This is a genomic window from Curvibacter sp. APW13, from assembly GCF_032337135.1.
Classification (GTDB): Bacteria; Pseudomonadota; Gammaproteobacteria; order Burkholderiales; family Burkholderiaceae_C; genus Allorhodoferax.
Map to the genome: position 1 here is coordinate 1,547,035 of NZ_JAVXZZ010000001.1, position 55,003 is coordinate 1,602,037.

Annotated in this window: 58 protein-coding genes and 1 tRNA gene (2 of these 59 running past the window's edge); 37 read left to right on the forward strand and 22 right to left on the reverse strand. The window is 62.9% G+C overall.

The window, feature by feature from the left end; genetic code table 11:
• Positions 1 to 3,681, forward strand: partial view of a hypothetical protein gene (locus RQP54_RS07190; protein WP_315677493.1) — the 3' portion only. It extends 798 nt beyond the left edge of the window; the window shows 3,681 of its 4,479 coding nt (coding positions 799-4,479); the start codon falls outside the window, past its left edge; the stop codon is at positions 3,679 to 3,681.
• 68 nt (positions 3,682 to 3,749) lie between these two features.
• Here RQP54_RS07190 and RQP54_RS07195 read toward each other — a convergent pair whose 3' ends face one another.
• Entirely contained in the window at positions 3,750 to 4,760 is a 1,011-nt protein-coding gene (locus RQP54_RS07195) for an NADP-dependent oxidoreductase (protein WP_315677494.1), read from the reverse strand.
• 141 nt (positions 4,761 to 4,901) lie between these two features.
• Between RQP54_RS07195 and RQP54_RS07200 the strand changes: the two genes are divergently transcribed.
• Positions 4,902 to 5,789 (forward strand): LysR family transcriptional regulator, encoded by an 888-nt coding sequence (locus RQP54_RS07200; RefSeq protein ID WP_315677495.1) that lies wholly within the window; start codon positions 4,902 to 4,904, stop codon positions 5,787 to 5,789.
• 93 nt (positions 5,790 to 5,882) lie between these two features.
• On the opposite strand, the gene RQP54_RS07205 is transcribed toward RQP54_RS07200, so the two are convergent.
• The 3 genes from RQP54_RS07205 to RQP54_RS07215 are packed head-to-tail and all read right to left on the reverse strand — an operon-like array spanning position 5,883 to position 7,690.
• Entirely contained in the window at positions 5,883 to 6,521 is a 639-nt protein-coding gene (locus tag RQP54_RS07205) for a DsbA family protein (protein WP_315677496.1), read from the reverse strand.
• Complete coding sequence (locus RQP54_RS07210; protein ID WP_315677497.1) at positions 6,518 to 6,805, reverse strand: hypothetical protein; 288 nt, start codon at positions 6,803 to 6,805, stop codon at positions 6,518 to 6,520. The genes RQP54_RS07205 and RQP54_RS07210 overlap by 4 nt, the downstream gene beginning before the upstream one ends.
• A gap of 21 nt (positions 6,806 to 6,826) precedes the next feature.
• Positions 6,827 to 7,690, reverse strand: a complete 864-nt coding sequence (locus tag RQP54_RS07215) for an MBL fold metallo-hydrolase (protein WP_315677498.1) — start codon at positions 7,688 to 7,690, stop codon at positions 6,827 to 6,829.
• Positions 7,691 to 7,814: 124 nt separating this feature from the next.
• Here RQP54_RS07215 and RQP54_RS07220 point away from each other — a divergent pair, with 124 nt between their 5' ends.
• A complete protein-coding gene (locus tag RQP54_RS07220; RefSeq protein WP_315677499.1) occupies positions 7,815 to 8,705 on the forward strand; it encodes a LysR family transcriptional regulator in 891 nt (296 codons plus the stop codon).
• A gap of 72 nt (positions 8,706 to 8,777) precedes the next feature.
• On the opposite strand, the gene RQP54_RS07225 is transcribed toward RQP54_RS07220, so the two are convergent.
• Positions 8,778 to 9,395: a TetR/AcrR family transcriptional regulator gene (locus tag RQP54_RS07225; protein WP_315677500.1), complete on the reverse strand. Its 618-nt coding sequence runs from the start codon at positions 9,393 to 9,395 to the stop codon at positions 8,778 to 8,780.
• Between the two features lie 131 nt (positions 9,396 to 9,526).
• Here RQP54_RS07225 and RQP54_RS07230 point away from each other — a divergent pair, with 131 nt between their 5' ends.
• The 3 genes from RQP54_RS07230 (at position 9,527) to RQP54_RS07240 (ending at position 11,979) form a co-directional block, all read left to right on the forward strand.
• Positions 9,527 to 9,886 (forward strand): DUF1304 domain-containing protein, encoded by a 360-nt coding sequence (locus RQP54_RS07230; protein WP_315677501.1) that lies wholly within the window; start codon positions 9,527 to 9,529, stop codon positions 9,884 to 9,886.
• 103 nt (positions 9,887 to 9,989) lie between these two features.
• Positions 9,990 to 11,237 carry an HD-GYP domain-containing protein gene (locus tag RQP54_RS07235; protein WP_315677502.1) on the forward strand — a complete coding sequence of 416 codons (1,248 nt, stop codon included), beginning with the start codon at positions 9,990 to 9,992 and terminating at the stop codon, positions 11,235 to 11,237.
• Positions 11,238 to 11,349: 112 nt separating this feature from the next.
• Positions 11,350 to 11,979, forward strand: a complete 630-nt coding sequence (locus tag RQP54_RS07240; protein WP_315677503.1) for a hypothetical protein — start codon at positions 11,350 to 11,352, stop codon at positions 11,977 to 11,979.
• A 52-nt stretch (positions 11,980 to 12,031) separates the two neighbouring features.
• On the opposite strand, the gene lipA is transcribed toward RQP54_RS07240, so the two are convergent.
• From lipA to RQP54_RS07275, 7 genes are all read right to left on the reverse strand, one after another.
• Positions 12,032 to 13,018, reverse strand: coding sequence for a lipoyl synthase (gene lipA, locus RQP54_RS07245; protein WP_315677504.1), 987 nt, complete (start codon positions 13,016 to 13,018; stop codon positions 12,032 to 12,034).
• Between the two features lie 7 nt (positions 13,019 to 13,025).
• Complete coding sequence (lipB, locus tag RQP54_RS07250; protein WP_315677505.1) at positions 13,026 to 13,736, reverse strand: lipoyl(octanoyl) transferase LipB; 711 nt, start codon at positions 13,734 to 13,736, stop codon at positions 13,026 to 13,028.
• Positions 13,737 to 14,546: a UPF0149 family protein gene (locus RQP54_RS07255; protein ID WP_315677507.1), complete on the reverse strand. Its 810-nt coding sequence runs from the start codon at positions 14,544 to 14,546 to the stop codon at positions 13,737 to 13,739.
• Complete coding sequence (locus RQP54_RS07260) at positions 14,543 to 14,755, reverse strand: DUF493 domain-containing protein (RefSeq protein ID WP_315677770.1); 213 nt, start codon at positions 14,753 to 14,755, stop codon at positions 14,543 to 14,545. The genes RQP54_RS07255 and RQP54_RS07260 overlap by 4 nt, the downstream gene beginning before the upstream one ends.
• Before the next feature lie 105 nt (positions 14,756 to 14,860).
• Entirely contained in the window at positions 14,861 to 15,751 is an 891-nt protein-coding gene (locus RQP54_RS07265) for an aminotransferase class IV (RefSeq protein WP_315677508.1), read from the reverse strand.
• A 57-nt stretch (positions 15,752 to 15,808) separates the two neighbouring features.
• A complete protein-coding gene (locus RQP54_RS07270) occupies positions 15,809 to 17,344 on the reverse strand; it encodes a glycoside hydrolase family 1 protein (RefSeq protein WP_315677510.1) in 1,536 nt (511 codons plus the stop codon).
• A 45-nt stretch (positions 17,345 to 17,389) separates the two neighbouring features.
• Complete coding sequence (locus RQP54_RS07275; protein WP_315677513.1) at positions 17,390 to 18,994, reverse strand: glycerol-3-phosphate dehydrogenase/oxidase; 1,605 nt, start codon at positions 18,992 to 18,994, stop codon at positions 17,390 to 17,392.
• Between the two features lie 133 nt (positions 18,995 to 19,127).
• Here RQP54_RS07275 and RQP54_RS07280 point away from each other — a divergent pair, with 133 nt between their 5' ends.
• The 13 genes from RQP54_RS07280 to RQP54_RS07340 all read left to right on the forward strand — a co-directional run bounded on the left by RQP54_RS07280 (position 19,128) and on the right by RQP54_RS07340 (position 30,423).
• Positions 19,128 to 19,895 (forward strand): DeoR/GlpR family DNA-binding transcription regulator, encoded by a 768-nt coding sequence (locus RQP54_RS07280; RefSeq protein ID WP_315677514.1) that lies wholly within the window; start codon positions 19,128 to 19,130, stop codon positions 19,893 to 19,895.
• 42 nt (positions 19,896 to 19,937) lie between these two features.
• Entirely contained in the window at positions 19,938 to 21,431 is a 1,494-nt protein-coding gene (gene glpK / locus RQP54_RS07285; protein WP_315677516.1) for a glycerol kinase GlpK, read from the forward strand.
• Positions 21,432 to 21,556: 125 nt separating this feature from the next.
• The gene (locus RQP54_RS07290; protein WP_315677517.1) at positions 21,557 to 22,024 is read left to right on the forward strand and encodes an ATP synthase subunit I; all 468 of its coding nucleotides are present in this window, start codon (positions 21,557 to 21,559) and stop codon (positions 22,022 to 22,024) included.
• A gap of 26 nt (positions 22,025 to 22,050) precedes the next feature.
• Positions 22,051 to 22,935, forward strand: a complete 885-nt coding sequence (gene atpB / locus RQP54_RS07295; RefSeq protein ID WP_315677518.1) for a F0F1 ATP synthase subunit A — start codon at positions 22,051 to 22,053, stop codon at positions 22,933 to 22,935.
• Between the two features lie 54 nt (positions 22,936 to 22,989).
• Positions 22,990 to 23,238: a F0F1 ATP synthase subunit C gene (gene atpE, locus RQP54_RS07300; RefSeq protein WP_011827793.1), complete on the forward strand. Its 249-nt coding sequence runs from the start codon at positions 22,990 to 22,992 to the stop codon at positions 23,236 to 23,238.
• A 35-nt stretch (positions 23,239 to 23,273) separates the two neighbouring features.
• Positions 23,274 to 23,744 carry a F0F1 ATP synthase subunit B gene (locus RQP54_RS07305; protein ID WP_315677520.1) on the forward strand — a complete coding sequence of 157 codons (471 nt, stop codon included), beginning with the start codon at positions 23,274 to 23,276 and terminating at the stop codon, positions 23,742 to 23,744.
• A gap of 9 nt (positions 23,745 to 23,753) precedes the next feature.
• On the forward strand, positions 23,754 to 24,284 hold the full coding sequence (locus tag RQP54_RS07310) for a F0F1 ATP synthase subunit delta (RefSeq protein ID WP_315677521.1): 531 nt from the start codon (positions 23,754 to 23,756) through the stop codon (positions 24,282 to 24,284).
• A 50-nt stretch (positions 24,285 to 24,334) separates the two neighbouring features.
• Positions 24,335 to 25,888: a F0F1 ATP synthase subunit alpha gene (atpA, locus tag RQP54_RS07315; protein ID WP_315677522.1), complete on the forward strand. Its 1,554-nt coding sequence runs from the start codon at positions 24,335 to 24,337 to the stop codon at positions 25,886 to 25,888.
• Positions 25,889 to 25,916: 28 nt separating this feature from the next.
• Positions 25,917 to 26,795, forward strand: a complete 879-nt coding sequence (atpG, locus tag RQP54_RS07320) for a F0F1 ATP synthase subunit gamma (RefSeq protein WP_315677523.1) — start codon at positions 25,917 to 25,919, stop codon at positions 26,793 to 26,795.
• A gap of 57 nt (positions 26,796 to 26,852) precedes the next feature.
• A complete protein-coding gene (gene atpD / locus RQP54_RS07325) occupies positions 26,853 to 28,268 on the forward strand; it encodes a F0F1 ATP synthase subunit beta (protein WP_409997530.1) in 1,416 nt (471 codons plus the stop codon).
• A gap of 69 nt (positions 28,269 to 28,337) precedes the next feature.
• A complete protein-coding gene (locus RQP54_RS07330; RefSeq protein ID WP_315677527.1) occupies positions 28,338 to 28,754 on the forward strand; it encodes a F0F1 ATP synthase subunit epsilon in 417 nt (138 codons plus the stop codon).
• A gap of 72 nt (positions 28,755 to 28,826) precedes the next feature.
• The gene (locus RQP54_RS07335) at positions 28,827 to 29,879 is read left to right on the forward strand and encodes a YheT family hydrolase (RefSeq protein ID WP_315677528.1); all 1,053 of its coding nucleotides are present in this window, start codon (positions 28,827 to 28,829) and stop codon (positions 29,877 to 29,879) included.
• Positions 29,872 to 30,423 (forward strand): DUF2946 family protein, encoded by a 552-nt coding sequence (locus RQP54_RS07340; RefSeq protein ID WP_315677529.1) that lies wholly within the window; start codon positions 29,872 to 29,874, stop codon positions 30,421 to 30,423. The genes RQP54_RS07335 and RQP54_RS07340 overlap by 8 nt, the downstream gene beginning before the upstream one ends.
• A 46-nt stretch (positions 30,424 to 30,469) precedes the next feature.
• Here the strand turns inward: RQP54_RS07340 and RQP54_RS07345 are convergent, their stop codons facing one another.
• Positions 30,470 to 30,970 (reverse strand): c-type cytochrome, encoded by a 501-nt coding sequence (locus tag RQP54_RS07345; protein WP_315677530.1) that lies wholly within the window; start codon positions 30,968 to 30,970, stop codon positions 30,470 to 30,472.
• A gap of 159 nt (positions 30,971 to 31,129) precedes the next feature.
• On the opposite strand from RQP54_RS07345, the gene RQP54_RS07350 reads away from it, so the two are divergent.
• Positions 31,130 to 31,205, forward strand: a tRNA-Arg gene (locus RQP54_RS07350).
• A 33-nt stretch (positions 31,206 to 31,238) separates the two neighbouring features.
• Complete coding sequence (locus tag RQP54_RS07355) at positions 31,239 to 31,634, forward strand: group II truncated hemoglobin (RefSeq protein WP_315677531.1); 396 nt, start codon at positions 31,239 to 31,241, stop codon at positions 31,632 to 31,634.
• Here the strand turns inward: RQP54_RS07355 and RQP54_RS07360 are convergent.
• Positions 31,631 to 32,488, reverse strand: coding sequence for a DMT family transporter (locus RQP54_RS07360; RefSeq protein WP_315677532.1), 858 nt, complete (start codon positions 32,486 to 32,488; stop codon positions 31,631 to 31,633). The two genes, RQP54_RS07355 and RQP54_RS07360, sit on opposite strands and share 4 nt — an antisense overlap.
• A gap of 219 nt (positions 32,489 to 32,707) precedes the next feature.
• On the opposite strand from RQP54_RS07360, the gene RQP54_RS07365 reads away from it, so the two are divergent.
• Positions 32,708 to 33,166, forward strand: a complete 459-nt coding sequence (locus RQP54_RS07365) for a RidA family protein (RefSeq protein ID WP_315677533.1) — start codon at positions 32,708 to 32,710, stop codon at positions 33,164 to 33,166.
• A 13-nt stretch (positions 33,167 to 33,179) separates the two neighbouring features.
• Here the strand turns inward: RQP54_RS07365 and RQP54_RS07370 are convergent, their stop codons facing one another.
• Positions 33,180 to 34,331 carry a sigma-54-dependent Fis family transcriptional regulator gene (locus RQP54_RS07370; protein WP_315677535.1) on the reverse strand — a complete coding sequence of 384 codons (1,152 nt, stop codon included), beginning with the start codon at positions 34,329 to 34,331 and terminating at the stop codon, positions 33,180 to 33,182.
• Positions 34,332 to 34,525: 194 nt separating this feature from the next.
• Between RQP54_RS07370 and RQP54_RS07375 the strand changes: the two genes are divergently transcribed.
• From RQP54_RS07375 to RQP54_RS07395, 5 genes are all read left to right on the forward strand, one after another.
• Positions 34,526 to 35,002: a 4Fe-4S dicluster domain-containing protein gene (locus tag RQP54_RS07375; protein WP_315677537.1), complete on the forward strand. Its 477-nt coding sequence runs from the start codon at positions 34,526 to 34,528 to the stop codon at positions 35,000 to 35,002.
• 12 nt (positions 35,003 to 35,014) lie between these two features.
• On the forward strand, positions 35,015 to 36,871 hold the full coding sequence (locus RQP54_RS07380; protein WP_315677538.1) for an aldehyde ferredoxin oxidoreductase family protein: 1,857 nt from the start codon (positions 35,015 to 35,017) through the stop codon (positions 36,869 to 36,871).
• Between the two features lie 73 nt (positions 36,872 to 36,944).
• Complete coding sequence (locus tag RQP54_RS07385; RefSeq protein WP_315677539.1) at positions 36,945 to 38,240, forward strand: NAD(P)/FAD-dependent oxidoreductase; 1,296 nt, start codon at positions 36,945 to 36,947, stop codon at positions 38,238 to 38,240.
• A gap of 170 nt (positions 38,241 to 38,410) precedes the next feature.
• The gene (locus tag RQP54_RS07390; protein ID WP_315677540.1) at positions 38,411 to 38,665 is read left to right on the forward strand and encodes a MoaD/ThiS family protein; all 255 of its coding nucleotides are present in this window, start codon (positions 38,411 to 38,413) and stop codon (positions 38,663 to 38,665) included.
• A 4-nt stretch (positions 38,666 to 38,669) separates the two neighbouring features.
• Entirely contained in the window at positions 38,670 to 38,969 is a 300-nt protein-coding gene (locus RQP54_RS07395; protein ID WP_315677541.1) for a hypothetical protein, read from the forward strand.
• Here the strand turns inward: RQP54_RS07395 and RQP54_RS07400 are convergent.
• Positions 38,947 to 39,369 (reverse strand): hypothetical protein, encoded by a 423-nt coding sequence (locus RQP54_RS07400; protein ID WP_315677542.1) that lies wholly within the window; start codon positions 39,367 to 39,369, stop codon positions 38,947 to 38,949. The genes RQP54_RS07395 and RQP54_RS07400 overlap by 23 nt on opposite strands.
• 2 nt (positions 39,370 to 39,371) lie before the next feature.
• A complete protein-coding gene (locus tag RQP54_RS07405; protein ID WP_315677543.1) occupies positions 39,372 to 39,593 on the reverse strand; it encodes a hypothetical protein in 222 nt (73 codons plus the stop codon).
• 117 nt (positions 39,594 to 39,710) lie between these two features.
• On the opposite strand from RQP54_RS07405, the gene RQP54_RS07410 reads away from it, so the two are divergent.
• On the forward strand, positions 39,711 to 40,643 hold the full coding sequence (locus RQP54_RS07410; RefSeq protein WP_315677544.1) for a LysR family transcriptional regulator: 933 nt from the start codon (positions 39,711 to 39,713) through the stop codon (positions 40,641 to 40,643).
• Here the strand turns inward: RQP54_RS07410 and fos are convergent.
• Positions 40,629 to 41,051 carry a fosfomycin resistance glutathione transferase gene (fos, locus tag RQP54_RS07415; RefSeq protein ID WP_315677545.1) on the reverse strand — a complete coding sequence of 141 codons (423 nt, stop codon included), beginning with the start codon at positions 41,049 to 41,051 and terminating at the stop codon, positions 40,629 to 40,631. The two genes, RQP54_RS07410 and fos, sit on opposite strands and share 15 nt — an antisense overlap.
• A 319-nt stretch (positions 41,052 to 41,370) precedes the next feature.
• On the opposite strand from fos, the gene RQP54_RS07420 reads away from it, so the two are divergent.
• Positions 41,371 to 41,676 carry a hypothetical protein gene (locus tag RQP54_RS07420; protein ID WP_315677546.1) on the forward strand — a complete coding sequence of 102 codons (306 nt, stop codon included), beginning with the start codon at positions 41,371 to 41,373 and terminating at the stop codon, positions 41,674 to 41,676.
• A gap of 13 nt (positions 41,677 to 41,689) precedes the next feature.
• On the opposite strand, the gene RQP54_RS07425 is transcribed toward RQP54_RS07420, so the two are convergent.
• The gene (locus RQP54_RS07425) at positions 41,690 to 42,790 is read right to left on the reverse strand and encodes a substrate-binding domain-containing protein (protein WP_315677547.1); all 1,101 of its coding nucleotides are present in this window, start codon (positions 42,788 to 42,790) and stop codon (positions 41,690 to 41,692) included.
• A gap of 90 nt (positions 42,791 to 42,880) precedes the next feature.
• Between RQP54_RS07425 and RQP54_RS07430 the strand changes: the two genes are divergently transcribed.
• The 8 genes from RQP54_RS07430 (at position 42,881) to RQP54_RS07465 (ending at position 52,964) form a co-directional block, all read left to right on the forward strand.
• Positions 42,881 to 43,591 (forward strand): ABC transporter permease, encoded by a 711-nt coding sequence (locus tag RQP54_RS07430; protein WP_315677548.1) that lies wholly within the window; start codon positions 42,881 to 42,883, stop codon positions 43,589 to 43,591.
• 127 nt (positions 43,592 to 43,718) lie between these two features.
• The gene (locus RQP54_RS07435) at positions 43,719 to 44,441 is read left to right on the forward strand and encodes an ATP-binding cassette domain-containing protein (protein ID WP_409997532.1); all 723 of its coding nucleotides are present in this window, start codon (positions 43,719 to 43,721) and stop codon (positions 44,439 to 44,441) included.
• Positions 44,442 to 44,497: 56 nt separating this feature from the next.
• Positions 44,498 to 45,286, forward strand: a complete 789-nt coding sequence (locus tag RQP54_RS07440) for a substrate-binding domain-containing protein (RefSeq protein WP_315677549.1) — start codon at positions 44,498 to 44,500, stop codon at positions 45,284 to 45,286.
• A gap of 45 nt (positions 45,287 to 45,331) precedes the next feature.
• Positions 45,332 to 46,087, forward strand: coding sequence for a molybdopterin-synthase adenylyltransferase MoeB (locus RQP54_RS07445; RefSeq protein ID WP_315677550.1), 756 nt, complete (start codon positions 45,332 to 45,334; stop codon positions 46,085 to 46,087).
• 400 nt (positions 46,088 to 46,487) lie between these two features.
• Complete coding sequence (locus RQP54_RS07450) at positions 46,488 to 47,465, forward strand: ABC transporter substrate-binding protein (protein WP_315677551.1); 978 nt, start codon at positions 46,488 to 46,490, stop codon at positions 47,463 to 47,465.
• Positions 47,462 to 51,352, forward strand: coding sequence for a response regulator (locus RQP54_RS07455; protein WP_315677552.1), 3,891 nt, complete (start codon positions 47,462 to 47,464; stop codon positions 51,350 to 51,352). Before RQP54_RS07450 ends, RQP54_RS07455 begins: the two co-directional genes overlap by 4 nt.
• A gap of 24 nt (positions 51,353 to 51,376) precedes the next feature.
• Entirely contained in the window at positions 51,377 to 51,814 is a 438-nt protein-coding gene (locus RQP54_RS07460) for a response regulator (protein ID WP_315677553.1), read from the forward strand.
• Between the two features lies 1 nt (position 51,815).
• Complete coding sequence (locus RQP54_RS07465) at positions 51,816 to 52,964, forward strand: two-component system response regulator (protein ID WP_315677554.1); 1,149 nt, start codon at positions 51,816 to 51,818, stop codon at positions 52,962 to 52,964.
• Positions 52,965 to 53,068: 104 nt separating this feature from the next.
• On the opposite strand, the gene RQP54_RS07470 is transcribed toward RQP54_RS07465, so the two are convergent.
• The 3 genes from RQP54_RS07470 to RQP54_RS07480 form a co-directional block, all read right to left on the reverse strand.
• On the reverse strand, positions 53,069 to 53,332 hold the full coding sequence (locus RQP54_RS07470; protein ID WP_315677555.1) for a helix-turn-helix transcriptional regulator: 264 nt from the start codon (positions 53,330 to 53,332) through the stop codon (positions 53,069 to 53,071).
• A 204-nt stretch (positions 53,333 to 53,536) separates the two neighbouring features.
• Positions 53,537 to 54,160 carry a tyrosine-type recombinase/integrase gene (locus RQP54_RS07475; RefSeq protein WP_315677556.1) on the reverse strand — a complete coding sequence of 208 codons (624 nt, stop codon included), beginning with the start codon at positions 54,158 to 54,160 and terminating at the stop codon, positions 53,537 to 53,539.
• A gap of 261 nt (positions 54,161 to 54,421) precedes the next feature.
• Positions 54,422 to 55,003 carry the 3' portion of a hypothetical protein gene (locus RQP54_RS07480; protein ID WP_315677557.1) on the reverse strand. 72 nt of this gene lie beyond the right edge of the window, so the window shows 582 of its 654 coding nt (coding positions 73-654); its start codon lies beyond the right edge, outside the window — the gene reads right to left on this strand; the stop codon is at positions 54,422 to 54,424.

Genomic DNA, 55,003 nt, shown 5'->3' on the forward strand with positions numbered 1-55,003 from the left:
TCGCACTCCGATTCGTCGGGCCTGTATGCCGATGAATGGGCCCGCTTCATGAAGCAGACGGACATTTATGGCGGGACTGGTGGCAACCAAGGTATTACGTCCTACACCATCGGCCTGTTGGGTAGCTCGTGCAATCCGCAATACCCGGCCTTGCTCACCAGCATGGCCAAATACGGGGGGGGCAAATACTTTGCTACCAGCAACTACGATGAACTCAAAGTTGCCATCCAGAAGATCCTGAACGAAGTCCAGGCGGTCAACAGCGTGTTCGCGTCAGCCACGCTGCCCGTGAGCGTGAATGCCCAGGGCACCTACTTGAACCAGATTTACCTGGGCATGTTCCGCCCCGACCCCTATGCGCTTCCGCGTTGGGTGGGCAACCTCAAACAGTACCAGTTTGCCTTGAGCTACCCGGACCCCACCAATCCGGATCCCAACAAGGCCTCACTCATCCTGGCGGATGCACAGGATCCGCCCCAGCCGGCAATCAGCAGCGCGGGTACCGGGTTCATTGCGCCGGATGCAGTGAGCTTCTGGACATATCTGGATGCGGCCAACGCGCCTGATGACACCACCACCGGTGGCTTCTACAAGAACGATCCGCGCGGCGCCGGTGGCGTATATGACAAGGCCGATGGCGAGCAGGTGGACAAGGGCGGCGTAGGTCAGCAGGTTCGCAAGCAGGTGCTCAAGACCAACTACACCACCACCCCGGCAGGACCGCGAAAAGTCTACACCTACTGTCCCAGCGGCGCCTCGTGCAACGGCAATCTGACCAACGTTACGGCCAACGAATTCACCACCAACAACGCAGCCATTTCCGACGCACTGCTGAACTCCCAAAGCAGCGTTGCTGTAACGAGCCTGACCCGCTCGGGTACCACCGCCACGGTGAATACCAGTGCTGCCCACGGGTTCGCCGTCGGAGACAGCATCCGCATCGCTGGGGCAGACCAAAATGAATACAACGGGACCCAGGCGGTGTTGGCCGTGGGAAGCTCCACATCTTTCACATTCACGACCGTTGAGTACCCGCCGGCAGCCGCTTCGGGCAGCTACACGGTGTCCAAGCCCACGACCCCCAAGAGCGTGACGTCGTTGACGCGCTCTGGAGGCACCGTCACGGTGACGAGTGCGGCGCATGGGTTCAGCAATGGCAATTCCATCACCATTTCGGGTGCATCGCCGGCCGAGTACAACGGAACCTTCACCATTGCCAACGTCACCGCCAATACGTTTACCTACAGCGTGACCGAAACACCGAAATCACCTGCGGGTGGCGGCACCGCCACGGTCGGTTCCACGGTACGCAACATCGAGGCCTGGAACAGCAACCCCAACCCGGGGGTGGAGCGCGTCACGGGTTCCACGACGGTTACGATCACCACGACCGCAAACCATGGATTTTCCAATACCGGGACGGTCACCCTGTCCAATATTGCCGACTCTTCAGGTACGACGATTACGACATATACCGGTAGTTTTGCCTATACCAAGACCGGCAACAAGACCTTCACCATCACGCTGCCTGCCAGTGCCCTGGGGCCCACGACGCCTGCCACCGGCACCATCACGGCGGATCTGACCACTACCCGTACCATCTCCTCGCTGTCCCGCAGTGGCAGCACTGCCACCGCCGTCACCACGGTCGCGCACGGCTTCGCGGTCAATGACCTTGTCGACGTCGGTGGCACAGTGGGTACCAACGAGTCGGCTTATGCCGGTACCAAGACGATCCTGAGTGTGCCCAGCACCACCTCGTTCACCTATGCGGTCACTGTCACGCCCGCCACGCCGGCAACAGGGACCATCACTGCTTCCAAGTTCGGAACGACCGACCGCACCAGCCTGATCAACTGGGTTCGGGGGGAGGACAACTATGGCGATGAACCGGGTCCCGGAAGCGGCGTTACCGTGCGGCCCTCTGTGCACGGCGACGTGTTGCATTCGCGCCCGGTGGTGATCAACTATGGAGATTCGACCCGAGGCACCGTGGTGTTTTACGGTTCCAACGACGGCCAATTTCGTGCAATCAATGGCAGCCAGGCCACCGCACTGACCAACTGGGATGGAACAACTGTGCCGGCAGGAGGCGAGTTGTGGTCCCTGGTGCTGGCCGAGCATTACTCCAAGCTGGCCCGCCTTCGTGTCAATACGCCCGAGCTGAAGTTCCCCACCACGCAACTGGCCACTGCCCAGCCCAAGGACTACTTCGTCGATGGGCCCACCGGGGTGTACCAGTTGCTCAATGCGGATGGCAGCATCAACAAGGCCATTCTGTACCTGACGATGCGCCGCGGCAACGCAACCGACGGCAGCCGCTTCCTCTACGCCGTTGACGTCAGCACGCCTACCCAGCCGGTGGTGTTGTGGCGCAAGGCGTCGGGCGACTCGGGCTTCTCCGGGCTTGGGCAGACCTGGTCGCGGCCCCGCGTGACCCTTCTGCAGGGCTATCGCAACACCGGTACCGATACCACCATTGCACTGGGCAATAGCGGTTCGGTCACGATACGTGCCAACGACTACATACCGGTCTTGGTGTTCGGAGGCGGCTACGACCCGAATCAGGACACCGACCCACCATCGACTGCTGACACCATGGGGCGTGCCGTGTATTTCGTGCACGCACTTACCGGCGCGTTGATCCATCGCTTTGAACCGACGTGTGCCAATCCTACGGGCACTTGCACTGCAGTGAGCGGGCTCAATTACGCCATCCCCTCGGAGTTGACCTTCGTCGACCGCGACAACAATGGCCTCACCGACAAAATGTATGTGGGTGACTTGGGAGGCAACGTGTGGCGCCTGGATGTGGCCGACGCCACACCATCGAACTGGACCATGCAGCGCTTTGCGGCCTTGGGTTGTGACACTGGGGCACCCAGTGGTTCGCCAGCAACCAAGTGCACGCAGGAAGCCAGTTTGGTGGGTGGTGTGGCAACCGTTACTGCGCTGGCTACCGCCAAGGCGCCGCGCAAGTTCTTTTTTCCACCGTCGGTGGTGATGGTCGGTGGAACTGGTGCTGCCGGTTCCTACGACGCCGTATTGCTGGGGTCGGGTGACCGTGAACATCCGTTGTATATCAGTGCGGCCAGCACCGTTCAGAACCGATTGTTCTTCCTAAAGGACGCCGGTACGGCAGTTGGGGGCGCTGGTGCGACGACGGGTGTCGCGGCATTTACTGCCGGGGCAACGCTTGCCTCAACCAACCTGGTAAATGCCAGTTCCTTCGGTACCTCCACGACCTACGATGGTTCGCTCAGTGGTTACTACATCAACCTGTCATCGGCCGAGAAGTCGGTCAATGCGCCGGTCACGGTCTACGGTGCTACCTACTTCGGTACCAATACGCCATCGACTCCCTCGTCGACACAATGCTCTGCCAATTTGGGCACGGCACGCAGTTACGCACTGAACCCCTTTACCGGGCAGTTCAATACCAACGTCTTTGACGGTGGCGGCATGCCTCCCTCGCCTGTGGCTGGTTTGGTGACACTGAAGTACCGCGACGGAAACAACGTGGAACAAAGTCTGCTGCGCAAGTTCTGCATCGGTTGTGCAGGTTCGCCACCAGTGGCAGGAGGAACGCCGCCTGCCTCCTGCAATTCCGCACTGCAGAACTGCCTGCCGGACCAGACCATTTCCGGATCGGTCAAACGCACTTACTGGTACACCAAGTAAGCACGCTCAGGCCACGGAAAAGGCCGCTACCCAGGTTTCTGAGTGGCGGCCTTTGATTTGGCGTGGGCTTATTCTGCCGCCACCTGCAGCACCAGCTTGCCCTGGTTGGCGCCGGTGAAGAGCATGTCGAAGGCCTTGGGGAAATTCTCCAGGCCCTGCACGATGTCTTCGCGGGTCTTGAGCTTGCCCGAGGCGATCCAGCCGCCCATGACCATGGCGGCTTCCATGGCGCGGTCGTAGTAGTCGGACACCACGATGCCGGTCATGGTGGCGCGGTTCACCAGCAAGGACAGGTAGTTGGCCGGGCCCTTCACGGGCGTGGTGTTGTTGTACTGGGAGATGGCGCCGCAGATGACGATGCGGGCACCACGGGCAATGCGCGTCAGCACTGCGTCCAGGATGTCGCCGCCGACGTTGTCGAAGTACACATTCACGCCGTTGGGGCAGTGGGTCTTCAGGGCTTCGGCCACGTTCTCGGTCTTGTAGTCGATGGCGGCGTCAAAGCCCAGCTCTTCGACCAGGTAGCGGCACTTGTCGGCGCCACCGGCAATGCCGACCACGCGGCAGCCCTTGATCTTGGCCACTTGGCCCACCACCGAGCCCACGGCCCCGGCGGCACCGGACACCACCACGGTGTCACCGGCCTGGGGCTTGCCGGCTTCGAGCAGGCCGAAGTAGGCGGTCATGCCGGGCATGCCCAGGGTGCCCAGGTAGGTGGGCAACGGCGCCAGCTTGGGGTCGACCTTGGTGATGCCCTTGCCGTCGGAGTAGCTGTACTCCTGCACGCCCAGGAGGCCGGTCACATGGTCGCCCACGGCGAATTTGGGGTTGTTGGAGGCGGTGACACGGCCCACGCCCAGGGCGCGCATGACTTCGCCGATGCCCACGGGCGGAATGTAGGACTTGGCGTCGTTCATCCAGCCGCGCATGGCCGGGTCCAGCGACAGGTACAGGTTTTGGATGACGATTTCGCCTTCCGCGGGGGCGCGTACGGCTTCCTCGGTGCGGTTCCAGTCGCTGTCTTTCACGGCACCCACGGGGCGGGCAGCCAGGCGGAATTGGTGGTTGATGGTGGTCATGTCGGTTTCCTTCGGTGAAGTGGAGGGCAGCGCCAGCCAGTTCCAGCGCCATGCTTCGCAGTGTAGGAAGTGGCTTATTGCTTGGGAAGACCATAGTTGGTCATAAGATAGTTGCTCTGATAGCAACAATAGGCGAATGCAATGAACCCACAGCGACTGGCACTGTTCTCTGCGATCGTGCAGGCCGGCTCCATCAGCAAGGCGGCTGCGGGGCTGGGGGCTTCCAAGTCGGTGCTGTCGCGCCAGCTGGCCAAGCTCGAAGACGAACTCGGCGCCCGCCTGATCCAGCGTTCCACCCGACGCCTCACGCTCACCGAGATCGGCGAACTGGTCTACGCCCAGGCCCAGCGCATCGACCAGGCCATGGCCAACATCGACGAGCTGACCGGCCAGTACCAGAAGGAGGTGAGTGGGCGCCTGCGTGTGACCTGCCCGCGTCCGCTGGGCCAGCGCTACCTGGTGCCCCTGCTGGTGGAGTTCGCCCAGCGTTACCCCAAGCTGGAGGTGTCGCTGCAGGTGGATGACCGCATGGTGGACCTGATTGCCGAGAACATCGACGTGGCCATCCGCGTGGCCCACCTGGAGGACTCGACCCTGGTGGCGCGGCGCCTGGGCGAGAACCCGCGCGTCATGGTGGCATCGCCCGCCTATCTGCGGCGCGCCGGAGTGCCGCAGCACCCCAATGACCTGCGCCGGCACGACTGCCTCATCTACGCCAGCGGTGCCCGCGTGTTCGACACCTGGAGCCTGGAGGGCGAAGACGGCACCACGGTGCTGCAGGTGCCGCACCGCCTGAAGATCAACGATGGCATGGCCCTGGTGGCTGCAGCCTGTGCGGGTGGCGGTGTGCTGGTCATCGACCGCCTGCTGGTGAGCGAAGAACTGGCCAGCGGCGCCCTGGTGCCGGTGCTGCCGGCGTACCGGCTGCGCTCGGGCCAACCCATCTACGCCGTCTACCCGGCGCGGCCTTGGTTGGCCTTCAAGACAGCGACCTTCATCGCCTTCCTGCAGGAGCGGCTGTTTGTATGATGGCTGAGGTTTTGCGGAGTATTGCCCTGTAGTCCTCACAAGGGTTGCTCAGGCTGCTACCAAAAACAGAGCAAATGTGCGAACGTGAACAGACTACGCAGCCGCTGCCAGGTGCTGCATCAGCTGCTCCACCGTGCCAAACAGCAGGGAGCGATGCTGCATGCGCCAGCCGGCGGCATCCCGCACGGCCAATGCCGGAACGCCATCGGTTCCAAGCACCTGCAGCAGTTGGCGCGCCTTCTGGGTGCGGTTGCGCGCCTTCAGTATCAGGGCCTCGTCGGGGTCGCGCAGCCGCTGCGCGGCGTGGCGCAGGCCCCAGCCGCTCAGCAATTCGGCCACCGCTTCGGTAGTGCACACGTCTTGGCCGTGCACGTAGCGTGCCTCTTGCAGCTGCTTGAGAGCGGGCAACTCGGCGGCCGGGTCGTCCAGCGCGATCGCGGTGAGGGCCAGGGTGGCGGCGGTGGAGTTGAACGGGCTACCAGAGCGGTTCAGCACCTGCTCCCGGTAGGCTTCCGAAAATATTTGGCCAGTGAGCTGCTGAATGCGTTGGTCGTTGGACCAGGCGTACGCGGCGAACTGGTCGTCCATGGTGCGACCGTCGCCACTGAACAGGCCGGTGGGGTGGAGGGTGACCTGCACCCCTGCCGTGCGGCCAAGTGCTTGCACGACGGGCGAAGCGCCGTAGCACCACCCGCACAAGGGGTCGAAAAGATAGGCCAATTCGATGGTCATGGGTGTCTTCCGTCCGTACCCGGTCTGTGCCGGGCGAATGTTGTTTCAAAAGCCGCGATCTCCTCGCTCAGCGTGCCGCGGCTACGGAAGTGCCGGTTGGCGCGGTTGTACCAGTGTTCGGCATCCTCCAGATCCCCTTCCTGCAGGTGCAGGATGCCATGCAACCAGGCGGCTAGCACGGAGTCATCCTTCTGAATCAGGTTGTGGGCTTGCTCCCACTGCCCGGCGTGCAGGCGCTGCAAGGCATCGGCGGGGATGGGCATCGGAGGCTCGCGCTTCGGCATGGGACGCTTGCGGTCAGCGGTCTACCACTTCATTTCGCCCGTGTTGACCTTGGCACCAATGTCCAGCGACAAGGCACCGTCGGTCAGCGCGGGGTAGGCCTGCTGCATCGCCTGGATCAGTGCGGCGCTGGTCTTGTGGACCGCGAGCTGCTTCTCAAAGGTCTGCAGGTAGCTCTTGGTGAAGGCGATGGCGCTAGCGTCGATGGCTGTGCCGGCGCGCATGTGGCTGGGTACCACGACGGCAGGCTGCAAGGCGGCCATTTCGTCGAGCTGGGCAATCCAGGCGCTACGTTCGGCGGGCGATTGGGTATCGGCGGTCCAGACGTGCATCTCGCCGAACACACCGATGTTGCCCACGATGGCCTTGATGGACGGAATCCAGGCGTAGGGGCGGTGGGCCAGCAGACCGTTGGTGCCGCGGATTTCGATGGTCTGGCCTTCCAGCGTCAGCGTGGTGCCCGCCATCGCGCGGGGCAACACCGGCTGGCGCGGCGCATTGGCGCCCATCTTGGGGCCCCAGAACGCCAGCTTGCCGGCCACCTTGGGCGCCAGCTTGGCCAGCACGGCGGGGGTTGTCACCACGTCGGCCTGGGGAAAGAATTCCTTCAGCACTTCCACGCCGAAGTAGTAGTCGGGGTCTGCTTGGCTGACATAGATGGTGGTGAGTTGCTTGCCGCTGTCGAGCACATTGGCGGCAATGCGCAGGGCGTCCGCACGGGTGAAACCGGCGTCGATCACCATGGCTTCCCTGTCGCCCGTGACCAGGGTGGAGTTGACGTGGAAGCTTCTGGCGTCGGCGTTGTAGACCTTGACGGACAGGGGGCCGGCCTGGGCAGCCGTGAAAGTGACAGCCAGTGTGGCGGCGGTGAGGGCAGTGCGGATCATGGTTGCTCCTGTGGATGGTTGAATCGAGCCCCTTGGGGGGAGGCGTGGGATGGACTGTAGTTTTAATATCCGATCCAATAAATCCCATAATCCGCCCATATATGTTGCATAAATCGAGCAAATGATGGACCGACTGACCGCAATGCAGGTGTTTGTGGAGGTGGCGCAACGTGGCAGTTTCAGTGGTGCGGCCGAGCGGTTGGACATGTCGCGAGCCATGGTCACGCGCTACATCGGCGCCCTGGAGGACTGGCTCGGTGCCAGACTGTTGCAGCGCACCACCCGCAGCGTCACCCTCACCGATGCCGGTGAAAACTGCCTGCGGCGCTGCCAGCAGATGCTGGCCTTGGCGGACGACGTGGAGGACGAGACGGCGCAGACCGGCCCCGAACTGCGGGGGCAACTGCGCCTGACCTGCAGCACCTCCTTCGCTCTCGCCCAGGTGGCGGCCGCCCTGGGCGATTTCCTGCAGCAGCATCCCAAGCTGAAGGTCGACCTGCACGCCAGTGAAAGCACGGTGAACCTGGTGGAGGCCCGCATTGACCTCGCCATCCGCATCAGCGCCGAACCGGACCCGCTGCTGGTGGCGCGCCCCCTGGCACCGTGCCGCTCGGTGCTGGTGGCGTCGCCGGCCTACCTGGCCCGCCATGGCGCCCCCGAGGTCCCGGCCCAGTTGGTCCAGCACCGCTGCCTGAGCTATGCGAATTTCGGCAGAAGCATCTGGCAACTGCGCCGTGGTGAGGACTGTGAGTCCGTGGCAGTGAGCAGTGCCTACAGTGCCAACGAAACCACAGCCCTGCTGCAGGCTGCCCTGGCGGGCGCGGGCATTGCCATGCAACCCACCTATCTGGCCAACCCACTCATCGCCACTGGCGCCTTGCGACCCGTGCTGCCCGAATGGGACCCGCCCGTGATGACCATCTATGCCCTGTACCCCTCGCGCAAGAAACTGTCACCCGCCGTGCGGGCCTTGATCGACTTTCTGGTGCAGCGATTTGCCACCGTGCCGTGGTAGGGGCAATGGGTCAACCAAGCAGCCATTCCGCCATATGTGCTGAGTAGGCTGCTCCTAAAACAGAAGCGTATTTCACGAAAAACCTGGCATTCCTGTGAGCAACCCGGCCAGCATGGCATGCAGCAAGGCGCGGGCGTCGGGCAGCGCCTGGTCCCAGGGGCGGCTGTCGTGGTCCAGTGCTTCCAATGCGCCATAGAGCAAGCCTAAGATGAGTCGGGCCCGCAGTCGGGTATCACCAACGGGCATGGCCCCTGCGGCTTGCAGGCCTTCCACCGTGCGCACCATGGCACCCAGGCCCTGGCGCTCGCGGATTTCCAGCCAACCCTGGGTGCCCAGCACGGCCGGGGCGTCGGTGAGGCCAATGCGGCGGGCCTGCGCGTCCTGGGCCGCGGCCAGGAACGCATCGATGCCTGCGAGGAACGCTTCCCACGGCGTCGCCCCCGACTGCGTGGCCTGGGCCATGGCGGCTTGCACCACCAGCACCAGCGCGGCGTCCAGTTCTTCGGCTACGGCGGCAAAGAGCCCCTTCTTGTCGCCAAAGTGGTGGTACAGCGCGCCGGTGGTCACCCCCGCCTCGGCGCACAGGGCACCGAGCGCCGTTTTCTCAAAACCCAGTTCCCCGAACAGGCGACGGCCCGCCGCGCGCAAGGCGGCCTGCGTGGTTTCGGCATTGGCCTTGCGGCCGTCCATAGTCTGTTGTGGTGAAGGGTTATTCGGCATGACGAAAAACAAACATAACGTAATTACGTATTCTACAGGCTTTCAAGCGGTTTGCTCATCAGGCGGGCTGCCTGGCACCACCCACCACCAAGGAGTTCACCATGTCCCTCGTCGCCCACCTCATCGCCGCCGCCGTCATGCTGTTGCACGTCTACATCTTCATGCTGGAAACCGTGCTGTTCCGCAGTCGTGGCTACAAGGTGTTCGGCATGACGCACGACAAGATCGATGTCATGGCCCCCGCCATGTCGAACCAGGGTTGCTACAACGCCTTCCTGGCCGCCGCCCTCGCGCTGGGCTTGGTGCTGCCCAACGCCGCCACCGCACAGGCCTTCACGGTGTTTGGCCTGACGTGCGTCGCCGTGGCCGGGGTGTGGGGCGCGGCCACGGTGAGCCGCCGCATCTTCTTCGTGCAGACCGTGCCCGCGGTGCTGGGCCTGGCAGCGCTCGCCTTGGCTTGAGGATGGCGGGAGGGCGTGCCCGCGCGCAACACCTTCCATTGCGCACCGCATGGTGCAAACTGATAATGAGGGCGTCACACACGCGGCGAGGAAAACACGTTCGATGTCCCGGTTTGCCATCAATCTGCACGAAGCGGTCTATTCGCTTTCCGACGCGCTCGATCTCGTGGGCGTCACCCACATCCACCACGGCAAGCGTGTGGCCTACATCGCGGCCGAAATCGGGCGTTGCCTCGACTGGCCGCAGGCGCGCATGGATACTCTGTTCCAGGCTGCCATCCTGCACGACAGTGGGGTCTCCAAGACGCAGGTGCACTCCCGCCTGGCGCAACTCGAGTGGGAGTACGAGGCCGAACACTGCCAGCGCGGTGCCGAACTGGTGAAGGCCAGCCCGCTACTGAGTCCGCTTTCGGATTGCATCCTCTACCACCATACCCACTGGACTGAGCTGCAGACCCTACCACTCGATGACGAAAAGAAGCTGATCGCCAACTGCATCTACCTCGCGGACCGGGTCGACGTGCAGTGTCTGACACGCCGTGGCGAAGAGCCCAACATCCTGCTGATCAAGGACCACGTGCGCGAGCAGGTGGCGCACGCGCGGGGCGACTGGTACGAGCCTGGGCTTGCGGACGCGTTCATGGCCGTGTCCTCCTCCGAGGCATTCTGGTTTGCCCTGGAAAACGAACACGTCAGCGGTTACGTCCACACCTGGATGCGATCTGCCCAGACGGTCGAAATCGAATTCGCCGAACTGCGCAGCCTAGTGCATGTGTTCTCGTGCATCGTCGATGCCAAGAGCACCTTCACGCGCGAGCACTCCGACGGGGTGGCCAACCTCGCGCGCCATATCGGCCACCTGTTTGGCCTGCCCGAACGTACCTGCGACATGCTGGAACTGGCCGGCTTGCTGCACGACCTGGGCAAGCTGCGCGTGCCGGACGAATTGCTGGACAAGCCCAGCAAGCTCGATCCGTTGGAATACGCCGCGGTGCAGCGCCACAGTTTCGACACCTACAACATCCTCAAGCACATCCACGGCTTCGAGGACATCGCCTTGTGGGCCGGGCAGCACCATGAACGGGTTAACGGCACCGGCTACCCCTACCACCTCACATCCACCCAGCTCACGCGAGAGGCGCGCATCGTTGCCGTGGCGGACGTGTTCCAGGCCCTCGCGCAGAACCGCCCCTACCGCGGCGCACTGGCCCCTGAGGAGATAGCCCGGATCCTGCAGGAAGAGGTCAAGCGCGGCAAGCTGGACGCCGAAGTCGTGCAGATGGTGCTGGACAACCTGTCGTCATGCTGGGAAGCCTCACTGGCCTACAGCAGTTTGGCCTCGCCGTTGTAGAGTGGATGTGCCGTCGCGGCGGAGCAGTACGTTGCAGCCGGTTTTTGGCGGCCACGCATAGCGTTGCTGTGCAGCAATTCGATCCAATTCGAAAAGCAGTCTCTGAAAAACAATGAAGTCGCTTCAACAAGCGCCAGCGTCGACGGTACGGTGGTGGGGCCTCAAGTCAGCTCCTGCATTTGACTTCGTCAGCGCCTTTATGAACGGGGAAGGTCTGAACGGCCCGACAACGTGGCGCGAGGGTGCCTATGTACCCTACTCAGCTACGTTGTCCAGCACCATCAAAATCATGGTCGGGCTAAGCGCGCTCAGTGCTGACAATGGCTATGCCACCTTTGCCTCTAGCATGGTGATCTACTCCAAGACTATTCACGATTTGGCCATTGCCGAAAAAGTCAGTGCCGTCGTTCCGCGGGTGCGCGGTCCCTTTTCAGGATTCGTGCCGTGTCTGACGATACAGCTTTCCCACCTCAAATGGTGTCAGCAGCCATCTGACGTCAACCCCAGTTGGGCATTGTCACTGCAGGATGACACAGTACGGCCAAATGCCCGCGTATTCACGGAAGACTTCAATGCGTTGATGTCACCACTGCTGAAAGACCTAAAGTCTGATGATGACCTTCGAACCTTGCTCAGGAACTGCTTGCCTCAAAGCAAGCCGGAATGGGTGAAATCCGATACGCCGTGGTTTGTGGACTTACCTGAAAGGCTGAGACTCTTGGAGCTCGCCGCACCAACTTAAAAGTTCAGTAGCCGCCCTGGGCACTCCCTGCGCGGCCGATGCTCCATGCATATCAGTGTCCCGCGCCCTTGGCTTGCTGGTCAGCGTGGTAACTGCTGCGGACCATGGCGCCCACGGCGGCGTGCTTGAAGCCCATCTTGTAGGCCTCTTCCTCGAACATCTTGAACACGTCGGGGTGCACGTAGCGTTTCACGGTCAGGTGGGCGGTGCTGGGGGCCAGGTACTGGCCGATGGTGAGCATCTCGATGTCGTGCTCGCGCATGTCGCGCATCACCTGCAGCACTTCCTCGTCGGTTTCGCCCAAGCCCACCATGATGCCGCTCTTGGTCGGAATGCCGGGGTGCTGGGCTTTGAACTTCTTGAGGAGACCCAAGCTGAACAGGTAGTCCGAGCCGGGGCGCGCTTCCTTGTACAGGCGCGGCGCAGTTTCCAGGTTGTGGTTCATCACGTCGGGCGGGTTGGTGGTCAAAATGGCCAGCGCCTTGTCCAGGCGGCCGCGGAAGTCGGGCACCAGCACTTCGATTTGGGTGCTGGGCGACAGCACACGGATTTCACGGATGCAATCGGCAAAGTGCTGGGCACCGCCGTCTCGCAGGTCGTCACGGTCGACGCTGGTGATGACCACGTACTTGAGTTTCAGGTCGGCCACGGTCCGGGCCAACTTCAGCGGCTCATCGGCATCCAGCGGGTCGGGGCGGCCATGGCCCACGTCGCAGAACGGGCAGCGGCGCGTGCACTTGTCGCCCATGATCATGAAGGTGGCAGTGCCACTGCCGAAACATTCGCCGATGTTGGGGCAACTCGCCTCTTCACAGACGGTGACCAGCTTGTTCTTGCGCAGCACGTCCTTGATCTCGTAGAAGCGCGTGGTGGGGCTGCCGGCCTTGACGCGGATCCAGTCCGGCTTCTTGAGCACTTCACCCTGCTGCACCTTGATCGGGATGCGCGCCAGCTTGGCACCGGCCTTTTGCTTCAGGGTGGCGTCGTACTCGGCGGCGCTCTGGGCTTCGCGGATGGTGTTCTCGGGGGCAGTGCTCATGGCGGTCTCAGGGTGCGAGGTAGGAGGCAAGCTTGTGGCTCAGGACGTCGGCAGCCTCGTTCCAGGGCACCGAAACGCCGATTGTAGAAAGATCGATGGTGCGCAGCCCGTTGTAGCCGCAGGGGTTGATACGCAAGTAGGGTTGCAGGTCCATGGCCACGTTCAGCGCCACGCCGTGGTAGGTGCAGTTGCGGCTGACCTTGATACCCAGGGCGGCGATCTTGCCCAGCCCGGTGAAGTCCGGCTCCAGCGCTTCGCTGCCGGGCACCTTCTTCTGCGGACGCTGCGGCAGGGGCGCGTGGCCGAACGGGTCATCCAGGCGCACGTAGATGCCGGGGGCACCGCCGACACGGTGGCCCGTCACGCCAAAGTGCAGCAGCGTGCGGATGACCGCTTCCTCAATGCGGTAGACGTACTCCTTGACGAAGTAGCCCGCGCGCTTGAGGTCGATCAGCGGGTAGCCCACCACCTGCCCGGGGCCGTGGTAGGTCACTTGGCCGCCGCGGTTGGTCTGCACCACGGGAATGTCGCCGGGCAGGAAGATGTGCTCGGGCTTGCCCGCCAGTCCCTGGGTGAAGACCGGTGGATGCTCACAAATCCATAGCTCGTCAGGCAGATTTTGTGCGGGCTGCTGGCATCTTTGGTCGGTAAATGCCTGCATGGCGGCGTAGGTGGGCTCGTAGTCCACCCGGCCAAGCTGCTTGATGACGATGTCCATTCAATGCGCTCCGCAGCACTTCTTGTACTTCTGGCCGCTGCCGCAGGGGCAGGGGTCGTTGCGGCCGACCTTGGGCTGGTCGCGGCGCGGCGTGGCGGGCGCCGGGTTTGCGGCGGGGCGGCTCTGGGCCAGCGCGTAGGCACGCCACCACTGGCGCATCTCGTAGATGCAGCGCACCAGCATCGAGCGCATCTCGGGGCGTTGGTCGATCTGCAGTTCGGGCTTGTCGGGGTTGTAGCCGGACTGGAACAGCACGATGGGCGAGATCAGCGGCCAGGCGTCCTGGTTGCCGAGCATGGGTTGCCAGTGGCCACCGCCGAGCATGGCGCGCCGGAACCCTTCTGCCCAGTCCTTGAGTTCCCAGTCGCCTTCTCGCACGCCCTGGGCATTGCAGCGGTAGGGGCTCACGCGCCGGGCTTCGTCGACCGTGGCCTGCAGCGGCAGGAACAGGGTGTGTGGGTCGGCGCTGGTGGGCGGGTTGGCGGTACTGGCCTGCACGTGGCGGTAGCGGCGCAGCAGCAGTTGCAGCAGGCGCTCCTGGCGCGCGGTGTCGGCACATACGGGCAGCTGGGGCTGGCCAAACACCGCAGCCATCCACGCGGGTACGGGCACGTCCACGGGGCCGACGGCGCAGGCGGTCAGGAAGCCATCCGCCATCTCGGCCGACATGGCACTGCGCACCAGGCCAGCGTCACTGAACAGTTCAAACAACTCAGCGCACTCGGCACTGCTGAGCGCACCGGGTGTGAGGGTGGACTCGTCGAATGCGTGGTACCAGTGGCTCAGGTCGGGGTGCACAGGGGGCGTCACAAGACCACCTTGACCATGGGGTGGGTCGAGAGCGTGCGGTACAGCTCGTCGAGCTGCTCGCGGCTGGTGGCAGTGATGGTGATGGTCACGCCCAGGTACTTGCCGCCGGCGCTCTCCCGCAATTCGATGGTCGAGGCGTCGAACGTGGGGTCGAATTCCTTGGCGATGACGGTGACGGCATGGACGAAGCCATCCACCCGTTCCCCCATGACCTTGATGGGAAAGCGCGAGGGGTACTCGATGAGCGATTCCTGGCGCGATTGGCCGGGATTGGTGGGAGTGTTCACGGTGAATCCTTGTGGGTAGCGCGGCGCTCAGTCCTGGCCGCTGGCCGCACGGTAGGCGGCATAGAGGGTGTCGTAGATTGGGCCGGGGCGGCCGTTTCCAACCGGTTGGCCGTCCAGGGTGGTCACGGCCAGCACTTCCTTGCCTGCGGACGACAGCAGCAACTCGTCGGCTGCCAGCACGTCGGCACGGGGAATAGGGCGCAGCGTGAAGGGTATGCCGGCTTGCGCGCAGGCCTCTTCGATGAAACCGTAGCGTACGCCTTCGAGCACCAAATGATTCTTCGGCGGGCCGAAGACGTGGCCGTCCTTCACCACCCAGAGGTTGCTGCTGGCGCCCTCGCTCAGATACCCGTCACGGAACATCGCGGTTTCCACCGCATCGGCATCCACGCCGATCTGGCGCGTGAGCACGGCACCGAGCAGGCTGGTGCTCTTGATGTGCGCCATCTCCCAGCGGAAGTCGTCGGCCGTCACACAGGCCACACCCTGGGCCCGCTGCGAGGCACTGGGCAAGGCCAGGGTGTTGACCATCGCAAACACGGTGGGGGTGAGGCCCGGCAGCATGGTATGGTCGCGCAGGGCCACGCCGCGCGTCACCTGGAAATACACCATCTGCGCATTTTTTGGATCGAATTGGCCACTTGCCCGCATGGAATCAGCGTGAGTAGCTACCAAATGCATAGCGACAGCGAGCAGTTCGTCATCGCTCAGCGGCAGCGCAATGCGCACCAGTTCGAGACTGCGGCGCAGCCGGGCCAGGTGCTGGGGCCAGCGAAAGGGCCGCCCGGCATAGAACGGCACCACTTCGTAGATGCCGTCACCGAGCAGGAAGCCCCGGTCCATCACGCTCACCTGGGCGCGGTCGATGGTGGTGTATTCACCGTTCAGGTAGCAGGGCAGGGAGGGGAGCGAAGCCATGCCCCGATTATCGCCGCGCCCCCCGGGCGACGGTGGGGCGTGGCGGTGGCAGGCGCCTCAGGGCGCGCCGAGTCTGGCTGCCAGCTCCGGTGATAGCGCGTTGGCCTTGGCAATCTCGCGGTACACGGCTGCCGAAGGGCGCTCGGTGCGCTTGAACCCGTTCTCGTAGTCCACCTTGGCCAGGCCAAAGCGGGCGGTAAAGCCCTCGGCCCACTCGAAGTTGTCGAACAGCGACCAGTGGATATAGCCGCGCAGGTCGACCTTCTCCTGCTGCATGGCCAGCCACATCTCGCGCACATGCGACACCAGCAGTTTCTGCCGCCCGACGTCGTTGTCGGCCTTGTCGGCGGTACCGTTTTCGAGCACGAAGATCGGTTTGCCGTAGCGCTTGTGGGCCTGGCTCAGGATCTGGTAGAAGCCATGTGGGTACATGGCCCAGCCGAGGTCGTTCACCGGCTCGGCAGGGGCATCGGGGTCATGCTGCAGTACCTGGGGCTTGGTCGGGTTCAGGATGTCCGACTTGATGTAGAAGCGCCCGTAGTAGTTGATGCCCACGTAGTCCTGACTGCCCTTGAGGCCTTCGATCTCCTTGTCGATGGACGTGTTGGTGAGCTTGAGGCGGCCGCTGGCCACGGCGTCATTGAAATCCCAATTGAAGGCCTGGTCCACGGCCTGCGCAGTCAGGCGGTCCAGCGGCGCCCAGTTGCGCAGTGGCTCGAAGGCGCGGGTGTGCTTGGTGAAGCCCACGTTCACGCTGGCTTTCTTGGCATCGGCCACCCGGTGCAGGGTCTGGTATCCGATCACGTGGGCGCGCAGCAAAGCCTCGATGACGGGGGCTGCCAGCACCACGTCACCCCGGCGCTCCAGCGGCGGGAATACGCCTTCCATGTAGCCGTTGTAGACGTACACCATGGGTTCGTTCAGGGTGCACCATTGTTCGATGTCGGGTACGAAATTCTCCGCCACGGCCGTGACGAACTGCTGCCAGTGTGCCAGGGCATCGGCGCGTTCCCAGCCGCGCTTGCCGCTGGCGTCCGCCTCGAAGAACCAGGCCGGGGAGGAGAAATGGAACAGGGTGGCAAAGGGCGTGATGCCGCGCTGCTTCATTTCAGCCAGCAGGCGCTTGTAGTAGGCAATGCCTTGCGGGTCAGGGGCCTTCATGCCGGGCTTGGGGAACAGGCGTGCCCATTCGATGGAAAAGCGAAAGGCATTGAGCCCCATGCCCTGGGCCATGGCCATGTCCTGTCCCATCAACTGGTCGAAGCCGGTCTTCTGTTGGCGCACCGTGGCGCTGGAGGCGCCCAGGTCGTGGATGTGCCCGGGTTTGGCCACACCCGGTGCGGCGCCGGTCTCGAAACGCTGGTTCTTGACGGCATCCAACTCGAACGCGGTCCAGTCAGTGGGCTGCTGGCTTTCCGCCTGCTGCGCGGCAATCGCAGCCCCCCAGTAGAAGCCCTTGGGGAAGGCCATGGGCGCCGTGGCCGAGGGCGCTGGGGTGGCGTACATCGCCTGCCGGTCGACGCCAATGTGGGTTGCGGCATAGGCCAGTCCCAGGCCGAGTGCGGCCAGCGCGATCCATCGTTTGCGAACCATGTGAATCTCCTTCGTTGTTGTTGGGTGCGGCCGGGAAGCGGGGACTCAGCCCGGCAAATCGAGATAGTGCTGCGCCAGCCCTTCGAATGCCGCCAGTGCCGGGTCGATGCCCGTCTCTTCCTGCAGTATCGCCCCAACGCGTGGGGCCAGCGTGGCGGCAAGCCGCGCATCCAGGAACAGCAGACGCGAACGCCGGGCCAGCATGTCTTCGACCGTGACAGCGTACTCGAAGCGGGCAGCGAAGCGCACCATGGCTTCCGTGAGCCCTGGGGCCAGTTCCACATCGGCGCCGGGCAGTTCCTCCACCATGGCTGCTTCACTGCCGTAGGAATGCAGGCCCGGTGCGTCGCTCAGGGGGTGCACCGTGGCAGTGTCCACATCGCCGCCCACCAGCGGCAGCTGCTTCGTGGCACCCTTGGGGCGGCTTTCGATCAGGGCGCGCTCGGCGCAGGCGTCGAGCACGTCCTCGGCCATGGCCCGGTAGGTAGTCCACTTGCCGCCGGTCACCGTCACGAGGTTGCTGCGACTGACCAGCACGGTATGTTCGCGGCTCAGGCCTTTGGTGTTGTCGCCGTCGTCGTCCTGCGGCTTGACCAGCGGGCGCAGGCCCACCCAGACGCTCTTCACATCCGCGCGGGTCGGGGCGCGACGCAGGTAGCGGGCCGATTCGTTCAGGATGAAGTCCACCTCCTCCCTGAAGGGCAGAGGCTCACGCGCGAGGTCCTGGCGCGGGGTGTCGGTGGTTCCCAGGATGACCTTGCCCAACCAGGGGACGGCGAACAGCACGCGCCCATCGGCGGTCTTGGGCACCATGAGGGCGGTATCGCTGCCGAGGAATTCACGCTCCACCACCAGGTGCACGCCTTGGCTGGGTGCCACCAGCGGCTTGGTGGGCTTGCGCCCATCGTGGATATTGGCGGCGCCGTCCTTTTCACGCAGGGCGTCCACCCACACACCGGTGGCGTTGATCACACAGGCTGCGGAGATCTGGAAGGTTTCGCCTCCCACGGTGTCGCGACACTGTACGCCCGAGACCTTGCCGTTGGTGTAGCTCAGGTCAGTGGCTTCGCAGTAGTTCACGAGCAGCGCGCCGTGTTCCACTGCCGTACGGCCGATCGCCAAGGCCATGCGTGCATCATTGAACTGGCCGTCCCAGTACTTGACGCCGCCCTTGAGCCCGTCGGGGCGGGCGGTCGGCAAGAGGCTCAAGGTCTTGGTCGTGCTGAGGAATTCGGTGCGTCCGAGCCCGGCCTTGCCAGCCAGCACGTCATACATCGTGAGGCCAATGCCGTAGAACGGTGCCTCCCACCAGCTGTACGAGGGTGTCACAAAAGCCAGGGGTTGTGCCAGATGCGGCGCGTTGTGCAGCAGGGTGGTGCGTTCGTGCAAGGCTTCGCGCACCAGGGAGATGTTGCCCTGGGCCAGGTAGCGCACCCCACCGTGGACGAGTTTGGTGGCACGCGACGACGTGCCCTTGGCAAAGTCATGCGATTCGATCAGGACCACCTTGAACCCTCGGGTGGCGGCGTCCAGGGCCACGCCCAGGCCGGTGGCACCGCCACCGATGATGGCGATATCGAATTGTGTGCCCAGGCGCAGACGGGCAAGCACATGGGGGCGGTGGGTGGGGGCTGGGGTTCTTGTTGACATGGCGGTGACAGCGTCGCGCGAAGTGGGCGCGATTTTAGTTCGAAACGATTCGTTTGTGTATTAATATGTTCGAATGTCTTCGACTTACACCGAGATGTCTGGTTATCCTACGCTTTTACCCAGCGGGAGTGCCATGAACCTCAATCCACGCCATTTGGCACTGCTCGAAGCAGTGCGCAGCAGGGGCTCGGTCAGCGTCGAGCAGCTGGCCCAGATGTCCGGGGTGACCTTGCAGACGGTGCGCCGCGACGTCCAACGTTTGGCCGATGAAGGCTTGCTGGCGCGCTTCCATGGGGGCGTGCGGGTGCCCTCGTCGACGATCGAGAACCTGGGCTACCAGCAGCGCGAGGGCCTGCATGCCACTGCCAAGAACCAGATCGCGCAGTCGATTGCCAAAGCGGTGCCCAACGACTGTTCGCTGATCCTGAACATCGGCACGACCACCGAGGCGGTAGCGCGGGCCCTGCTGCAGCACAAGGGATTGCGTGTCATCACCAACAACCTCAACGTTGCCGCCATCCTGAGTGCCAACCCCAACGCGGAAGTGATCGTGGTCGGAGGCGTGGTGCGTGGCCGTGACCGGGGCATCGTGGGCGAGGCAGCGGTGGACTTCATTCGCCAATTCAAGGTTGATATCGCCGTGATCGGCATTTCCGGTATCGAAAGCGATGGCACGCTGCGGGACTACGATTACCGCGAAGTCAAGGTGTCCCAGACCATCATTTCCCATGCACGGGAGGTCTGGCTAGCGGCCGACGCGAGCAAGTTCAATCGACCGGCCATGGTGGAAGTGGCCCGCCTGGACAGCATCGACCGCCTGTTCACCGACCTGCAGCCGCCCGAGCCATTCCCGGCCTTGCTGGAAGAAGCCCAGGTGCGCTGGGACGTGTGCGCCAGCTAGGGGCCGGAACCCTGCGGCAGTCAGAATCAAGAGGAGAAGAACATGCGCTATCTGTTGGCTCTGGATCAGGGGACATCGAGTTCCCGCAGCATCGTGTTCGATGCCGAGGGGCGGGTTGTTGCCATGGCCCAGAAGGAGCTGACCCAGCACTACCCGCAACCGGGCTGGGTCGAGCACGATCCGATGGAAATCTGGCGCAGCCAGCTGGCGACGGCCAAGGAAGCCCTGCACAAGGCCGGCATCAGTGCGGCGCAGGTGCAAGGGCTGGGCATCACGAACCAGCGCGAAACCACGGTGGTGTGGGACCGAAAGACCGGTCAACCGGTCCATCACGCCATCGTCTGGCAGGACCGGCGGGCGGAACCCATTTGTGCCGAGTTGCGTGCGCAAGGTCACAGTGAGTCCATCCGCGCCAAAACCGGACTCGTGGTCGATGCCTATTTTTCTGGCACCAAGCTCAAATGGCTGCTGGACAACGTGCCGGGATTGAGGGCACGCGCCGAACAGGGCGAGCTCGCATTTGGCACGATTGACAGCTGGCTGATCTGGTGCCTGACCGGTGGGCGGGTCCATGCCACGGACGTCAGCAATGCCTCGCGCACCATGCTGTTCAATGTGCACGCCAATGCGTGGGATGACGAACTGATGCGCATGCTGGACGTGCCGGCGGCGCTGATGCCGAAGGTGCTTCCGTCCAGTGCCGCATACGGCGAAACGCAGCCCGAACTTCTGGGGGGTGCGATTGCCATCGGTGGGGTGGCAGGTGACCAGCAAAGCGCCCTGTTCGGACAGGCCTGCTTCGACGCCGGGATGGCCAAGAATACCTATGGCACGGGCTGTTTCATGCTCATGCACACCGGCAACAAGTTCCACACCTCCACCAACGGCTTGTTGACCACCAGTGCCGCGCAAGCAAGCACGCGTACCGAATACGCGCTGGAAGGCAGTGTGTTCGTCGGTGGCGCTGTGGTGCAATGGCTGCGCGACGGTCTCAACGCCATCAAGGGCAGCAACGAGGTGCAGGCCCTGGCGCAGAGCGTGCCGGATTCGGGGGGGGTCATGGTGGTGCCTGCCTTCACCGGGCTGGGGGCGCCGTACTGGCAACCCAATGCCCGCGGCACCATCACCGGACTCACGCGCGGAAGTACCCTGGCCCACATTGCCCGTGCCTCATTGGAGAGCATTGCCTACCAGAGCGCCGCACTGCTGCAGGCCATGAGCCGAGATGCGGTACAAGCCGGTGCTGCAGCGGTCACGGAACTGCGCGTGGATGGTGGTGCCTGCGTCAATGACCTGCTGATGCAGTTTCAGGCGGATCTGCTGGGCATTCCGGTGGTGCGTCCTGCGGTGACCGAAACGACAGCGCTGGGGGCTGCCTATCTGGCGGGACTGAGCACCGGTGTGTACGGCAGCACTGCGGAGCTGAGCGCGCAGTGGCGCGCCGAACGGCGCTTCCTGCCGACCATGCCCCGAAACCGTGCCCAGGAGCTCATGCAGCAATGGGAGCATGCCGTGCGTCAGGCAATAGCCCCATAGTCTTATATAAGACATAAAACAACACACCAAAAGTGGACCCATTGGCGTCCCCGGGTTTCTACGTATAATGGCGGGCTGTGCATGAACCGCGCCCAGTAACCTGGGCGTAATGTAGGCAAAGGACAATGGCGCTGAACGCGGAAACCGATAATGAGGAATTTGTTCCTCTGACGGCAGAGCAGGCGCAGTCGCTTCGGGAAATGAATCCCTCCCTTTCGCCCTGGTGGGTGGTTGTGGCGCAAGCACTTCTGGGCGTCCTTGTGGCGTTGCTGGGGTGGTTGTGGGGTGGCGAGCGGATTGCAGTGTCTTGTGCCTGGGGGGCGTTGGCAGTGGTGCTGCCTTCGGCTCTGTTTGCGCGGGGGTTGACCGGGCAGTTTGCGCGGGCCAATCCTGGAACTGCGGTGGCGAGCTTCTTCGTGTGGGAGCTGGTCAAGATTGCGGTTACGGTCGGTGTGATGTATGTCGCCTACCGGGTTGAGAAGAATTTGAGCTGGCCGGCCATGCTGGTTGGTTTGGTGCTGACGATGAAGGTGTACTGGCTGGCCTTGGGCGTGAAGCGCAAGGGTGGTGCGGTGCGAAACAATAACGCCTAACGGCAACGAGTAAGTGCGAGCAACGGATGTCTGATCACGCAGTACAACAAGGCCCCACCGCAGGTGAGTACATTGGTCACCACTTGACCCATTGGCAGACGGGTCATCAATCCGGCGTGATTGATTTCTCTGTCTACAACATTGACTCCATCATCTGGTCGGTCTTTGTGGGTTTTCTGGGCTTGTTTGTGATGTGGCGTGTCGCCAGCCGTGTGACGGCGGGTGTTCCTGGTCGCCTGCAGGCTGCCATCGAGATCTTGCTCGAGATGGTCGATACCCAGGCGCGCGGCATCATCCATAACGCGGAGTCGCGCAAGTTTGTCGGCCCCTTGGCGCTGGCTGTCTTCATGTGGGTTCTGCTGATGAACTCGATGGACTTCCTGCCGGTCGATCTGATCCCCCTGATCTGGCAGCAGATCTACGGCAGCATGGGTCACGATCCGCACCATGCCTACATGCGTGTCGTGCCTACGGCTGACTTGTCCACGACCCTTGCCATGTCTACAGGTGTACTGCTGGTCTGCCTGTACTACAACATCAAGATCAAGGGTGCGGGTGGCTGGGCGCATGAGTTGGTGACCGCGCCGTTTGGCACCAGCAAGAATCCTTTGTTTGCCGTTGTGCTGGGTGTATTGAACCTCGGCATGCAACTGATTGAGTTCACCGCCAAGACCGTGTCGCACGGCATGCGGCTGTTCGGGAATATGTACGCTGGCGAGCTGGTGTTCATGTTGATTGCGCTCATGGGTGCAGTCGGGTTTGGGTCGACTACAGGCGTTGTCCTGTGGATCGGGCATGTGTTGGCGGGTGCGGGCTGGGCAATCTTTCACATTCTGATTGTTGCGCTGCAGGCATTCATCTTCATGATGCTGACCCTGGTGTATGTGGGTCAGGCCCACGACCACCACTGAGTTTTGTCAGTTTGTTTTTGTTTTCTTGTTAACTTAAATCCATAGGAGCTCTAAATGGAACACGTTCTTGGTTTTGTCGCTTTGGCTGCTGGTCTGATCATCGGTCTGGGTGCTATCGGTGCCTGTATCGGTATCGGCATCATGGGTAGCAAGTACCTGGAATCCGCTGCTCGCCAGCCCGAACTGATGAACGAACTGCAAACCAAGATGTTCTTGCTGGCCGGTCTGATCGACGCCGCCTTCCTGATCGGCGTTGGTATCGCCATGATGTTTGCGTTCGCCAACCCCTTCGTGCTGAAGTAATACTTTCGCCTTCCCCTACCTAGAGAGGTGTTGTTGTGAGTATTAACGCAACATTCTGGGCGCAGATGGTGGTCTTTGCCATTCTGGTGCTGTTCACGATGAAATTCGTGTGGCCACCGATTGTCAAGGCACTCGATGAGCGCGCCGCCAAAATTGCCGAAGGTCTGGCAGCGTCCGACCGCGCCAAGGCAGAACTTTCCGCCGCCAACAAGCGTGTGGAAGAGGAGCTGTCCAAGTCGCGCACGGAAAACGCCGCCCGACTCGCTGACGCAGAGCGTCGCGCGGTCACCATTGTGGAAGAGGCGAAGGCCAAAGCTGTTGAAGAAGGCAACAAGATCATCGCTGCGGCGAAGATGGAAGCCGAGCAGCAGGCCGTCAAGGCCCGTGAAGCCCTGCGCGAGCAGGTCGCTGCACTGGCTGTCAAGGGTGCCGAGCAGATTCTGCGCAAAGAGGTCAATGCCGGTGTGCATGCCGACTTGCTCAACCGTCTGAAGACCGAGCTGTAAGAGGAAGCCATGGCTGAACTTGCCACTATTGCCCGACCCTACGCGGAAGCCCTGTTCAAGGCGTCTGCGGCTGATCTGTCGGCTGTGTCTGACTGGCTGGACGAACTGGCTGCCATCGCGGCCAATCCCCAGTTGCAGCAGTTTGCGGCCAACCCCAACGTCAGCGCCACCCAGGTGTTTGACCTGGTGACGGGTGTCGCCAAGTCCGCTCTGGGCGATGCGGCCAAGAACTTCCTGCGCACCGTCATCGAAAACGGACGCGTGGCTGTCTTGCCCGAGATCGCAGCCCAGTTTCGCGCACTCAAGAATGCGCAGGGTGGGTCTTCCGACGCAGTGGTGTTCAGCGCCTTCCCTATCGATGCCGCAGCCTTGTCTGACGTGCAAGCAACGCTGGAAAAGAAATTCGGACGCAAGCTCAACGTTTCGGTTGAGCTGCAGCCTGAGTTGATTGGTGGTGTGCGCGTGGTGGTGGGTGACGAAGTGCTTGACACCTCGGTCAAAGCCCGACTGGAACAAATGAAAGTCGTGTTGACAGCCTGAGGCCGACTGGCCCCAGATGTTGACCAATACAAGGAAAGAAGGAAAGAGTCATGCAACTCAATCCCGCAGAAATTTCTGAACTGATCAAGAGCCGTATTGAAGGCCTGTCCGCCAACGCCGACATCCGCAACCAAGGTACCGTCGTTTCGGTGACCGACGGTATCGTCCGCATTCACGGCTTGTCCGATGTAATGCAGGGCGAAATGCTGGAGTTCCCCGCTGGCAGCGACGGACAGCCCAGCTTTGGCCTGGCCCTGAACCTCGAGCGCGACTCCGTTGGCGCCGTGATTCTGGGTGAGTACGAGCACATCTCCGAAGGCGACACGGTCAAGTGCACCGGCCGCATTCTGGAAGTGCCCGTGGGCCCCGAGCTCAAGGGCCGCGTGGTCAATGCCCTGGGTCAGCCGATCGACGGCAAGGGTCCGATCAATGCCAAGATGACCGACGTGATCGAAAAGGTTGCGCCCGGTGTGATCGCCCGTAAGTCCGTGGACCAGCCTGTTCAGACCGGCCTAAAGTCCATCGACTCCATGGTGCCCGTTGGCCGTGGCCAGCGCGAACTGATCATTGGTGACCGTCAGACCGGCAAGACTGCCGTGGCTATTGACGCGATCATCAACCAGAAGGGTCAGAACATGACCTGCGTGTACGTTGCCATCGGTCAGAAGGCATCGTCCGTGAAGAACGTGGTGCGCGCGCTGGAACAAGCCGGCGCCATGGAGTACACCATTGTGGTGGCTGCTACCGCCTCCGAGTCCGCTGCGATGCAATACGTCGCTGCCTACTCCGGTTGCACCATGGGTGAGTACTTCCGCGACCGCGGTGAAGACGCCCTGATCGTGTATGACGATCTGTCCAAGCAAGCCGTGGCTTACCGCCAGGTTTCCCTGCTGCTGCGTCGTCCTCCAGGCCGTGAAGCCTACCCCGGCGACGTGTTCTACCTCCACAGCCGTCTGCTGGAGCGCGCAGCTCGCGTCAACGCTGACTACGTCGAAGCCTTCACCAAGGGTGAAGTCAAGGGCAAGACCGGTTCGCTGACCGCGCTGCCGATCATTGAGACCCAAGCCGGTGACGTGTCCGCCTTCGTTCCGACCAACGTGATCTCCATCACCGACGGTCAGATCTTCCTGGAAACCAGCCTGTTCAACGCCGGTATCCGTCCCGCGATCAACGCCGGTATCTCGGTGTCCCGCGTGGGTGGTGCTGCCCAGACCAAGCTCATCAAGAGCCTGTCCGGCGGTATCCGTACCGACTTGGCCCAGTACCGTGAACTGGCTGCCTTCGCGCAGTTCGCTTCCGATCTGGACGAAGCCACCCGCAAGCAGCTCGACCGCGGTGCCCGCGTGACCGAACTGCTCAAGCAAGCCCAATACAGCCCGCTGTCCATCAGCGCCATGGCGTCTACTCTGTACGCCGTGAACAAGGGCTTCCTGGACGATGTCGAAGTGAAGAAGGTTCTGGCATTCGAACACGGTCTGCACGCTTACCTCAAGGACAAGCACGCTGCCCTGATGGCCAAGCTGGAAGCCGACAAGGCCATGGACAAGGATGCCGAAGCTGAACTGAATGCCGCCATCGCTGCGTTCAAAAAGACTTTTGCGTAATTCCGGCCTGACGAACTAGGAGCCCTCGATGGCAGCAGGTAAGGAAATACGCGGCAAGATCAAATCGGTGGAAAACACCAAGAAGATCACCAAAGCCATGGAAATGGTGGCGGCGTCGAAGATGCGCAAGGCGCAGGACCGCATGCGGTCTGCGCGTCCCTACGCAGACAAGATTCGCAATATCGCTGCCAATCTGGGTAAAGCCAATCCCGAGTACACGCACCCGTTCATGCAGGTGAACAACGCCAAAACCGCTGGTTTTATCGTTGTAACCACCGACAAGGGCCTGTGCGGTGGCATGAACACCAATGTGCTGCGCGCCGTGACGACCAAGTTGCGCGAACTGCAAAACGACGGCGTGTCCTCGCAGGCCGTCGCCATTGGCAACAAGGGATTGGGTTTCCTCAACCGTGTCGGTGCCAAGGTGGTGTCGCACGCAACCCAATTGGGCGATACGCCCCACCTCGAAAAGCTGATTGGCCCGGTCAAGGTCCTGTTGGATGCTTATGCCAAGGGTGAAGTGAATGCGGTGTACCTGTGCTACACCAAGTTCATCAACACCATGAAGCAAGAGCCCGTGGTGCAGCAGCTGCTGCCCCTGTCGGCCGAGCAGATGGAACAGGAAGCCCAGGCCAGCGGACAGCAGCACGGTTGGGACTATATCTACGAACCCGATGCGCAGTCCGTCATTGACGACTTGCTGACCCGCTATGTCGAAGCGCTGGTTTACCAGTCTGTCGCTGAAAACATGGCTTCTGAGCAGTCTGCCCGCATGGTGGCCATGAAGGCTGCCACCGACAACGCCGGCAATGTGATCAACGAACTCAAGCTGGTCTACAACAAGACCCGCCAGGCAGCGATCACCAAGGAATTGTCCGAAATCGTGGCCGGTGCGGCAGCGGTGTAAGGCGACACAGACAGTTACGCGGTTCAACAGTTATTGATTTATTTATTGGAGCAACAAATGGCTCAAGCTAACTCCCCGGTGCAGGGAAAAATCGTTCAGTGTATTGGTGCGGTGGTGGACGTGGAGTTTCCACGTGACCAGATGCCCGCGATTTATGACGCACTCAAGATGGATGGTTCGGCCCTGACGCTGGAAGTTCAGCAGCAGCTGGGTGACGGCATCGTCCGTACCATCGCTCTGGGTTCCTCCGACGGTCTGCGTCGCGGCATGATCGTGACCAACACCGAAAAGCCCATCACCGTGCCCGTCGGTCCCGCCACCCTGGGCCGCATCATGGACGTTCTGGGTTCCCCCATCGACGAGCGCGGCCCTGTCAGCCATGACCTGACCGCTTCCATCCACCGCAAGGCCCCCACCTATGACGAACTGAGCCCCTCGCAAGAGCTGCTCGAGACCGGCATCAAGGTGATTGACCTGGTGTGCCCCTTCGCCAAGGGCGGTAAAGTGGGTCTGTTCGGTGGTGCCGGTGTGGGCAAGACCGTGAACATGATGGAACTCATCAACAACATCGCCAAGGCGCACTCCGGTCTGTCCGTGTTCGCTGGCGTGGGTGAGCGTACCCGTGAAGGTAACGACTTCTACCACGAGATGGCCGATTCCGGCGTGGTGAAGCTGGACAACCTGGCCGAATCCAAAGTGGCCATGGTGTACGGCCAGATGAACGAGCCTCCGGGCAACCGTCTGCGCGTGGCCCTGACCGGCCTGACCATCGCCGAATCCTTCCGTGACGAAGGCCGTGACGTGCTGTTCTTCGTGGACAACATCTACCGCTACACCCTGGCCGGTACCGAAGTGTCCGCGCTGCTGGGTCGTATGCCTTCCGCCGTGGGTTACCAGCCGACTCTGGCCGAAGAAATGGGCCGTCTGCAAGAGCGTATTACCTCCACCAAGGTGGGTTCGATCACGTCGATCCAGGCCGTTTACGTGCCTGCCGACGACTTGACCGACCCGTCTCCTGCCACCACCTTCGCCCACTTGGACTCTACCGTGGTGCTGTCGCGTGACATCGCCGCCCTGGGTATCTACCCCGCCGTGGACCCGCTGGACTCCACCAGCCGTCAGCTGGACCCCAACGTGGTGGGTGAAGAGCATTACACGACCGCCCGCGCTGTGCAGGGTACCCTGCAGCGCTACAAGGAACTGCGTGACATCATCGCGATTCTGGGTATGGACGAACTGGCACCGGAAGACAAGCTCACCGTGGCCCGCGCCCGTAAGATCCAGCGCTTCCTGTCGCAGCCCTTCCACGTGGCCGAAGTGTTCACCGGCTCTCCCGGCAAGTACGTTCCCCTGTCGGAAACCATCCGTGGCTTCAAGATGATCGTGAACGGCGAGTGCGACCACCTGCCCGAGCAAGCCTTCTACATGGTCGGTACCATCGACGAAGCCTTCGAGAAGGCCAAGAAAGTTTGATGACCCTGTGGCTCGGACCGCATCGCTTCATGAGGAAGTGCGGTCTGACCCCAACAGACTAGGAATCGTATGAACACCATCCATGTTGATGTGGTCAGTGCGGAAGAATCCATCTTCTCTGGCGAAGCGGTTTTTGTGGCGCTTCCCGGTGAAGCTGGTGAGCTGGGTATCAAACCCCGCCACACCCCGCTGATTACCCGTATCCGTCCCGGTTCGGTGCGGATCCAGGCAGCGGACGGCAGCGAAGAGTTCGTCTTCGTGGCCGGTGGCATCCTTGAAGTCCAACCGCATTGCGTGACCGTTCTGTCGGACACCGCCATCCGTGGCAAGGACCTGGACGAAGAGAAGGCCAACGCGGCACGACAAGCGGCCGAAGAAGCTGTGAAGAACGCCAAGAGCGACCTCGACCTTGCCAAGGCACAGTCCGAGCTGGCAGTCATGGCGGCCCAGATCGCCGCGCTGCGCAAATTCCGCCAGAAGCGTTGAACCGCCGCTGGATCCCCTGTTAAAAAACCGCCCTCGTGGCGGTTTTTTGTTTTCGGCCACACTCCTCGCTCCATGTCCACCGTACCAAGCACATCCGGCACGCATTCAGGTGTGCCTGTACTCCACTACCGTGCACCGCGTTGGTTGCCGGGCGGGCACGCGCAAACCATTTGGCCCGCGCTGTTCTCGCGCGCCCATGGTGGCTCGACACCGCGCTACGAAAGACAGCGGCTGCTGGCGCCCGACGGTGACTTTGTCGATGTCGATTGGCTGCGTACATCACAGAAGAACCGGTCTGAGTCCGGCCGGCGCCCATTGCTGGTGCTGTTTCACGGATTGGAGGGCGGCTCGGGCAGCCACTATGCATTGGCCTTTGCGGACTATGCTGCGCGTCTCGGATGGGACTTTGCCGTACCGCATTTCCGTGGCTGCAGCGGCGAAATGAACCGCGCGCCGCGGGCTTACCACAGTGGCGATCATGCCGAGGTCGCCTGGGTCATCGATGCGCTCACGGCCGAACGCCAGGGACCTTGCTATGTGGTTGGCGTATCGCTGGGCGGCAACGCCTTGCTGCGCTGGACGCAGGAGCACGCGCCCACCGGCATGGGCACGGTCAAGGCGGTGGCTGCCATCAGCGCCCCGTTGGACCTCGCGGCCAGTGGCGCGCACATTGACCGGGGATTCAACCGCCAAGTCTATGTGCGCAACTTCCTTCGCACCATGCAGCCGCGTGCCTTAGCGAAACACCGCCAGTATCCGAACCTGTTTGACATCGACGCAGTGATGCGCGCCCGCACATTGCGGGAGTTCGACAATGCCTTCACCGCACCCCTGCATGGGTTTCGCGATACCGAGGACTACTGGCACCGTGCGTCGAGCATCCATGCCTTGAACCGCATTCGAATCCCCACTCTGATCATCAACGCCCGCAACGACCCCTTCGTTCCGGCGCACAGTCTGCCCACGGCGTCGCAGGTCAGCGCATCGGTGTGCCTGTTCCAGCCCCACCATGGAGGGCATGTCGGCTTCGCCGCCGGCCCCATCCCAGGCCATGTCGGCAGGTTGCCCGAATTGGTCGGACAATGGCTGCAGCACCGAAGCGCTCCAGGAGTTCCGCATGGATGACATCGTGAAGCAGGCCATGGCGAAATGGCCCCATGTTCCGCACTGCTACGGATGGTTGGGACTGGACGCACGGGGCAACTGGTACATGCGCGATGAACGGGCGCAGCGCCAAGGCGCCTTTGCCAGTGGCCAGCCAGGGGCCAAGGGTGCCGAACTCAAGCACGACAAACTGCGGGCATTCATCGAGCGCAACTACGGCGTCGACGATGCGGGGTGCTGGTATTTCCAGAACGGACCGCAGCGCGTCTACGTGGAGCTGGAGAGCACGCCTTGGGTCTGGCGCCTGCAGCCCGGTGGAACCGTCCACAGCCACACGGGGCTGACCACCGCGGTCCGCAAGGCCGTGCTGGATGAGCATGGTCACCTCTACCTCGATACGCAGTTGGGATTCGGCATCGTGCACAGCCAAGACGTGTGGGATGCCAGTGAATGCATGGAGCGCGCGCATTGGACGGTCGAGGAACAAACCCAGGCCGAATTGCCGCGCATCTACGGCTATTGCATCAGTCCCCAATTGCAACACGGCGGCACTGGCGAGAAATGAAAAAGCCCTCACGGGGAGGGCTTGTGTTAGGTGCGGCAGGCGTCGCTTACTTGGGCGCCTTGGGTTCGGCAAACTTGGCACCGCCAGCGTTGGCCATGTAGACCACGGCACGCGCAACCTCGAAGTCGCTCGAAGCGCCGCCACCCTGCGGGCTCATGTTGCCCTTGCCCTTCAGCGCCGAAGTCAACAGCGCGTCAAAGCCCTTGCCGATGCGTGGGCCCCAGGCGGCGGCGTCGCCGAACTTGGGCGAACCGGCGGCGCCGGTGGCATGGCAGGCGCCACATTGGGCCTGGAACACTTGCTCGCCAGTGCGGGCTTCCTTGCGGGCCTCGGCAAAGGCGATGCTGCCAACCTTCTGGATACGGGCCGCCACAGCGTCTTCCGCCATGGAAGCCTTGGGAACGGATGAACCGCCCGAAAGGAAAATCGACACCAGCACACCCACGACCACCAGCGGCAACACAAAGGATGCACCCACAGAAGTCAACAGCTTCAGCGGGGGACGGGTCGATGCATGGGTGTCGTTAGAGTGCGCAGAGTGGCTCATGGCTGGTACCGGGTCAGAGGGAAAGCGGCGATTATATCGACGCCCCCCCGAAAGACGACTGTCATAGAGGGGCATTGGCTTCCCACCAACCGCAGCGCACGGGAAGTGGGGTGGCCCGCGCATGCGATAATCCCGCTGCTGGCGCAACGCCAGCGTCGTGCGACTGTAGCTCAGTGGATAGAGTATTGGCCTCCGAAGCCAAGGGTCGTGGGTTCGATCCCCGCCAGTCGCGCCAATTCTTCCGAACGACACATCCCCCGCACCAACCATGGAATCCACACCTGTCACTCCGTATCAGGCCTTGGGCGGTGCAGAAGGTGTGCGCCGGCTGGTGAATCGTTTCTACTCCCTGATGGACACGCTTCCCGAGGCGTATGCCGTGCGCCGACTGCACCCGCAGAGTCTGGACGACAGCGCCACCAAGCTGTACGAATTCCTGTCCGGCTGGTTTGGCGGGCCGTCGCTGTACATCGAAAAGCGCGGTCACCCGCGTCTGCGCATGCGCCACTTGCCCTACACGGTGGGCCCGCGGGAGCGTGACGAATGGATGCTGTGCATGCGCCAGGCCCTGACCGAACAAGTTTCAGACGACAGTTTGCGTGCCGGGCTGGAGCAGGTGTTCCAGCAGATGGCCGACCACATGGTCAATACCGAAGGCGCCTAGTGGTGGTGCGCTGCTGTCAGTGAGCTGCCCACTGCAGCGGCCATGATGCAGCCAATGGCCGCCCACTGCAGCACACTCAGCTGCTCATGCAGCAGCAGCAAACCCAGCAGGGCGGCCACGGCAGGCTCCAGGCTGATCAGGATCCCGAACACGGCCTGCGGTAGCCGCTTGAGGGCCACCATCTCCAGCGAGATCGGGATGGCGCTCGATACCAGCGCCACACCCAGCGCAAACAGCAGCACCGCGGGCGAAAACAGGGCAGTACCGGCATGGACCAGTCCGACCGGAAATACCACCAACGCCGCACAGCTCAAGCCCAGCGACACCGACAGCCCCGTAGGCAGGTGCCCCACGCGTTTGCCGAACACGATGTACAGCGCCCAGCTCAGGGCCGCAGCCAGGGCATAGCCCACCCCCACCGGATCCAGTGCATCGGCGCCTGCCTGCCATGGCAGCAACAGTCCGAGGCCGGTGACGGCCAGCAGAAGCCAGACAAAGTCCACCGGGCGGCGCGATCCCCACATGGCAACGGCCAGCGGACCCGAAAACTCGATGGCCACGGCCAGACCAAACGGAATGGTGCGGATGGACATATAGAACAGCAGGTTCATCAGGCCCAGCGCCACACCGTAGCGCAGGATGAATCCGAGGTCCTCGCGCGCGATCCGGTAGCGCCAAGGGCGAAAGAACAGCACCATGAGCAGCGCGGAAAAGCCGACACGCAGGGCCGTGGTGCCTTGGGCACCGATGACCGGAAAGAGTTGTTTGGCAAACGAGGTGCCCAAGCCCAGCGCGGTTACTGAACCCAGCACGGCCAGCAGTGGCACCAGCCGTGCCCAGGGAGAAAAAGTCATGCCGGTATTGTCGCGTGCCTGCGCGCTCGCTCCGGTGCCATTGGACCGCAGGACATGCGGGTGGCTGATACCCCCGCAGCCTGCCACTGTGGTTAGACTAGCGCACACAGGCCTCTGCCGCTGACTCCAACGATCCGCTATGTATTTTGTAGCTGCTTGCGCAGTATTTTTGCGGGCTGGGGGCCAAAAACACCAGAAACTTCTTCGAAGGAGCCCCCCATGAGCGTTTACGACAAACTATCGCAACTCGGAATCACCCTGCCGCCCGTGGCGGTGCCTGCTGCGGCCTACGTGCCTTTTGTGCAGACCGGTAACCTGGTGTTCCTCTCTGGCCATATCGCCAAGAAGGATGGCAAGCCCTGGGTTGGCCAGTTGGGCAAGAACATGCAGACTGAGGAAGGAAAAGCCGCGGCGCGTGCCATCGCCATCGACCTGATGGGTACGCTGCACGCCGCGGTGGGTGACCTCAACCGCGTCAAGCGCATCGTCAAGCTGATGTCGCTGGTGAATTCCACCGGCGATTTCACCGAGCAGCACCTGGTGACCAACGGCGCCAGCGAGTTGCTTGGTGAGGTCTTTGGTGCCCAGGTGGGCGCCCATGCACGCAGCGCCTTCGGCGTGGCCCAGAACCCCCTGGGGGCTTGCGTCGAGATCGAGCTGATCGCCGAAGTCGCCTGAGGGCGGTAACCGGTCAGTGCTCGCCGCCGGGACGGCGGCCGAGCTTGCGGTACAGCGTGGCGCGGCTGATGCCCAGCGCCTGCGCAGCCTGCGCCACGTTGCCGCGCGCCGCATCGATCGCCTTGCGGATCAGGGCCGACTCCACGGCCTTGAGCGGTGCACCGGCGGCCAGGTCGGACGCGCGCCGCCGGTCTGCCGGGGCTTGGCTGGCGCACAGCGCAAGCACCTGCACACACAGTCCGCTCCACAGTGGCACCTCGAAGGCACTGCGCCGCCGCGCGGCGGCGTCGAACAGCACCTGTACCTCCACACCCAGCACATCACCGATGGGCAGCCGCCCTGCGGCAGCCCCCAGCAGCATGGGCAGCATCTGGCGCGCCGCATCGTTGGCGGCCACCACGCAGCCGTCGCTGTCCAGCGCCACCAGGGCATCGCCGTCGGCGCCGATGACGCTGCCGGGCCATGCCAGCCGCAGCAGCAGGGCGTGCGGGCGTTGCAGCACCAGTGCGCTCTCCATGCGGCGCGCCGTCTGCAGCACCAGGTGGCGCAACTCGGGGCGCTCGTGGGTGTCGATGCCGGTCACGTCCACCATGCCCACGCAGTTCCCGTCCGGTCCGAAGATGGGCGCGCCGGCGCAACTGTAGGCGGCGTTGCCTTCAAAGAAATGCTCTCCCCGGTGCAGCCACACGGGCTGGCGTTCCTGCAGTGCTGCACTGATGGCCGAGGTGCCGATGGCGGGCTCCGAGAGGTCGACCCCGACGCGCGTGATGCGCTCGGCGCGCAGGTCCGACGGATCGATGTGGCCGCTGCTGGCCAGCACGACGCCCTGGGCATCGGTCAGCAAGGCAAAGAAACGGGTGTTGGCAATGGCCCGCCCGAGCTGTTCCAGCAGGGGTGCCGCGGTGTCCAGCAAGTCATGGTTGGCTTCCTGGACGCGGCGCATCTGCGTCGGCGACACGCAGTCAAACTCGATGTTGCGGCGCGGGTCCAGTCCCATACCGAGGCAGCGGCGCCATGAGCGCTCGATCCAGGATTCCACGGGCAACGGGACATCGGCGCCGCCTTGCATCACGTGGCGCCGTGCCGCCGCAATGGCGCGCAGGCGCTCCTCCGTGCCTGCTGGGGGCAGGGCACTGGCGGGGTGGGCGGGTGCGAAATGCGCCATGGTGGGCAGCCATTGTGCGGCTGCGCGGGTGGTTTGTGAACTGTCTCAAATTGAGAATTTTTGAGACGGCAGGCCGCTTCTGCGGGTTAACCCTGAAGGCGAAAGGGGCATGAAAACCAAGAATGCCTAGGCAAACCATTTCATAGGTCACGTGCAGGGTTCTTCGCTGCACACCCCAACCCAAGGAGACGTTCATGCAGAAAACCTTGCATATCAACCCGGACAAGTGCACGGGTTGCCTGCAGTGCGAAATGGCCTGCGCCTACGAGAACCATGGCACCTTCGCCACGGCCAAGTCGCGCATTAAGGTCTTCGACTTCCACCACACCGGCAAGAAGGTGCCCTACACCTGCACCCAGTGCGACGAGGCCTGGTGCCTGCACGCCTGCCCCGTAGAGGCCATCACGGTCGACAAGGCCACTGGAGCCAAGGTGGTGAACGAAGCCACCTGCGTGGGCTGCAAGGTCTGCACCATTGCCTGCCCCTTCGGCACCATCAACTACGTGGTCGACACCGGCAAGGTACAGAAGTGCGACCTGTGCGAAGGCTCTCCGGCCTGTGCCGATGCCTGCCCCACCGGCGCGATCACCTTCATCGATGCCAACTGGACCGGCCTTTCCAAGATGGAACAGTGGGCCGACAAGCTGGGCAACCAAACTTCCGCGTCTTAAGGAGAAACAGTCATGACATGGGCAGGAAAAATTCTCCGCGTCAACCTCAGCAAGGGTACCGTCACCAGCGAGCCCTTGAACATGCAGTGGGCGCGCGACTACATCGGTTCGCGCGGTCTGGGCACCAAGTACTTCACCAATGAAGTGGACGCCAAGGTCGACCCGCTGAGTGCGGACAACAAGATCATCTGGGCCACCGGCCCACTCACCGGCACCATGGCATCCACCGGCGGGCGCTACACCGTCATCACCAAGGGGCCGCTCACCGGCGCCATTGCCTGCTCCAACTCGGGCGGCTACTGGGGCGCCGAGTTCAAGATGGCCGGCTGGGACATGATCATTTTTGAGGGCAAGTCGCCCAAACCGGTGTACCTGTACGTCAACGACGACGTGGCGGAGCTGCGCGACGCCGGCCACCTGTGGGGCCAGAGCGTGTGGAACACCGAGGCTACGTTGAAGAAGGAACTGCAGGACCCGCTCACGCGCATATCCAGCATCGGCAAGGCCGGTGAAAACGGTGTGCTCTACGCCGCCGTGGTGAATGACCTGCACCGCGCCGCCGGGCGCTCGGGCGTGGGCACGGTGATGGGCAGCAAGAACCTCAAGGCCATTGCCGTGCGCGGCACCAAGGGCGTGGGCAACATCCGCGACCCCAAGGCCTTCTTCGAAGCCGTCAAGGTCAGCAAGAAGGTGCTGGCGGACAACGCCGTCACCGGCACCGGCCTGCCCGCCATGGGTACCCAGGTGCTCATGAGCGTCATCAACGAGGTGGGTGGTTTGCCGACCCGCAACCACCAGGATTCGCAATTCGAGGGTGCCAAGGACATTGGTGCGGAGGCCATGGCCAAGCCGAGGGAGACCGATGGCAAGAAGCACCTGGTGACCAACCAGGCCTGCTTCGGCTGCACCATTGCCTGCGGGCGCATCAGCAAGATGGACGAAACCCACTTCACCATCGAGACCAAGCCCCAGTACCGCGGTGCCAACGGCGGCCTGGAATACGAAGCGGCCTGGGCGCTGGGTGCGGCCAATGGCGTGAACGACCTGGAGTGCCTGCAGTACGCCAACCTGCTCTGCAACGAGGAAGGCATCGACCCCATCAGCTTCGGCGCAACCATCGGCGCGGTCATGGAGCTGTACGAAATGGGTGTGCTCACCAAGGAACAGGTCGGCATCGAAGCCAACTTCGGCTCGGCCCGCGCGCTGGCCTTCCTGGCCGAGGAAACCGTGAACGGCCGCGGCTTTGGCAAGGAAATCGGCCAGGGCTCCAAGCGCCTGACCGCCAAGTACGGCCACCCCGAGCTGAGCATGAGCTCCAAGGGCCAGGAGTTTCCGGCCTACGACGGCCGCGCCATCCAGGGCATCGGCCTGGCCTATGCCACCTCCAACCGTGGTGGCTGCCATCTGCGCGGCTATACCATCGCCTCCGAAGTGCTGGGCATTCCCGTCAAGACCGATCCGCTGGAACACGAAGGCAAGCCCGAGCTGGTGAAGGCCTTCCAGGACGCGACCGCTGCCTTCGACTCGTCGGGCCTGTGCATCTTCACCACCTTCGCCTGGGGCCTGCAGGACCTGGCACCGCAGATGCAGGGCGCCTGCAATGAGGAATACACGGTCGAAGAGCTGGCCAAGATCGGCGAGCGCATCTGGAACATGGAGCGCGAGTTCAACAACCGCGCCGGGTTCACGTCCAAGGACGACAGCCTGCCCAAGCGCCTGACCGACGCCAGCGTGGGCGCCGTGAAGACCGGCCCGGCCAAGGGCAAGGTCAACATGCTGGCCGAGATGCTGCCCAAGTACTACGCCGTGCGCGGCTGGGATGCCGAAGGCCGCCCCACGGCGGAAACCAAGGCACGTTTGGGCCTTTAAGCCTTAGGTCGCAACAGGGTTGCGCGGGCTCCTGCACAGAGCCCCCGCAACCCTTTCTTTTGGAGACATTGCCATGACGCACCACCTCATCCTGGGCGCCGGCCCCGCCGGCGTCATCGCCGCAGAGACCCTGCGCAAGCACGCCCCTCTTGATGCCATCACCATCGTCGGCGACGAGCCCGAACCGCCGTACTCGCGCATGGCCATTCCCTACCTGCTCACGGGCAATATCGGTGAAAGCGGTACCTATCTGCGCAAGAGCGCCACCCACTATGAGAATTTGGGCATAAAACAGGTGCGAGCCGAGGTGGTATCAGTGCAGACAGCTACCAAAACCGTAGCGCTTGCGGGCGGGCAGACGCTGAGCTACGACACCCTGCTGGTCGCCACCGGCTCCCACCCCGTGCATCCCCCGATTCCCGGCATAGACAGCCAAGGCGTGCACACCTGCTGGACGCTGGAGGACGCCCGTGCGATTGCCAGCTTGGCCACGAAAGGTGCGCGCGTGCTGCAGCTGGGTGCGGGCTTCATCGGCTGCATCATCATGGAAGCGCTGGCAGCGCGCGGCGTCCAGCTCACGGTGGTCGAGATGGGCGACCGCATGGTGCCGCGCATGATGGGCCCCACGGCCGGCGGCATGATCCGCGACTGGGTCAGTGCCAAGGGTGTGCAAGTATTCACCTCGACCAAGGTCGAAAGCGTCGCACCGGGCAAGCCTTTGCAGGTGAAGCTCTCCAATGGCCAGACGCTGGAGGCCGATCTGGTCATCAGCGCCGCCGGGGTGCGCCCGGCCATCGGCTACCTCCAGGACTCCGGCATTTCCTGCCTGCTGGGCGTGCTCACCGACGAGCACCTGCAGACCAACGTGCCCGGCGTGTTTGCTGCGGGTGACTGCGCCGAAGCCTTCGACAAGGTCAGCGGGAAGACCATCGTCAGCGCCATCCAGCCCAATGCCGCCGAGCAGGCGCGCGTGGCCGCGCTCAACATGCTAGCCCACAGTCGTGGCCAGCCCATGGCGGCGCAGCTCAAGGGGGTCACGCAGATCAACGTGCTCGACACCCTGGGCCTCATCTCGGCCAGCTTCGGGGACTGGCAGGGGCGCCCCGGCGGCCAGCATGTGGAGCTCACCGATAAGGCGGCGCAGCGCCACCTGAGCCTGCAGTTCCAGGGCGACGTGCTGGTGGGATGCAACAGTGTGGGCTGGACCGACCACGTGGGTGTGATGCGCGGCTTGGTGGAAGGGCAGGTCCGCCTGGGTGAATGGAAAGACACGCTGCTGCAGGAGCCCACACGCCTCATGGAGGCCTACCTGGCCTGTGCGCAGGGGCAAAGCCATTGGTCGGGTGCACAGGATGCACGCCGTCGTTAGTAGAGTGAATCAATGAAATTCACTGTCACTCGTCTGCCCCTCGCCGCGCCATGCGGCGTTGCAAATGCGCGCCGGGCCTACGGGCCCGTCTGTGCTTTGCGCCTTGCCTGCCGCGCCGCTGTGCAGCCGCTTGCCGGCGATTCCACTGATTCACTCTACCGAGTGCACCCATGCAAGTCACGCTGAAACTGTTCGCTTCACTCACCGAGTACCTGCCGCAGGAATCGAAGTACACCAACATCACCACGTTGGACCTCGACCCCGGTACGACCATATCGCAGGTGGTGGAGGCCTACAAGCTGCCACCGAAGTGGGTGCATCTGGTGCTGGTCAACGGCGTGTACGTGGCCCCGGAGAACCGGGCCACCCATGCCCTGGTGGAGGGCGATGTGCTGGCCATCTGGCCCCCGATCGCCGGGGGCTGAGGACATGCAGAGCTACTATGACGAGCGCTTCGAGCGCGAAATGGGATGCACCGAGGATGAATGGTTGCGCTGGCTGCCCGGTGCCATTGGTGACCACTTCTGGAAGCTCCAGCAAGGCAGTGCCGGGGTGCGCATCGGTGATGGCGCGCTGGGCCTCAAATGGCACCAGGGCGAGCCGCGTGAAATTGCCCTCGTGCGCATGCCGCGCCTGCTGGTGCAGTTCCGCTTTGCGGGCGTGGATGAGGCTGCACGTCATGCCTTCATGACGCGCTTCGACTTGTTCATGCAGCGGGGTGGGGGCTAGGGACTGCGGTCGCCCCCATTCGCCGCGCCGCCTGCGTCTCGCCCCCGTAGCCCCAGTCGGTGGCAGGCAGCTCGCGCACGATGACATAGCTGGCAATTTCGAGCGGCAGGCCTTCGCCGAGTTGCTGCTCCAGTTCCGCATACGCGGCGGCGATGAAGGCCTCTTTTTCTTCGGCCGTATTGGTGCCTGCGGTGATGCTGATTTCCAGCAGGGCGGTGGGATGCTGCAGGGGCTGGCTGCCCACAAACCAGCGTGCGGCCGGTAGGTCTTCAATCACCACGGCAGTTACCTCCGCGCGCTTGTTCAGGTGCACGGTGCTCAGGCGGGTCAGGGCCTGGGCGAGTTGCTGGTAGCGCGGCGGGTTCTGCAGCGGGGCGACTTTGAGAAGCAGGGTGGGCATGGTCAAACTCCGGTGGATGACTGCAGGGCCGCGCGGCTTGCCGGCGTGCGCGAGGTATCTGCCGTGCGGGCGCGGCGCGCTTTGCCAGTGACCAGCCCTTGCACCGCGGCAAAGGCGGCCACCCAGAAGTCGGCCACGGCCTGTTGGCGCAATTGCCGGGCCTGCGCCTTGGCCAGGTCGTGCAGTCGGGCGCGGGTGTGTGGGTCGATGGGCGTGTGGTGCATGGTGTTCTCCGGTGGTGTGTGCGTGGTATGAACTTTATGGTTGCAACCAATTGCCGGAAATAGACAAAAAAGCAAATTGGTTTTGCGATAAATGCAAAACAAGCCCACAATGCCGGCATGCAACTCCAGCTCGATGACGTCGCCCTGTTCACCCGCATTGCCGAACTCGGCACCCTGTCGGCCGCCGCGCGGGAGCGCAATGTGCCGGTCAGCCAGGTCACCCGGGCGCTCACCCGTTTGGAGGCGGCCTGCGGTGCGCGCCTGGTGCACCGCACCACCCATGGCCTGAGCCTCACCGACGAGGGCGACACCTTCTGGGCCTACGCGCGCCGGCTGCTTGACACCTCCGCGGAGCTGGAGAGCGAACTCAGCGGCAAGCTGCAGGGACCGAGCGGTTGGGTGCGGGTGAGCGTGAGCCCGATCCTGGCCGAGTGCGTCATCGCACCCAGCCTCAGTGGTCTGTATGCGCGCTACCCGCAACTGCACCTGGACATCAACGCCGACGACCGCATGGCCGACATGGCGCGCGACGGCATCGACATTGCCATCCGCAGCGGCTCGGTGCAGAGCGACACGCTGGTGGCGCGGCAAATTGGCGACCATGGCCGCACGCTCTACGCCGCGCCGTCCTACCTGCAGGCCTTCGGTACCCCGCGCACGCCCGATGAGCTGAAGCACCACCGCCTCGTGGCCAGCAGCTCCAGCCCCAACCTGAACCGCTGGACGCTGGCAGACCCTGCCGGCCCGCCGGACCTGACCGTGCGTGGCCACACCCGCACCGACAACACTGCCTTGCTGCTGAGCCTGGTACTCAACGGCGTCGGTATCGCTCGCATCAACGACCTCTACGCCAAACCGCTGGAGCGCCAGGGCAAGCTGGTGCCCCTGCTGCAGGACCATTTCGCCAGCCCGCGCATCCCCATCTATGCCGTGATGCTGCAGGAGCGCCACCGCTTGCCCAAGATACGGGCCTGCACCGAGTACTGGGCCGAATGCCTGGCCAACCTGGCACAGCAGGCGCAGGAAGTCGATCCCTCAGACGGCACCTGAGCCCGCGAACACCATGCCTGCGTAGGGTCGTTCCCTGCAGGCGGCCAGGCGGCTTTCCAGGTTGCCCACATGCACCTCGAGCTGGTGGCCGTCGGGGTCGCGGAAATAGAACGAGTCACCTTCGCTGCGGTTGCTTTTCCATTCGGGTACGCCCAGGGAGCGCGCGCGGGCCACGAAGCCGGTGAAGTCGGCCTGGGCGATGCCGAAGGCGTAGTGGGTGTAGTCGCTGGTGGCTGGCGCTGAGCGCCTGGTGTCGAGCGACAGGCATAGCCACAGCGTGCCTACCTGCAAGTAGGCGCCCTGGTCCCAGCGCGCGTGCGCACGGGCACCGAGCACGGTGGTGTAGAAGTGCAGGCTGCGTGCCAGGTCGGCGACGGCCAGGGTCAGGTGGTTCAGTCCGGTCAGCATGGCGGGACTGTAGCGCGGCGCTGCGAGATACCCGCGCCGGGCGCATGGTTTCCGGTTTACAGGGCCCGGCGCGGTGCTTACACTGAACTTACATTTTGGTCGCGCCATCGCATGCGACCACCCACCGGGAGATGAACATGCCAGGCTCGCCGATCGCCACCGCAGTCGCCCCGTCCCCAAGGACTGCCCGCGCACCCGTGTGCAGCGGATACGCGGCCTTGCACTTGCCCCTGCCTCCCTGAATCCCGCCGCGTCGGTGATGTTGGGTGACCCGCCCCACGGCGGGCCGGAGTTGGTGTCGCTTTGGGGGAGATTCACCATGTCACATCCTGCTTGTCTGGCGGTTCTGCTGATCGTCGCCGTGTTCCTGTTGGGCCGCTTCGTGCAGCTGGCCTATGTGCGCGGCGTGCTGCGCGCATTCGGGCGCGAGGCCTTGTCCGTCAGTTCACTCATCTACCTCGCCACCATCGCCCTGCTGCCGGGCACTGCCACCGTGGTGTTGCTCGATACCTGGGTCAGTGCCTATTGGGCCAGTGACTTCGGCTTCGCGCTGGTGCCGGTGGCCTGCTGCGGCGGCACCAGCGAGCTCATGGGCTGGCTGGCCAAGGGCGTGCACGCCGCTTGAGCAGCCTGCTCGCTCAGTGCCCCTTGGGCTGGCGGTACTCCCACCAGGGCAGCATCTGCTTGAGCGAGAGCACCTTGCCGCAGTCGGCGGGGGCGTGCCCGGCCACCTGCGACAGGGTGCGCTGCCAGGCCGCGTCTTGCAGTCGTGCCAGCAGGGTCTGGGTGGCGGGGCGCTGCAGCGTGCTCTTGAGGCACACCAGGTGGTAGCGCTCCTGCGCCAGCGGCACAAAGTCCAGCCCGGCGGCACGGGCCGCGGATTCGAGCCCGATGCCCGCATCGCACTCCCCACTGGCCACGCGCTGCGCTACCGCCGCATGCGAGGCTTCGGCACTCTCAAATCCCACCAGTTGGCTGCCGGTCAGGCGCTGCCGATCCAGCAGCTCGTCCAGCAACACCCGGGTGCCGCTGCCCAGCGCCCGGTTGGCAAAGCGTGCGCGCTTGGATGCCACGTCCTGCAGGGTGAATAGCCCCAGCGGGTTGCCGGGTGCCAGCATGAGCCCCTGGTAGCGCCGCGCAAAGCCGATGATCTTGTGCCGCCCCGGCTGCAGCAGTGGCTTGTAGCTGCGCCGGGTGTGTGACTGGGCCGCTGTGTCGAGCAGGGTGTGGAAGCCCGCCATCTCGCAGCGGCCTTCGTTGAGCGCCCGGATGGCGTCCAGGCTGCCGGTGAAGCGCACGTCCAGGTGCAGCGGCTGGCTGGCTTGCAGCACGTGTTCGCGCAGGGCCGACAGCGCCTCATCGTGGCTGGCATACAGCGTCACGACCTGCACCGTGTCGTCGAAAGCCTGGGCAAAGCTGCGTTCCAGTTCGGCACGCAGGGCTTCTATCTGCGGTGCCAGGCGTGCCTGGGCCTGGCGTTCGGCCCACATGAGCTTGGCACCGAAGGGGCTGAGCACCGCGCGCTGGCCCTTTTCCCACACCAGCAGTTCATGGCCCAGTGTCTGTTCCCAGCGCTTGAGTTCGCCCCACACATGGCGGTACGACAGGCCCAGCGCGCGTGCCGCGGCCGAGATCGAGCCGTGCTGGTCCACGCTGCGCAGCAGGTCGATCAGCGGGTTGCGCACCTGTGCGTCCTGCGCTTGCGCGCCCAGTGTGTAGTGGAGTTGCAACCTATGCACAGCGCTTCCTATCGTCGTTTTCGGGGTCTGCACCTACGATAACCCAAACCCCCGCCCAGCACGGCGGGGCCACCGAGTTCCGCTTCCTGCATGACGAGTTTTGCCGAGAGTTTTTCCACCGCGGTCGACCTGATCCGCGCGCCCGACCCGCAGCTGTGGTCCATCGTCGCACGCTCGCTGTGGGTGAGCGCCAGCGCCTGCGTGCTGGCCAGTGGTCTGGGCATCGTGCTGGGCGCAGCCCTGGGCGCCACGCGCTTTGCCGGGCGCCAGGCGGTGCTGGCCCTGCTCAACACCTTTCTGGCCGTGCCCTCGGTGGTGGTGGGGCTGGTGGTGTACCTGCTGCTGTCGCGCAGCGGGCCGCTGGGGCACCTGGGCTGGCTGTTCTCGCTCAAGGCCATGGTGCTGGCCCAGGCCGTGCTGGTGCTGCCCGTGGTCACCGCGCTGACCCGGCAGGTGGTGGAAGACGCCTTCGAGCGCAACGGCGAACAACTGCGCTCCCTGGGTGCGGGCAGCCTGCTCACCGGCACGCTGCTGGCATGGGACGAGCGCGTGGCCTTGCTCACCGTGCTGCTGGCAGCCTTTGGCCGCGCCATTGCCGAGGTCGGGGCAGTGATGGTGGTGGGCGGCAACATCGAAGGCTTCACGCGGGTCATGACCACGGCCATCGCGCTGGAAACCAGCAAGGGCGACCTGCCGCTGGCCCTGGGCCTGGGCCTGGTGCTGCTGGCCGTGGTGCTGGTGCTCAATGCCTTGGTCAGTGTGCTGCGCCGGGCGCTGCTGCAGCTGGAGTTGGCCGTATGAGCGTGCGCCGGGCCGTTCCCAAGCACGCTCGCACCGCAGTGCGTAGCACGGAGGTGGAAGTCATGCCCATGCGCCGGGCCGTTCCCAAGCACGCTCGCACTGCAGCGCGCAGCGCGGAGGTTTACGCGTGAGCCCGGTGCTCTATGCGCTGCAAGACGCCTCGTTGACCTACGGCCGGGGGCGCAACAAGGTGCTGGCGCTGCAAGGCGTGAGCCTGCGCATTGCGCCAGGCGAGCGTGTGGCCCTGGTGGGGGCAAACGGCTGCGGCAAGAGCAGCCTGCTGCGCCTGCTGCATGGGCTGCTGGCGCCCAGCACCGGTACGGTAGAGCGTGCCGTTTACCTGCGCCAGGCCATGCTGTTCCAGCGTCCCTTCGTGCTGCGCATGTCGGTGCTGCGCAACCTGCAGCTGGCGTTGTGGATTGCCGGGCAGCCCTGGGGCCAGACCCGAGCGCTGGCCCAGGCTGCCTTGCAGCGGGTGGGGTTGGCCGACCTGGCCGGGCGCAACGCCCGCCACCTCTCGGGCGGGCAGCAGCAGCGCGTGGCGCTGGCACGCGCCTGGGCGCTGGAGCCGCAGGTGCTGCTGCTGGACGAGCCCACCGCCAGCCTGGACCCACATGCCAAGCGTGAAGTGGAAGCCTTGGTGGAGGAGTTTGCCCACCAGTCGCCCACCGCCGCGCTGGTGTTCGCCAGCCACAACCTGGGCCAGGTCAAGCGCCTGGCCAGCCGTGTCGTCTTTCTGCAGCAGGGCTGCGTGCTGGCCGACCTGCCGGTGGCCGAATTCTTTGACCGCGAACAGGTGGCGCGCCACCACCCCAGCCTGGACGCTTTTTTGCGAGGAGAAGCCCAGTGAGCCGAGTTTCAAGGTGTTTTTGGCCTCTGGCCCGCGTAAACATTGCGCAGACAGCTATGAAAGTCATAGCGACTGTGAGCCTGCTGGGCACCGGCTTGTTGGCCCAGGCGCAGGGCATTGTGGTGGCGTCCACCACCTCCACCGAACAGTCGGGCCTGTTTGCCCACCTGCTCCCGGCCTTCCAGCAGGCCACCGGCATCGCAGTGAAGGTGGTGGCCCTGGGCACCGGCCAGGCGCTGGACATGGGGCGGCGCGGCGACGCCGATGTGCTGTTCGTGCACGACCAGGAGGCCGAGGAAAAGCTGGTGGCCGAGGGCTTTGCCGTGCGCCGCTACCCGGTCATGTACAACGACTTCATCCTCGTGGGGGCGGCCAATGACCCGGCCAAGACCAAGGGCGGCGACATCGTGCAGGCCTTGCGCAAGGTGGCCGCGGGCAACGCCGAATTCATCTCGCGCGGCGACAAAAGCGGCACCCATGCGGCCGAATTGCGCTTCTGGAAGCTGGCCGACACGGCCGTGCCCTATGGCGCGGCCTACAAGGCCTGTGGCTGCGGCATGGGCCCGGCGCTGAACATGGCCGCCAGCACCGGCGCCTACGTGCTGGCCGACCGCGGAACCTGGCTCAACTTCAAAAACCGCGCCGACCTGCGCGTGCTGGTGGAAGGGGACAAGCGCCTCTTCAACCAGTACGGCGTCATGCTGGTGAACCCGGCCAGGCATCCGCACGTGAAAGTGGCCGAGGGCCAGAAGTTCATCGACTGGCTGGTGTCGCCCGCCGGGCAGGCCGTGATTGCGGCCTACCGGATCGGCGGCGAGCAGCTGTTTTTCCCCAACGCGCGTTGATGCAGGCCAAGAAGCGCACCACTGCTTTGGCGTAGAGTGCGGGGCATGGACGACCACCAGCTACTGCGCTACTCGCGCCACATCCTGCTCGACGACATCGGCATCGAAGGCCAGCAGCGCATCGCCGACGCGCACGCGCTGGTCATCGGCGCTGGCGGCCTCGGTTCCCCGGCGGCCATGTACCTGGCCGTGGCCGGTGTCGGTACGCTCACGCTGGTGGATCACGACACCGTGGACCTGACCAACCTGCAACGCCAGATCGCCCACACCACCGAGCGCGTGGGCATGCTCAAGGTCGAATCCGCGGCGCAGACCCTGCAGGCGCTGAACCCCGAGGTGAAGGTCCACACCCACGCCCTGCGCGCCACGCCCGAGTGGCTGGACGCGGCCGTGGCCCAGGCCGACGTGGTGCTGGACTGCTGCGACAACTTCGCCACCCGCCACGCCGTCAACGCGGCCTGCGTTCGCCATAAAAAACCGCTGGTGTCAGGCGCCGCCATCCAGTTCGACGGCCAGATCAGCGTCTACGACCCCCGCGTGCCCGAGTCCCCCTGCTACGCCTGCGTGTTCCCGCCCGAAGCCGGTTTCACCGAAGCGCGCTGCGCCACCATGGGCGTGTTCGCCCCCTTGGTGGGCATTATCGGCAGCATGCAGGCCGCCGAGGCCCTGAAGCTATTGAGCGGCGCGGGCCAACCCCTGGTGGGACGCCTGCTGATGCTCGATGGCCGCCGCATGGAGTGGAGCGAAGTACGCATGCCGCGCAGTGCCGGGTGTACGGTGTGTGGGGGTGGGAAAGCGTGATTTTGGAGGGATGCTTTGCAGCGGTTGCTGCCGTTCACTGACGCGCCTCCACTGCCCGGTGACCATCGCTAAGCGGTCATTTGCTGAGCATGTGCTTTGTTCAATCGGACGGCGGGTATCTGACGGTTTACTGCCGTTCGCACTACGCAAAAGCAGGTTGATGCCATCAAAGTCCGGTTCGGGCAGCCGGGAATAGGTGCTACCGACCCAAAGGGGCCTTAGTAATCATAGGTTTCAGTACCCTCAAGCTGACATCTTCAATACACATGAATAACGACAGCGGTGAACTGAATTTTGGAGGTTGAAATCGGCGCCTACTCAAGCCTTTTGCAAACATGACGCTTTGGTGTATCGTGCTTGAGCAGCATTAGCACTAGAAGGCGAACGTGTGGAACCAATTTTGTCTGGCAAGAACAGTGGGGCGCTGCTAAAACGCCGTACGGTGATCAACATTGCCGGCGCTTCGATGCTGGTCGGCTGCTCTCCCCCACTCCCGCCGGTGCGGGTTGGCACCATTGTGTTCCCCGGCTACGAGTTAGTGTTTCTGGCACGCGCAATGGGCTGGCTCAGCCCCGATCTGGTGCGGCTGATTGAATTGCAGAACAGCAGTGATTCGGTCCGTGCCCTGGCGGCTGGCAAGTTGGAAGCGGCGCTGCTGACCCTTGACGAGATGATGTCGGCCCGCGCCGGTGGCGTGGATCTGCGGGCTGTCCTGGTGCTGGATACCTCGGATGGTGCCGACCAGGTGCTGGCACGGCCGGGGGTTTCGCTGTCCAGCCTGGCCGGACGCAAGATTGCGGCCGAGAACAACTCGGTCGGCGCGCTCGTGATGGCCTCCCTGCTCGAGAAAGCGGGGCTTCGCGCCGATCAGGTGGTGAAGGTGCCCATCACCCAGGCGCGGGCTGCTGAGGTGTACCAAAAAGGGCTGGCTGACGTGGTGGTGACTGCGGAGCCGTGGGCCGGTCAAATCAAGGCAAAGGGCGGGCGCACCATATTTGACAGCAGCGCGTTCCCCGACCGCATCGTGGATGTACTGGCGGTCCGTGCGGATGTACTCACGACCCACCATGACGCGCTTCAGCATCTGGTGGACATGCAACTCAAAGCCCTGAACCTTTTGCACGAACGTCCCGCCGAGGCCGCCATCCATGTGGCGCCCCGCCTGCAATTGGAGCCGGCACAGGTGGCGGCCGCGTTTGACGGGCTGAAGCTCCCAGACGCCGCGCAAAATCGCGCCATGCTCCAGCCAGACGGCACACTGGCAAAGAACCTGCCCTTGCTGCAATCCATTTTGCTGGGCGCAAAGTTGCTGAGCAAGCCGGTGGACACCGCAACCCTGCTTGATGACCGCTTCGTGCGCGCGGGAGGCAGCACATGAGGAAGTATCTGAACCTGCGCTTCGGTCTGCCCGCAGGCATTTTTCTGGTGTTTCTCGTGTTGTCGGTGCTTTCGTATGCCTACAACTTGCGCGGCGGGGAAAAACATACCCTCGACACTGCCATTTCCGATGCCTTGTCTCAGTCGGAACGTCTGGCACGCACCGCACAGACCGAGCTGACACGCAACAAGGCCCAGCTGGACAGCGATCTGGGCGTCGAATCGACTGATCTGCGCATAGCGGCATTGGCGGTGGTGGCCGACGATGGCGCGATTCAGGCGACCCACCGGCTGGACTGGACTGGCAAGAACATTGTGCAAATGGTCCCCGGATTTGACCTGCAGCGACTGAAAACTGTCACCAGCGGGCGCCTGCCCGATGTCCAGGTGCTTGACGGATCGCCCCGTCGTCTGCGGGTATTGAGCCCCTTCGTGGAGGCGGGAACGAAGTCGCAAATCCGGTCGCTGGTGAGTGGCGCGGTTTTTCTGGAATACAACCTCGCGCTGGAAGATGCGCAAAGCCGCTGGGACGCGCAGAAGCGTTGGATGGCCGAGGCCGCGTTCGCGTTATTGACGGCAGGTTTGCTCTCGTTGATTCTGTACCGGCGGGTTGCGCGTCCGTTGCTGCGTATTGAGGGTGCCAGCATGCGCCTGAGCGAAAACCCGGAGGCGGGCGTTTCGGTTCCTGTTTCGGGGCCGTTTGAACTGCGCCAGCTGGCGATGGCATTCAACGCCATGGCTGAAAAGGTTGTGACAGCCCGGCGGGACATTGCATGGGAATCTGCCAAACTGCAGGCCATCGTCGGATCGGCGATGGACGCCATCATCACGGTGGACCGGCGCCAAAGGGTCACCATGATCAACGAGGCGGCCCTGGAGCTTTTTGGCTATACGAAGGAACAAGCCATCGGCCTGCCCCTGGAGACTTTTTTGCCCGAAAGGTTCCGCGCCACGCATGCGGCCAAAGTGGAAAAGTTCGGGCACGAAAGAGTCCTGCACCGGGGCATGGGGCAGCGGGGAACGTTCTGGGCGCTGCGCTCCAACGGCCAGGAGTTTCCCATCCGTGCGTCCATTTCCCACTTGCAGGTGAACGGTGAAGAACTGTTCACGGCGATTCTTCAGGACGTGACCAAGGAAGTGGAAGCCGAAGATGCCATCCGGCAGCTCACCACGAATCTGGAGCAGCTGGTGGAGCAGCGCACCGCCAAACTCACAGAGGTGACCCGATCGCTGGAGCTTCAGCAGCAGGAGCTCTCCGCAGCCCGCGACGATCTGCAAACCATTTTTGATGCGGCAGCCGTGGGCATTGTTCTTGCCAAAGACCGGGTGCTGATCCGCTGCAATTCCAAGGCCGTGACCATGCTGGGCTATGCATCTGCCGACGAACTCCATGGCCAGTCTGCCCGCATCATGTACCCGAGCGATGAAGAATTTGTGCGCCAGGGTGAGGCCATGTACGGTCAGCTGTCACGGACTGGCAACTCGTTCACGGAACACCCCATGGTGCGCAAGGATGGCTCCAGCTTTTGGGTGAGCGTGAATGCCAGGCTGCTGACAGACGGACCCATGCGCGGCGTGACGATTGCGTTTCTGGAAGATGTCAGCCTGAAGCACGCCGCCAGCGATGCGCTGGAACAAGCCAAAGCGGCCGCCGAGGCTGCAACCCGCAGCAAGAGCGACTTCCTGGCTAATATGAGCCACGAAATCCGCACCCCCATGAACGCCATCATCGGCATGAGCCACCTGGCGCTGAAAACCAACCTGGACAAGAAGCAGCGCAGCTACATCGAGAAGGTGCACCGCTCGGCGGAGAGTCTGCTGGGCATCATCAACGACATTCTGGATTTCTCCAAAATTGAAGCCGGCAAGATGAACCTCGAGTCGGTGGACTTCAATCTGGACGATGTGATGGACAACCTGGCCAATCTGGTGGGCATCAAGACGGAAGAGAAAGGCTTGGAGCTGCTGTTCAACATGTCTCCGGACCTCCCTACCAGCCTAGTCGGGGACCCGCTGCGCCTGGGGCAGGTGCTCATCAACCTGGGTAATAACGCTGCCAAGTTCACCGAACAGGGCGAAATCATCATTGGAATTGACAAGGTGCCAGACACCGGCGAGGGAGTGCTGCTGCATTTTTGGGTGCGCGACTCTGGCATTGGCATGACGCACGAGCAGTGCGCCAGGCTGTTTCAGAGCTTTAGCCAGGCCGATGCCTCCACCACGCGCAAGTACGGTGGTACGGGCCTAGGGCTGGCCATCTCCAAGAGCCTGGTGGAAGCCATGCACGGCAGGATCTGGGTGGAAAGTGTTGCGGGGCAAGGCTCCACCTTTCATTTTGAGGCCCGCTTCGGGGTGCAGGCCTCCCCGCAAGTGCGGCGGATGCTCCGCGCCGAAGAGCTGGCCGGCGTGCGGGCGCTGGTGGTGGACGACAACGCAGCCGCCCGCACCATTCTGTGCGACATGGTGCAGGCTTTCGGGCTGCATGTCGATTCAACCGCTGATGCCCCTTCGGGCTTGCAAATGCTTTCGCAGGCTGACCACGAGGGGCTGCCCTATGAGCTGGTGCTTATGGACTGGAAAATGCCGGGAATGGACGGAGTGGAGGCCATGCGACAGCTGCGCGGGCAGCAGTTCCGTCAGATGCCCGCCATAGTGATGGTTACTTCTTACGGCCGTGAAGAGGCCATGATCAGTGCGGGGGAGCGAGGCGTACCGCTGCAAATCATCGTCACCAAACCGGTCACCCCCTCGAACCTGCTGGAGGCGATTGGGGAGGCGCTGGGACGGGGTATGGATGTCATCACCCACAGTGAGGTGCGTGCGGAAGACTTTGCCGGTGCCGTGGAAATGCTCAAGGGCGCACGCATGTTGCTGGTGGAAGACAACGACATGAACCAGGAATTGGCGGTAGAGCTGCTGACCTCGGCCGGTATCGAGGTGGTGGTGGCCCATCATGGACAGGAAGCACTCGACATTCTGGCCCGCGACACGGCCTTTGACGGTGTGCTGATGGACTGCCAGATGCCGGTGATGGACGGATACAACGCGACCCGCGAGATTCGCAAGAATCCTGCCCTCCAGAAGCTGCCCATTATCGCGATGACCGCCAACGCGATGGCCGGCGACAAGGAGAAAGTACTGGAAGCCGGCATGTGGGACCATATTGCCAAGCCGCTCAATGTGGAAGTGATGTTCAACACCATTGCCAAATGGATGCATCCGGCAGGTACTACGCATCTCGCATCCACTGCTATCAAGTCGGTAGCAGACGACGCAACAGGCACCGTCGCTGACGATCTTTTTTATCAGTTGTCGAGCGCCGGCGTCGATGTCCGTTTTGGCTTGAAGACTGCATTGAACAAGAAGGCGCTGTATCTGCGGATGCTGCGCAAGTTCCGCGACGGACAGCATGATTTTTCTGCCAAGTTTGCTCGTGCCCGACAGGATACCGATGCCGCCGCAGCACAACGCTGCGCCCATACGTTGCGGGGTACTGCAGGGACGATTGGCGCGAAGCCGTTACAGGAAGCTGCAGAGCAACTGGAGCTTGCCTGCACTCAGGCAGCATCTGGAGGGCAGGTTGATGAGTTGCTGCAGAAGGTACTGCGGGCTCTGGAGCCTGTGATGCGGGCCCTGCAGGCGTTGCCCGACGAAGGCGAGAGTACTTGCGAGCAGCCCGCCGTGTCGGTGGACGCCGAACAGGTCGCCGCTGTGCGCGCACGCCTCATGGCGCTGCTGGAGCGGGGCGATTCGACCGCGATGGACCTGTGCGAGCAGCATGCCGATCTTTTAAGCGCTGCCTACCCCACACACTGGAAAAAAATCATTGGCAGCCTCAACGCCTTTGACTTTGAAGCCGCCCTGGCGCTGATTCAGGCGTCGACGTGAATACCACTAAATGAAGGCCTGCCCATGACCGAAAATTCTCAATCCGCCTCCTTCCCTCTTGCACAGGCCCCTACTGCACTGGTGGTAGACGACGACGAACTTACGCAGGAGCTGCTGCGCGAAATGCTTCACGATCTGGGGTGTGAAGCGGTGCACACGGCCCTGGATGGCCGGCAAGCCTTGAAGATGCTTTCCGAGTGTCGGACCCTGCCCAGCCTACTGCTTTGCGACATCTACATGCCAGAAATGGATGGGTTCGAATTCCTCGAACGACTGACTGCGCTGGGTTTTGCGGGCGGACTGGTTCTGATGACGGGGGGAGATCCAGCCATGCTATCGGTGGCCAAGGACATTGCGGCATCGAAACGAATGAACGTCGTCGGTACTTTTCTGAAGCCTGTTTCTGTCCAGCAACTGGCCACTGTATTGGCTGCGATACCCGCTGTTACGGAGGCCCGCTAGCATGGATGCGGTTGTACCCACGCTGAACAAGCCCACCATTTTGGTGGTTGACGATACCCCCGACAATCTCTCGCTGATGCGCGAGTTGCTGAAGACGGACTACCAGGTTCTGCTGGCAAACGGCGGTGAGCGCGCATTGAAGCTCGCTGCCATGGTGCCGCCCCCTGACCTGATCTTGCTTGACATCATGATGCCGGGCATGGATGGCTACGAAGTGTGTCAGCGCCTCAAGCACAACCCGCAAACGCGGGACATTCCGGTGGTTTTCCTGACTGCCAAGACCGATATCGACGATGAACAGCATGGTCTGGAATTGGGCGCGGTGGACTACATCACCAAACCGATCAGTCCGCCCATCGTGTTGGCGCGGGTAAAGAACCATCTGGCCCTGAAGGCGCATACGGATTTCCTGCGGGACAAGAGTGACTTCCTGGAAACGGAGGTCGCCAAGCGGACGCGGGAGGTTGTGGCCATTCAGGATGTCACCATTCTGGCGATGGCCTCCCTTGCAGAGACGCGGGATTCGGATACGGGCAACCACATCCGCCGGACCCAGTTTTATGTCAAGGCACTGGCCGAGCACCTGCGCACGCACCCGCGCTTTGCCAATGTACTGAGCGACAGCTACATCGAGATGCTGTTCAAGTCTGCACCCTTGCATGACATCGGAAAAGTTGGCATCCCTGACCGCATTCTTCTCAAACCCGGCCGGTTTGAACCCGCCGAGTTCGAGATCATGAAGACCCACACCACGCTGGGCCGCGACGCAATTGAGCATGCGGAAAGGCAGTTGGGCATGTCGGTGGACTTTCTTTCCGTGGCAAAGGAAATTGCCTTGTCGCACCAGGAGAAATGGGACGGTTCCGGGTATCCGCAAGGCCTTGCGGGAGATGCCATCCCCCTGTCGGCGCGCCTGATGGCGGTCGCTGACGTCTACGACGCCCTGATCAGCCGCCGTGTATACAAAGAGGGCATGCCGCACGAAAAGGCGGTGGCGATCGTCCAAGAGGGCAGGGGAAGCCACTTTGACCCCGACATTACGGATGCCTTCTTGGCGTTGCAAGACGAGTTTCGCAGCATCGCGGCGCGCTTCGCCGACACGGACCAGGACATGGTGGAGAAGAAAGTGCAGCTTGAGCGGTTTTCTTAATTGACGCCAGTGAATTGAATGTCAAAAAGCAGACGGTCGTCAAAGGCAGCAACTGGCCCGATGCCGACTGATCGTTCAATCAATAAGGATGGTCGGCAGGAACATCAGTTGTTCTTCTTGCTAACCAGTTCATAGTCTGGATGCTGACCCGTCAGTAAGAGAAACATGGCGAAGACGGGCCCCTGCATTTGTCGTTCGTCTGTTGGACTTTCCAGAGCTTGCCAGGTTCGCGATTGAACGCCGCCCCGGCTTCCAACCTGAATGGGAACGCCTATCAGCTCGGCTGCTTGGGCCTGGCTAAGCCCAGCAGCCAAGCGCGCATTCTTCAGTGCCTCGCCAGTAGGTGCTGGCATTTGCAATTTGATCATCTGGCTAACTAGTCAAGTTTGGGAAGCTTGCTATGGAACGGCGGGCACACAGCAAGTGCCAGATCCACAGGTCAGTCCATATTTTCCCTTATCGGTTTCTATGCAAGGTGTTGGCCAGTAGCACTTTTTCATCGGCCTTCCAGGCTGTAGTCGTTCGGATCCGCCGCTCCCCGAGTAGGGCGGCGCGGCAGATCCTCCGGATGATCAAATCTCTGTCTGCTCCGATATCTCAAGAGCATCGTCCACCTCAATGCCAAGATATCGAACCGTTGACTCCAATTTCGAATGGCCTAGGAGCAACTGAACGGCACGAAGGTTCTTGGTGCGCCTGTAGATCAGCGTAGCCTTTGTTCTGCGTAATGAATGCGTTCCGTATTCCGCAGGGTCGAGCCCCAATTCATTGACCCAGTGACCAAGGATTCGCGCGTACTGGCGAGTGCCAAGATGCGGAGAGTCGTGTAGTCGACTTGGAAAAAGGAAATCGTCGGACTTTAGCTTCGCCTGTTTGATCCACGCTTGCAGGGCATCTCGTGTGACCTGGGTTATCTCAAACTGAACAGGGCGTTTAGTCTTTTGCTGCATCACGATGGCGCGCGTCGCCAGTTGATCGCCATGACACACGTCGCGCACCTTGAGCGCTACTAGGTCGCAGCCTCGAAGCTTGCTGTCGATGCCTAGATTGAAAAGAGCCAGTTCTCGCACGCGCCCTTCCATTTGAAGTCGAACGCGGAGTGCCCAAATGTCCTTGAGCTTGAATGGTGCCTTCTGTCCGACTATCTTGCCCTTGTTCCATGGCTCGCGGTGAACTGAATTGGCAACGGTTTCCATGATGGTCTCCTAACGAGTTGAGGGACCATCAAGCTTGCGCAATAGAAGCCTCAACGGAAAGGGGCGCCGCGTTTACTTCATGAAATCCCTCGCCGTCAGCTTTTTGGGCGTAGCACTGGTTTCACGCATTGGGCCAGCTGCCGTCGCTCAGAAGTGACGGCTTTCTAGTAATGACTCTATTAACTTGCAATGTCGACTGGTTGTCGTCAATGGGGGATAGCGGCCAGGATTGCACCCGCATTGGGTTTCCCATCGCTTTGTCTAAAAGTCCCCGAGGTGAATTTCCACACTGCTTGAAAGCCCCAGAGCAGCACGTACTTTTTCAGTGGCATGCTCACTTTTGTGAGTTTCCCATAGTGGGACGTATTTCAAATCGTGGTCGTCTCTTTGGTAGATGTCGAAGACAACGGTGCGCGTTCCATCGTGTGCCACATAGTCATTGCCCATCATGAAGAGGGTTTTCGTGGCTTCCATCACTTCAGGGAAGCGTTGGCATACAACCCACCAGTCGTCAAAACATGCTCTTCCGGGAAATTCTGGATTATGTGTTGCATCGGAGTAGCGTCCGCGCAGCCAGTACAGACCTTTTGAGCACAACAGCCAACGATATTGCGTGCCATTTGGGGGGCGGCCTTGTGTAACTTCAATGCGATCACACTTGTCACGCCACATCTGGTAGGGCCACTGGTAGCACTGCCAGCGATCGTCGATTGACTTGCCATTGGCATCTTCCCATCGTTGGCTGAACCGCTGGACTTCTTCCGTTGTCAATGCCAGCACTTTCATGCAGGGGCCACCACTGATCCAGCCACTGTGTTCACTTGGCCCCAGCGTATGGAGCTC

Coding starts and splice junctions, on each gene's coding strand:
- RQP54_RS07225 (WP_315677500.1), bottom strand. CDS start 9,395: ATGGACGGCCGCAAGGCCAATGCCGAAACCACGCAGGCCGCCTTGCGC.
- RQP54_RS07390 (WP_315677540.1), top strand. CDS start 38,411: ATGCAAGTCACGCTGAAACTGTTCGCTTCACTCACCGAGTACCTGCCG.
- RQP54_RS07405 (WP_315677543.1), bottom strand. CDS start 39,593: ATGCACCACACGCCCATCGACCCACACACCCGCGCCCGACTGCACGAC.
- RQP54_RS07290 (WP_315677517.1), top strand. CDS start 21,557: ATGGCGCTGAACGCGGAAACCGATAATGAGGAATTTGTTCCTCTGACG.
- RQP54_RS07385 (WP_315677539.1), top strand. CDS start 36,945: ATGACGCACCACCTCATCCTGGGCGCCGGCCCCGCCGGCGTCATCGCC.
- RQP54_RS07220 (WP_315677499.1), top strand. CDS start 7,815: ATGGACCGACTGACCGCAATGCAGGTGTTTGTGGAGGTGGCGCAACGT.
- glpK (WP_315677516.1), top strand. CDS start 19,938: ATGCGCTATCTGTTGGCTCTGGATCAGGGGACATCGAGTTCCCGCAGC.
- RQP54_RS07380 (WP_315677538.1), top strand. CDS start 35,015: ATGACATGGGCAGGAAAAATTCTCCGCGTCAACCTCAGCAAGGGTACC.
- RQP54_RS07280 (WP_315677514.1), top strand. CDS start 19,128: ATGAACCTCAATCCACGCCATTTGGCACTGCTCGAAGCAGTGCGCAGC.
- RQP54_RS07330 (WP_315677527.1), top strand. CDS start 28,338: ATGAACACCATCCATGTTGATGTGGTCAGTGCGGAAGAATCCATCTTC.
- RQP54_RS07335 (WP_315677528.1), top strand. CDS start 28,827: ATGTCCACCGTACCAAGCACATCCGGCACGCATTCAGGTGTGCCTGTA.
- RQP54_RS07275 (WP_315677513.1), bottom strand. CDS start 18,994: ATGTCAACAAGAACCCCAGCCCCCACCCACCGCCCCCATGTGCTTGCC.
- atpA (WP_315677522.1), top strand. CDS start 24,335: ATGCAACTCAATCCCGCAGAAATTTCTGAACTGATCAAGAGCCGTATT.
- atpB (WP_315677518.1), top strand. CDS start 22,051: ATGTCTGATCACGCAGTACAACAAGGCCCCACCGCAGGTGAGTACATT.
- RQP54_RS07375 (WP_315677537.1), top strand. CDS start 34,526: ATGCAGAAAACCTTGCATATCAACCCGGACAAGTGCACGGGTTGCCTG.
- RQP54_RS07260 (WP_315677770.1), bottom strand. CDS start 14,755: ATGGGGGAACGGGTGGATGGCTTCGTCCATGCCGTCACCGTCATCGCC.
- atpD (WP_409997530.1), top strand. CDS start 26,853: ATGGCTCAAGCTAACTCCCCGGTGCAGGGAAAAATCGTTCAGTGTATT.
- RQP54_RS07410 (WP_315677544.1), top strand. CDS start 39,711: ATGCAACTCCAGCTCGATGACGTCGCCCTGTTCACCCGCATTGCCGAA.
- RQP54_RS07465 (WP_315677554.1), top strand. CDS start 51,816: ATGGATGCGGTTGTACCCACGCTGAACAAGCCCACCATTTTGGTGGTT.
- RQP54_RS07370 (WP_315677535.1), bottom strand. CDS start 34,331: ATGGCGCATTTCGCACCCGCCCACCCCGCCAGTGCCCTGCCCCCAGCA.
- RQP54_RS07460 (WP_315677553.1), top strand. CDS start 51,377: ATGACCGAAAATTCTCAATCCGCCTCCTTCCCTCTTGCACAGGCCCCT.
- atpG (WP_315677523.1), top strand. CDS start 25,917: ATGGCAGCAGGTAAGGAAATACGCGGCAAGATCAAATCGGTGGAAAAC.
- RQP54_RS07215 (WP_315677498.1), bottom strand. CDS start 7,690: ATGATCCGCACTGCCCTCACCGCCGCCACACTGGCTGTCACTTTCACG.
- RQP54_RS07475 (WP_315677556.1), bottom strand. CDS start 54,160: ATGGAAACCGTTGCCAATTCAGTTCACCGCGAGCCATGGAACAAGGGC.
- RQP54_RS07340 (WP_315677529.1), top strand. CDS start 29,872: ATGGATGACATCGTGAAGCAGGCCATGGCGAAATGGCCCCATGTTCCG.
- lipA (WP_315677504.1), bottom strand. CDS start 13,018: ATGAGCACTGCCCCCGAGAACACCATCCGCGAAGCCCAGAGCGCCGCC.
- RQP54_RS07265 (WP_315677508.1), bottom strand. CDS start 15,751: ATGGCTTCGCTCCCCTCCCTGCCCTGCTACCTGAACGGTGAATACACC.
- RQP54_RS07240 (WP_315677503.1), top strand. CDS start 11,350: ATGAAGTCGCTTCAACAAGCGCCAGCGTCGACGGTACGGTGGTGGGGC.
- RQP54_RS07205 (WP_315677496.1), bottom strand. CDS start 6,521: ATGACCATCGAATTGGCCTATCTTTTCGACCCCTTGTGCGGGTGGTGC.
- RQP54_RS07440 (WP_315677549.1), top strand. CDS start 44,498: ATGAAAGTCATAGCGACTGTGAGCCTGCTGGGCACCGGCTTGTTGGCC.
- RQP54_RS07395 (WP_315677541.1), top strand. CDS start 38,670: ATGCAGAGCTACTATGACGAGCGCTTCGAGCGCGAAATGGGATGCACC.
- RQP54_RS07210 (WP_315677497.1), bottom strand. CDS start 6,805: ATGCCGAAGCGCGAGCCTCCGATGCCCATCCCCGCCGATGCCTTGCAG.
- RQP54_RS07360 (WP_315677532.1), bottom strand. CDS start 32,488: ATGACTTTTTCTCCCTGGGCACGGCTGGTGCCACTGCTGGCCGTGCTG.
- RQP54_RS07470 (WP_315677555.1), bottom strand. CDS start 53,332: ATGATCAAATTGCAAATGCCAGCACCTACTGGCGAGGCACTGAAGAAT.
- fos (WP_315677545.1), bottom strand. CDS start 41,051: ATGCTGACCGGACTGAACCACCTGACCCTGGCCGTCGCCGACCTGGCA.
- RQP54_RS07365 (WP_315677533.1), top strand. CDS start 32,708: ATGAGCGTTTACGACAAACTATCGCAACTCGGAATCACCCTGCCGCCC.
- RQP54_RS07400 (WP_315677542.1), bottom strand. CDS start 39,369: ATGCCCACCCTGCTTCTCAAAGTCGCCCCGCTGCAGAACCCGCCGCGC.
- RQP54_RS07445 (WP_315677550.1), top strand. CDS start 45,332: ATGGACGACCACCAGCTACTGCGCTACTCGCGCCACATCCTGCTCGAC.
- RQP54_RS07230 (WP_315677501.1), top strand. CDS start 9,527: ATGTCCCTCGTCGCCCACCTCATCGCCGCCGCCGTCATGCTGTTGCAC.
- RQP54_RS07455 (WP_315677552.1), top strand. CDS start 47,462: ATGAGGAAGTATCTGAACCTGCGCTTCGGTCTGCCCGCAGGCATTTTT.
- RQP54_RS07345 (WP_315677530.1), bottom strand. CDS start 30,970: ATGAGCCACTCTGCGCACTCTAACGACACCCATGCATCGACCCGTCCC.
- RQP54_RS07270 (WP_315677510.1), bottom strand. CDS start 17,344: ATGGTTCGCAAACGATGGATCGCGCTGGCCGCACTCGGCCTGGGACTG.
- RQP54_RS07235 (WP_315677502.1), top strand. CDS start 9,990: ATGTCCCGGTTTGCCATCAATCTGCACGAAGCGGTCTATTCGCTTTCC.
- RQP54_RS07355 (WP_315677531.1), top strand. CDS start 31,239: ATGGAATCCACACCTGTCACTCCGTATCAGGCCTTGGGCGGTGCAGAA.
- atpE (WP_011827793.1), top strand. CDS start 22,990: ATGGAACACGTTCTTGGTTTTGTCGCTTTGGCTGCTGGTCTGATCATC.
- RQP54_RS07195 (WP_315677494.1), bottom strand. CDS start 4,760: ATGACCACCATCAACCACCAATTCCGCCTGGCTGCCCGCCCCGTGGGT.
- RQP54_RS07430 (WP_315677548.1), top strand. CDS start 42,881: ATGACGAGTTTTGCCGAGAGTTTTTCCACCGCGGTCGACCTGATCCGC.
- RQP54_RS07200 (WP_315677495.1), top strand. CDS start 4,902: ATGAACCCACAGCGACTGGCACTGTTCTCTGCGATCGTGCAGGCCGGC.
- RQP54_RS07420 (WP_315677546.1), top strand. CDS start 41,371: ATGTCACATCCTGCTTGTCTGGCGGTTCTGCTGATCGTCGCCGTGTTC.
- lipB (WP_315677505.1), bottom strand. CDS start 13,736: ATGGACATCGTCATCAAGCAGCTTGGCCGGGTGGACTACGAGCCCACC.
- RQP54_RS07310 (WP_315677521.1), top strand. CDS start 23,754: ATGGCTGAACTTGCCACTATTGCCCGACCCTACGCGGAAGCCCTGTTC.